Genomic DNA, 55,571 nt, shown 5'->3' with positions numbered 1-55,571 from the left:
ATGGCGGCGTAGACCGGCTTGCGTTTGCCCACCAGCGCCAGTTGCGCTCGCAGCGCCTCACCCAGCTTGACCGGAGCCTGTTCGGCTTCGCCCGTGTACGGCATCAGGCCATCGATCAGGGCCAGGCGCTCGACCCGCTCAGGCATGGCCCCGGCCAACATCACCGAGACGATGGCGCCCATGGAGTGCCCGAGCAGCGAGAAGCGCTCCCACCCCAACTGCTCGGCCACCAGCAACACATCGGCGGCGTAATCCCACAACAGATAGCTCGCCCCTGGCGCGCGATGGGCCGACAGTCCGTGACCGGCGAAATCCAGCGCGACGATGCGCAGCCCCTGCAGCCGCGGCGCCAGCCGGGCGTAGGTGTTGGCATTGTCCAGCCAGCCATGCAGCGCGATCACCGGCTGGCCATCCTCCGGGCCGTAGAGGTGCGCGGACAGTTCGATATGGGGCAGGTTGAGGCGGATTTCTTCGACCTGGGCAGTCATGCACTGGCCTCCTGACGACGACCGTCCCAGCGGCCGAATACGGATTTGAGGAGTTCAGCGGTCTCCTGTGGGCGCTCCAGCGGGAACATGTGCCCGCCGGGCAGCGACAGGTATTCGCCCTGCGGCACACGCTTCACCAGTCGTGCATGGTGCGGCATCACCACCTTGCTGTGCCGCCCACGGACCAACGCCACGGGCACCTGGAGCTGTTGCGGGCGACCGGGAGTGCGGTGGGGCACGCTGCGGTAGATGCTGATCTCGGTGGCGGCGTCGAACTTCAGCCGCAGCGACTCGCCCTGCCGCGCCAGGCCGTGCTGGACGTAGGCATCCAGGCAATCCGGATCGAAGCGGCGGAACAGGGTCTTGCCGGCGAAGTAGTCGCGGGCCTCGCTGAAGTCACCGAACTCCTCGCGGCGACCGAGGGTGCGGCCCGCCGGCGTAATGCGGTCGATGAAGCCGAAGCGCTTGGCCGCGCGGATGACGATACGGTCGGCCAAGGTCAGCACGGGCGAGTCGAGCATCACCACCCCACGATAGAGTTCCGGCCGGCGCAGGGCCGCGTGAAAGTGCAGCACACCGCCCAGGGAATGACCCAGGCCCCAGATTGGCTCGCCACGCGCTTCCAGGTGGTGGATGAGTTCGTCCACCAGGTTTTCCCAGTTGTCGTTCACCGGGAAGCGCGGGTCATGGCCGTGTTGCTCCAGGTGTTCGACCCGGAAATTCGGGGCCAGGGCGGCGAAGAGCTTGCCGTAGGTGGCCGAAGGAAAGCCGTTGGCATGGGCGAAGAAGATGGTCTGCATGGCATCCGGCTCGTCGGAGAATGCCGGGATTTTCCGGCAGCCCCGCGCGCACGGCAATGACTGTAACCGCCAGTGATGATGGCGCTATTGCCAAAGACCGGGTCGACAGCGTGGCCATCACCTGCCCCGAGTCCGAAGGTGGATCGATGAAGCGTGATCCACCTTTTGCGGAGACTGGGCCCTGTACGCGGGAAGTTCGCGAGCAGAGCTCGCTCCTACACTCGCTCGGGTGGCTCGGCGCCGAGGGGCACGATGGCCATGGTGAGGCGGGAAATGCAGCTGGGCTTGCCATCTTCGCCGGCAAGCCGAATATCCCAGACATGGGTGGTGCGGCCGAGGTGAACCGGCCGGGCGACTGCGGTGACGCGGCCGCTGCGCAGCCCACGCAGGTGGTTGGCGTTGACCTCCAGGCCGACGCAGTAGAAGCGGCTGCTGTCGATGCACAAGAAGCTGGCAGTGGAGCCCAGGGTTTCCGCCAGCACCACTGACGCGCCGCCATGCAGCAGGCCGTACGGCTGGTGGGTGCGCTGATCGACCACCATGCTGGCGGTCAGGGATTCGTCGTCGAAAGACTCGAAACGGATGTCCAGGCCTTCGCCGATGGTGTTCGTCAGGGATTCGTTGAGGTGTGCAAGATCGGGGATTTGTCGCCACAGGCCCATTGGGTCGCTCCTTGTGGAAGGCCGGGAGGGGAATCCCGGCCAGGTTTGATCATTCGTGCCAGACCACCGCTTCCTGGCGTTCCAGCCATTCGGGGAAGCGCTTGCCATAGGCATCTTCAACGATGTTGCGCTTGATCTTCAGCGTCGGGGTGAGGAAACCGTTGTCCACTGCCCACACGTCCTTGACCAGCACCAACCCCTGCAGGCGCTCATGCTTGTCGAGGTCGCCGTTGACCTGCTCCAGCAGGCTGCGGAGGCTGAGTTCCAGTTCGGAACGGGCGCTGTTGGCCGCCTCCTGCCGTCCGACCTCGGACAGCACGCAAAGCGCCATGGGCTGGGGCAGGCCGTCGCCGACCACGCAGACCTGCTCAATACGCGGATGCACCGCCAGGCGATTCTCGATGGGGGCCGGCGCCACGTACTTGCCCTTGCTGGTCTTGAAGATTTCCTTGATGCGGCCGGTCAGGCGCAGGTTGCCGTTGGCATCCTGTTGGCCCTTGTCACCGGTGCGCAGGTAGCCGTCCGCAGTGATGGTTTCGGCGGTTTTCGCGGGGTCCTTGTAATAGCCCTGCATGGTGGCGCCACTGCGTACCTGCACTTCGCCCTCTTCACTGATGCGGACTTCCACGCCGGGGCTGTTGCGGCCGATCCAGCCGGGCATCACCTCGCCCTTGCGGCACAGGTGGGAGTAGCCGCAGTTCTCGGTCATGCCGTAGACCTCCAGCACTTCCAGGCCGAGGCGCTGGTACCAGTTCAGCAGCGCCCCGGGCACCGGTGCGGCGCCGCACAGGGCATTGCGCACGGCATCCAGGCCGAGGCCGGCGAGCACCTTGCGTCCGACCATGCGGCCGATGACAGGCAGCCTGAGCAAGCGATCGAGTTTCTGCGCCGGCATCTTCGAATAGACACCCATCTGGAACTTGGTCCAGATTCGCGGCACGCCGAAAATGGCGGTGGGCCGCGCCCGACGCAGGTCCTCGAGGAAGGTTTCCAGGCTTTCGGCGAAGAACACCGTCTGCCCGGCGTAGAGCGAGCCCATCTCGACGAACATGCGCTCCGCTACATGACAGAGCGGCAGGTAGGACAGCAAGCGGTCTTCCTCGCCGGTCTGGAACATGTTCATTCCGTGGTTGGCGGCGAAGGCGAAGTTGCTGAAGTTGTGCATCACCCCCTTGGGCGTACCGGTGGTACCGGAGGTGTAGATGATGGTGGCGAGCTGGTCCGGCGCACCCTTGGGGCTGTCCTGGATCGGGTTGACGGCCTGCAGGTCGGCCCAGCTGAAATCGAAGGTGCCTTCAGGATGGATCGGCAGGGCGATGGTCGGGACACCCTCGGGCACACCCCCAGCCATGGCCGGCCAATCGTCGAGCTTGCCGATGAAGGCCAGTGCCGATTCGGAATGCTCCAGCACCTGGTGGACCGATTCGGCGGTGAGGTTGGGATAGAGGGGGACGGAGACGTGGCCAGCCATCCAGATGGCGTAGTCGGCGACGATCCAGTGGGCGCAATTCTTGGAGATGATCGCGATTCGGCTGCCCTGGGGCAGGTCGCGTCCACGAAGCCAACTGGCGGCCCGACGGGCTTGCTCGCCCACTTCGGCCCAGGTCAGCTCTTCTATCTTGCCGCCACCCAGCGGCTGGACCAGATAGCGTTTGTTCGGGTGACGAGCTTCGCGTTCAAAAAACACTTCAAGCGGCAAACGGACTGCATCAGCCACAGGGCCTCCTCCTTTGTTCTTTTTGTGGGGGACAACCAAGCACTTGCTTGGGCGAATATTCCACGCACCCGGAGGAGGCGCAAGTTAAGAAATGTTGCGAATCGTCAGTGACGGCGAACGTGATGGATGCTGCGCAGGGACATCAGCCCGGGGATGAGGAGGTCACCTTCCAGCTCGACCAGGCTGGCCGTTCCCATGGGCACGGGTTCCTGGCGATGGCCGTGGATCAGGAAGCCCGCCAGGTCGCTGACGAAGGGGTTGTGGGTGACCAGCAGGAGGTCCTGTTCGCTGCGCTCGGCAAGGAAATTCAACGCCTCCCGCGGGTCGCTCTCGGGTGTGCTCCAGGGCGCGGTGCCAACGGCACCGCGGAAGCCCAGCGCGTCACGAACCAGCTCTGCGGTCTGCTGGGCGCGCACATAGGGACTGGCGAGGATCGCGCCCAGCGGCCGCCCGGCAAGCTGGGCGGCGCTGTGCAGCACGTCCTTTCGGCCGTGGCGGGTGAGTTCGCGCTCCGCATCGGTCCGGGCACGGGGCTCGGCCTCGCCGTGACGCAGGAGCCAGAGCCTCATAGCTTGGGCTCTTCGTCACGCACCGGATGGGCTGCAGGCGGCACCGCGTGCGGCGCCTCGCCCTCGGAAGCACGGGCTTCGGGCCAGTCGCCGAAGGGCCAGGGCTTTTCTTCGGTATTGAAGGTGCCGAAGCGGCCGATCTGCGCCAGATACTGGCTCAGGCTGTCGCCGAAGGACAGCAACCCCGCATTGGGCGCACCGTAGAAGGCACGGTAGCCGAGTTGCAGCAGGACCACGGCGCCCAGCACGATCTCGGCCAGTTGCCAGACGATAACGAAGATCAGCATCCACAGGACGCGCAGCAGGATGTGCTCGCGCTGCAGGTCTTCGCGGTCTTCACTCATGGGGGAATCTCCTTGTCCGAAAGGGTGATGGGTCCAGGCTAGAAGCCGGTGGTCGGGATGAAATCTACGTCCGTCTTGGGCTCGCCGCGCATCAGCAACTCGATCACCTGAGCCAGCGTACGCCCCTCGAAAAGAATGGCATGCAGGCCAGCGACCAGCGGCATGTAGACCTGCAGCTCTTCGGCACGGGTCTTGAGCACCTTGATCGTGTTGACGCCCTCGGCGACTTCACCCAGGCGCGCGACGGCGTCTTCCAGGGACAGGCCTTCGCCCAGGGCATAGCCCACCTGGTAGTTGCGGCTCTTGGGCGAGGAGCAGGTGACGATCAGGTCGCCGACGCCGGCAAGGCCGAGGAAGGTCATGGGATTGGCGCCGAGCTTGACGGCGAAGCGGGTCATCTCCGCCAGCGCGCGGGTGATCAGCATGCTCTTGGTGTTCTCGCCCATGTCCAGGGCGGCGGCCATCCCGGCAATGATGGCGTAGACGTTCTTCAGGGCGCCGCCCAGTTCGACGCCGAAACGATCCTGGCTGGCGTAGACGCGGAAGGTGCGACCATGCAGCGCGGATTGCACGCGCTTGCAGAGTTCGGCGTCTTCACTGGCTACCACGGTGGCGGTCAGGGCATGGTCGGCGATTTCCTTGGCCAGGTTCGGGCCGGAAATCACACCGATGCGCGCGTCCGGGGCTACTTCCTCGAGAATCTGGCTCATCAGCTTGAAGCTCTGCGCTTCGATGCCCTTGGTGGTGCTCACCAGAAGTTTGCCCGCGAGCTGCCCCGCCACCGGTTCCAGCACCTTGCGCAAGGCGCTGGAGGGAAGCGCAACGAAGACCAGTTCGCAGTCGGCGAGGACAGCGGGCAGGTCGGTATCCGGCTCGACGCCGGGGAGGATCTTCACGCCCTTGAGATAGCGCGGGTTTTCGCGCAGGGTGCGGATCGCCTCAGCCTGCTCCGGGTCGCGCATCCAGTGGCGCACGCGCTGGCCATTCTCGGCCAGCAGATTGGCGATGGCGGTGCCGAAGCTGCCGCCGCCTAGCACCGCGACGGGTTGCTGTTCAGTCATAACGGGTCCATGTAGGCCATTGGAATGGCGAGTTTGCGCATTATACGGAGGCGCCGCCGCCCAGCCAGCCTCTATCCAGAGCCATCGCGCTGGCAAAGCGACTGTCCTCGGTTAAGATGCCGCAGATTTTTGGCGTCAAGGGTGCCCCATTCGTTCCCTGGCTATCTTCGGATATCGAAATTTCCCCCAGCATTGGGGCATATCGGGACTAAAGTTCCAGCATAGTTCCGCTTCACGGACGACCCCGCACCGAGGCAATAGGAAGATGTGCCGACGCTCCCCCAGACACCCGAATTCTCCTGCCGCCGAACGAGCGTCGCGCCTATGACCTTGCGGCGTCGCTGGGACATCCATACCCGCACCCAGTTGATCAGCCTCGGTCCGGCACTGCTGCTGACCCTGCTGCTCACCGGTTTCTTCACCTTCGCCCGCCTGCAGGACCTGCGCCAGGAGCTGAACCACACCGGCCAGCTGATCGCCAGCCAACTCGCCCCGGCGGCGGAGTACGGCGTGGTCACCGGCAACCTCGAAGTGCTGGAAGGCCTGCTCCAGGCCAGCCTGAGCACGCCCCATGTGCGCTTCCTCGAAGTGCGCGACCGGGCCGACAACATACTCGTGTACCTGGAACAGCAGGACAGCCTGGAGAAGACCGGCACGCAGGTAGAGGTGTTCCACGCGCCCATCCTCCAGCAACAGATGCACCTTCAGGCCCGGCGCACGCTGGCCAGCGCCGACGGCCGCAGCAACGACAACAACTACCTGGGCCGTGTCGTCGTCGGCATGTCCAACGACGCCTTCAGCAGCCGTCAGCAGGAAATCCTCCTCAAGGCGACGGTGCTGGCCCTGATCGCCCTCCTGCTTACCTTCCTCCTCGCCCGCCGCCTGGCCACGCGCCTGTCGCAACCCATCAGCGCCATGGGTGAAGCGGTAAAGGCCATTCAGGAAGGCAACTACGCCGCCAGCCTGCCTGTCGTGGATGACAGCGAGTTGGGCGATCTGAGCCGGCATATCAATAACCTGGCCAGCGGCCTCGAAAAGGCCAGCCAGGAACAGCAACAGGCGATGGGTCAGCTGATCAAGGCGCATGAAGAAGCGGAAATGGCGAACCGTGCCAAATCCGACTTCCTGGCGATGATGAGCCACGAGCTGCGCACGCCCATGAACGGCGTGCTGGGCATGCTGCAATTGCTGGAAACCACCGAGATGACCGAGGAACAGACCGAGTACGCGGCGTTGGCCACGGAGTCCACGGAGCACCTGCTGAAGGTCATCAACGACATCCTCGATTTCTCCCGCATCGAGCGCGGCGCCCTGGAACTGGAGCGCATCCCGTTCAACTTGCTGGATCTGATCCTGGGATCGGTGCAGGTGTTCCAGCACAGCGCACAGCAACGCGGGCTGTCCCTGACGATCGACACCCAGGCTGGCCTGGAACGGGTTGAAGCCCATGGCGACCCGACGCGACTGCGGCAGATTCTCGTCAACCTGGTGGGTAATGCCCTCAAGTTCACCGAAGAAGGCGGCATCAAGGTGGAAACCCGCTGGCAGGCGCTGGACAGCGAAGTGCTCTGGCTCACCTGCGCGGTCCATGACAGCGGTATCGGCATCCCGCCGGATCGCCTGGAACACATGTTCGATGCCTTCCAGCAAGCTGATCACTCGATCTCCCGCCGCTATGGCGGCACCGGCCTCGGCCTGCCCATCGCCCGCACCCTCGCCGAGCGCATGGGCGGAACCCTGCGGGCCGAGAGCCATGAAGGCTCGGGGTCGACCTTCACCCTGGAAATTCCCCTGCCCTTCCGGCCCCAGGGCGCGGAAGCACTGGTAAACCAGACACAGGAACGCGGCGAAGGCACTGGCCAGCACGTTCTGCTGGTGGAGGACAACCCGGTGAACCAGACGGTGATCGAGGCCATGCTGCGCAGCCTCGGCTATCAGGTCAGCCTGGTTGGCGATGGCGCCCAGGCGGTGCACCAGGCTTCGCGTCATCACTATTCGGCGATTCTCATGGACTGCCGCCTGCCGGTGCTCGACGGCTACGAAGCTACACGCCAGATTCGCCAGATGAATGGCGGCGCAACGCTGCCGATTATCGCCCTCACCGCCAACGCCCTGCAGGGCGACCGTGAAGCCTGCCTGGCAGCCGGCATGAACGACTACCTGGCCAAGCCCTTCAAGCGCGCCGATCTGCTGCGCGTGATGCAGCGCTGGCTGAGCAGGCCGTCGGACTGAAACGAATGGTGCCGTTTCCAGACATTCGTCGAGTGTTCCGGGATGTTAAAGTGCTCGACGATTTGCGAGCGGGATGTCCCTGGCACGCCCCCTGAGGCGAGCCTTTGTCACTCAGGTGCACGACTGTGCTCGCCACTCTGTGACTTTCACCGCAACGCAACAGTCTATGACTAGTCTGCCGACTGAGGCCCCGAAAAACGGCCACGGCAGACGGATGAATGCAAAGCCCTGTGCCAGACGGGGACCATTGAGGAGCTCGCATGACCAAACAAAACGCCTATTCCCGGGAAGACCTGCTGCGCTGCAGTCGCGGCGAGCTGTTCGGCCCTGGTAATGCGCAACTGCCCGCCCCCAACATGCTGATGATCGATCGCATCGTGCATATCAGCGAAACCGGCGGGAAGTACGGCAAAGGCGAGATCGTCGCCGAGCTCGATATCAATCCTGACCTGTGGTTCTTCGCCTGCCACTTCGAAGGCGACCCGGTCATGCCCGGCTGCCTCGGCCTCGACGCCATGTGGCAGCTGGTCGGCTTCTACCTCGGCTGGCAAGGCAATCCCGGCCGTGGCCGCGCCCTGGGCTCCGGCGAAGTGAAGTTCTTCGGCCAGGTCCTGCCGACCGCGAAAAAGATCACCTACAACATCCATATCAAGCGCACTATTAATCGTTCGCTGATCCTCGGCATCGCCGATGGCACCGTGGCCGTCGACGGTCGCGAGATCTACAGCGCCGAAGGCCTGCGCGTAGGCCTGTTCACCTCTACCGACAGCTTCTGAAGGACATCCGCATGCGTCGCGTCGTGATCACTGGCCTGGGCATCGTCTCCTGCCTGGGCAATGACAAAGCCACCGTTTCCGCCAACCTGCGCGCCGGCAACGCCGGTATCCGCCACAACCCCTCCTATGCGGAGATGGGTCTGCGCAGCCAGGTGTCCGGTTCGGTCAACCTGAACCTGGAAGAGCTGATCGATCGCAAGCTCTTCCGCTTCATGGGCGATGCCGCTGCCTACGCCTACCTGGCGATGCAGCAGGCCATCGAAGACGCCGGCCTGACCGCCGAACAGATCTCCAACCCGCGCGTGGGCCTGATCGCCGGTTCCGGCGGTGCTTCCACCGTCAACCAGATGGAAGCCATCGACACCCTGCGCGAGAAGGGCGTCAAGCGCATCGGCCCATACCGCGTGACCCGCACCATGGGCAGCACCGTTTCCGCCTGCCTGGCCACCCCCTTCCAGATCAAGGGTGTGAACTTCTCCATCTCCTCGGCCTGCGCCACCAGCGCGCACTGCATCGGCCAGGCCATGGAGCAGATCCAACTGGGCAAGCAGGACATGGTCTTCGCCGGCGGCGGTGAAGAAGAGCATTGGAGCCAGAGCTGCCTGTTCGACGCCATGGGCGCCCTGTCCACCCAGTACAACGAAACCCCTGAGCGCGCCTCCCGCGCGTACGACGCCAAGCGTGACGGTTTCGTCATCGCCGGCGGCGGCGGCATGGTGGTTGTCGAGGAGCTGGAACACGCCCTCAAGCGCGGCGCCAAGATCTACGCGGAAATCGTCGGCTACGGCGCGACTTCCGACGGCTACGACATGGTTGCGCCGAGTGGTGAAGGCGCCATCCGCTGCATGCAGCAGGCGCTGGCCACCGTCGACACCCCGATCGACTACCTGAACACCCACGGCACTTCCACTCCGGTGGGCGACGTGGCGGAAATCCGTGGCGTTCGCGCTGTGTTCGGCGACAAGGCACCGGCCATCAGCTCCACCAAGAGCCTCTCCGGCCACTCGCTGGGCGCGGCCGGTGTGCAGGAAGCCATCTACTGCCTGCTGATGATGGAAGGCAAGTTCATGGCCGGCTCCGCCAACATCGACGAGCTCGACCCTGAAGTGGCCGACCTGCCGATCCTGCGCGAGACCCGCGAGGACGCCCAGATCGACACCGTCATGTCGAACAGCTTCGGCTTCGGCGGCACCAACGCCACCCTGGTACTGCGCCGCTTCAACGGCTGACGGTACCTGCGGTACCGACAAGGCCCGTATCCCCGGATACGGGCCTTGTCATTTCTGCCTGTCGAAAAGCTTTCCTGCGCGACTCTGCAGGCGAGTGACGGGTAGGAGCGAGCTTGCTCGCGAACAGATTTTCCATCCAAACGAAAAAGGGCGCCGATTGGCGCCCTTCCGTTTTCCTGGCAATCAAGCCGCTTCGCGACCCTCCGAGGCTTTCTCGCGGCCGCCCACTCGAGGCAGCAACATGGGCACCTTCTGCCGGTAGTCTGCGTACTCCGGATGCTCGCGCAGCAGGTCGCGTTCTTCCAGCTGGATCGCGGCCAGGATGTAGATGCTGGTCAGCACCGCGAACAGCAGGTGGGTAGCGGTCATGGTCGGTGTCGCCCAGAAGCACAGGAACCAGCCCAGGTACAGGGGATGCCGCACCAGCTTGTAGGCACCCGGCATCTTGAATTCCAGCGCCGTGTAGGGTTTTCCCAGCAGGTTCAGCCACACCTGGCGCAGCCCGAACAGGTCGAAGTGGTTGATCAGCAGCGTGGCGTAAAACACCAGTGCCCAGCCGAAACCGAACGTCGCACCCAGTACCAGGCGGCCGGAGCGGTTCTCGATGTTCCAGATTTCACCACCCAGGGGCTGCCAGTAGCTGTACAGCAGGATCAGCGCCAGGCTGGAAAACAGCACGTAGGTGCTGCGCTCGGCTGCAGGCGGAATCCACTGGGTCCACCACGCCTTGAAGGCTGGACGGGCCATCAGGCTGTGCTGGACGGAGAAGATGGCCAGCAGCAGCACGTCGACTCCGAGGGCGGCCCAGAACGGCAGGCGCGGTTCACCATCCAGGGTACGCGGCGCAAATGGCAGGTTGGCGATGAAGCCGATGGAGTAGACGAAGGTGGCAAAGAAGATCAGGTAACTGATCAGACCGTAGAAGAAGATCGAAACGCGTTTGAAGTAGGTGAACATGATGCGCTCCTGCCTGGGGTTCTGGTCGGCGGCATCTCTCCGCCTTGGACACCAGATTGGCCCCGGCCTGTATCAGCCCTATGGCTGGCAGCGCTCAGTTTGTTTCCGCTTTGTATCCGCTCCGCGGGCTCTCCAGCCAAGCCTGCAACAGTTGATGCAGGCGTTGCTGGTTCAGAGGTTTGGTCAGCAGCGCCTTGACGCCCTGCTGCTGCACCTCGCTCTCCAGCAACGAGTCGCTGAAACCCGTGTAGAGCACGATGGGCAGATCCGCCCGGGAAGCCAGCAGGCGTCTGGCGACCTGAAGGCCGGAAAGGCGCGGCATGCTCTGGTCGAGGATGACGAAATCCCAGGCGTAGGGATCGGCGCAGAGCAGCTGGCTGGCCTGCTCGGCGTCACAGAAGATGCCGGTTTCCAACCCCCATCCCTCCAGCAGCTCGCCCATGAACTCGGCCACGGTGGCGTCATCGTCCACCACCGCCACGCGCCCACACAGGGCCGAGCGCAACAGCGGACGCTCGGCCGTCGGCGCACTGGTCGCTTCCGCAGCTGCCGCCGGGCCGTGGGCCGGCATCAGTACGCGGAAGGTGGCGCCCTGCCCCGGCGCACTGTCCAGGTGGATATGGCCGCCGTACTCATGGACGATGCCATGCACCATGGACAAGCCCATGCCGCTGCCCTGCCCACTCGCCTTGGTCGAGAAGAACGGCTCGAAAATCTGCGCGCGCAAGGTCGGGTCGATGCCCGGGCCGCTGTCACTCACGGTCAACGCAACATAGGAGCCCTTGATGCGCTGCTGGCAGGACGCGCATATGCCCTCCATCTCCTGCTGACAGAGGCTCACCCGCAACTGGCCGACGCTGCCCATGGCATCGCGGGCGTTGATGCAGAGGTTCATCAGCACCTGCTCCAGCTGCACCGGGTCCGCCAGAACCTGCGGCAGGTCGTGGTCCAGCTTCACCTCCAGTTCGACGGTCGCCGGCAAGGTCGACTCCACCAGGCGGATGAAATCCCCCAGCAGCAGGTCCAGCGCCACTACCTGCGGCTTGCCGCGGCTGCCGCGACTGAAGGTAAGCATCTGCTGGATCAGGTCGCGGGCCTTCTCCGCCGAGCGCTGCACCCGTGACAGGTACTTGCCGAGTCGCTCGTCACCACCCTGCTCCGCCAGCTCCTGGGCCATCACGGTGTAGCCGAGCATGCTGGTCAGCAGATTGTTGAAGTCGTGGGCAATGCCGCCCGTGAGGTGCCCGATGGCTTCCATGCGCTGGGCCTGGCGCAGCTGCTGCTCCAGGCGGGCGCGCTCTTCTTCGGCCTGAGTGCGTTCGGTGATATCGCGCAGGTAGCAGATGAAGCGCGGACCCTCGTCTCCCGGCACCTGGGTCAGGGCCAGTTCAGCGGCGAATTCACGGCCATCGGCACGCTGGGCCACCACTTCCATGCGCTTGCCGAGGAACGCCCCGTGCCCGGTCTGTGCGTAATGCTCCAACGCGTGTTCGTAGGCGTCACGGAAGCGTGGCGGGATGATCAGTTTCAGCAGCGAGTGGCCCAGCGCCTGTTCGCGACTGATACCGAAGCACTGCTCGGCCGCCGGGTTGAACGCTAGTACTCGGCCGGACTCGTCCATGCTGATGAAGCAGTCCAGGGCCGTGTTGGTGATGGCGCGGTACTGCATTTCGCTGGCACGCAGCGCCTGTTCGGCCTCCTTGCGCTGGGTGATCTCGCGGGTGATGCCGAGAATACGGTCGATGCCGCCGATGGCGACGCGCTTGAGCAGCACCTCATCCCAGTGCAGGCTGCCGTCGCGATTGCGCCGGTGCCATTCGAAACGCTGCACCTGGCCGGCAGCGGCGCGCGACAGGAAGCCAGCCGCCTCCTTGCCGGTATAGGGCGAGTAGCCGGCACTGAACGCGTCGATCTCCAGCTTGAGCATTTCCTCGTAGCTATAGCCATAGGCAAGGCAGGCCTTGGGATTGACGTCGACCAAGGCGCCACTTTCGATGTCGTGGACGAAGATGGCATCTTCCGAGGTATTGAAGATCGCCCGGTAACTGGCCTCGGCTTCCAGCCGCTCTATCTCCGCCGCAGCCCGGACCGAGAAGATGCGCAGCACGGACTCCACCTTGTCGCGGTCGCTCATCGGCCCCAACCGGCCGGCGGCGATCAACCCCAAGGGCCGACCATCGCTGGCAAAAAGCGGGAAGCCGGCGTAACTGTCGACACCAAAGGACGCCAGGACCTCATCACCGGGGTAGGAACTGCGCAGGTCGCGGGGCACGAAATGGAAACTGCGGCCGAACACCTCGGCGCAAGGTGTGCCTTTCAGGTCGTAGGTGGCGTTCTGGTGCAGCTTGCCCTCGTAGTAGAGCGCAAGGGTGGTGAGGCGTTGCGGGCCCTCGTCGCTGATGCGGCTGACGAAGGCGAAATCGGCATTCAGCGAGCGCACCATGTAGCGCGCGATGGCTTCGAACACCTCGTTGCCGGTCGCGGCGGACACGCCCAGGGCAACAAAGCGCAGGACTTCTTCCAGGCTCTTGCGCGAACTGATGTCGGTGGAGATGCCGCAGACGGCGCTGACTCGCCCTTCGCCATCGAACAGCGGGAACTTGTTCGACAGATAGGTGCGGATGCCACTGCCCATGGGCACCTGCTCCTCGAACTCCAGTTCATGTCCGAGTTGGATCACCCGCAGGTCATTGGCGCGCAGCACGTCGGCGATTTCGCGGGGGAAGAACTCGTGATCGGTATGCCCCAGCACCCGCTCGGCACGTACCTTGAACAGGCGCTCGAAAGCGCGGTTGACCAGCGCCAGGCGGCCATCCAGGTCCTTCACGTAGATCACCGCACTGCTGTTATCGACGATCTGCCGCAGGCGATGCTCTTCGGCACTGATGGTGAAGTGGCGGGTCAATGGCTGGCTCACCGGCGGGCCCTCCGGGGGTAGCGGACTGCCTGAGTATAGAGATAGCCCGCCCCAGTCCGGGGAGTGCCCGAGACCATTGAAACAATTGAAACAAAGGGCAGTGTGGGAACGAACTCGTTCGCTGTGTCCGCATTACGTGTTGCACGCAACTGCATTGCCCGTAGGAGCTGGTTTGCCAGCGAAGGGCCCTTTTTTCGCTAGCAAACTAGCTCCTACAAGAATCGCTTCCGCAGCCTTAGGACTCAGCCCGGGACGAACATGTAACCGACGCCGCGTACGGTGCGAATGATCTGCGGCTTGTCCGGGTCCGTTTCCAGCTTGCGCCGCAGGCGCGCTATGCGGATATCGATGGAGCGGTCGAAGGGGTTCCAGTCACGGTGCTGCGTCAGGTTCAGCAACTGGTCGCGGGACAGCGGCCGGTTGGGGCGCTGGGCGAAGGCCTGCAGCAGGTCGAACTCCATGGCGGTCAGGGGGATTTCCTCGCCCGCCGCATCGAACAGTTGGCGACTCTGCAGATCGAGGCGGCAAAGGCCGAGTTGCAAGCAGGGATTGTCGCTTTCGGTGGCGGCCACGGCCGCTGGTGACGGGGCACGGCGATAGCGCCGCAGCACGGTCTTCAGCCGCGCCAGCAGCTCCCTGGGATCGAAGGGCTTGGCAATGTAATCGTCAGCCCCCACTTCCAGGCCGACGATGCGATCCAGCGGCGTTCCGGCGCCAGACACCATGATCACCGGCAGATCGTGATGCTCGCGCAGGTAGCGCGCCAGGCTGAGGCCATCCTCGCCCGGTAGCCCGACATCCAGCAGCACCAGGTCGGGCAACGCTTCGGCCAGCCGTGCCCGCATCTGGCGGCTGTCGGCCACCGCGTGGACCTGGTAGCCCTGGCCGCCAAGGTAATCCAGCAATAACTCGCGGATCGCCTCGTCGTCGTCCACCACCAGGATGCTGATCTGTTCGGCCATGGGCCCGCGCCTCGCGCCTGCTTCAGACCCAGCGACTATAGCGCGCCACGGCGACGCGCGCGGAATCAGCGGACGGTGAAGTTCTGTTCGGCCAACAGGCGGTCGCCCTGGAAGACCATGAAACGCCATTCACCTGGTACCACTTCGTAGCGCTCGGTGAACTCGAAGGCCATCACGTCGGTGGGCGCGCCAGGCGCCATCTTCTGCTCCACCACGAACTTGTCGTGGCGCTTGCCATCCGGGGTGACCACGCCCGGGGTGAGGTAAAGCAAGGTCAGCGGCGCGTCCTTTTCCTGCTTGCCGAGCAAGGTGTAGCGCATGCCGAACTTGGTACCGAGCTTGGCCGGGATTTCGTCGGTCTGTTCGATGGTCTGGTTGCTGCGGGTCAGCACACGCTCGCCCGGCTGGTAGTCCTGGTACTGGGATTCGAAGATGCCGTATTCCACCGGGCCATCCACTCGCACATCAGCCAGGGCAACGCTGGAAGCCAGGCCGAGGGCCACGAGTGCTGTCATTCGAAAGGGGATCATGTCGCGCTCCTTGTTTGCGGTGGCGCGAGGTTATGACGTGCCCATGACATCCTTGTGACAGAGTTACTGCGCGCCCTCACGCCGGTGCTTGCGGGGTAGCACGGCAAGGAAGTTGTCCCGCGCCACCTTGCGCGCCACCGACGCTGGCAACGCGTCGAGGAAGGGATCGTAGGCCGTCAGGTAGTCCCCCAGCCCGTCAAAGCGCCCCACTACATCCGAGCCCAGCATGAAGCGGTCCGGATACCGTTTCACCAGCTTCAGCCAACCGCGGTCCGGCTTGCCGTCGGCGTCCAGCAGATAGGGCTCGAGCACGCTCCATGACAGGTCGATATAGAGGTTGGGATAGGCCTTGAGCATCCGCTTCAGCGTCGGCAGGAGGAAGTCCAGCTTCGTCTGGTGACGGTGGATTTCCAGGCTCGCGCCGGCATGGGCCCAGATGAAGCGCACGTGGGGATGGTTGCGCAGGGGCTCCTCCACTTCCTGCAAGTAGAGGGGATTGCGCTCGCGCTGGGAGGTGATGTTCGAGTGCAGCAAAACCGGCAGGTCGTACTCGGCCGCCAGGTGATAGACGCGGGTCATCGCCTCGTTGTTGGCCCGTGGCGTGTCGCCATCAATCAGGGCAGTGAGGTTGTCGTGACGGGTGAACACTTCACCGATGCCCTGCCAAAGGCCGGGGTCCAGCTCGAGCATGCGACGAATGTGCGCATCGGAATTCTTGTCGTTGGGGTTGAAGCCGCTCAGGAACGGATGGAAGCGCTTGCGTTGCCCGGCCGGCAGTTGCTTCACCGCCGCGGCCACTTGCACGTCGGTGGCGCTGTACCAGTAGGCGGCGGCATCATCCCCGGCGTAATAGCGCGGCCGCTTGGGCTCGTCCTCGTGCCATTTCTTGGCCACCGGAATGCCGGAAATCATCACATGGTCGATGTTTCCCTGGTCCATCGCTTTCAGCAGGGCCTTCATTCCATCGCTTTCCTGGAAGAAGTCCACGTAATGCAGATGGGCGTCGCTGTAGCGGTACTCATGCGCTTCACCCGTCAGGGTGGCCGCCAGTAGCAGCGCAGCAAGACTGGTCCTCAGTCGGTACAAGACACTTCCTCCGGCAAGGCGAGCGACTGTAGACCGGCATCCACCGGCGTGCGTTCAACGCACGCGTCCTGCTGCTGGCCGTCGCCCTTTGCGTTAGCCTAGCCGGGACTCGATCCGCTCATTGGCCAGGAGGCCCTCCATGACAATCCGTCTCACCCGTGATTCCGCTAACGGTACCCGCCAGCGCATCGAACTGGACGACAAGGCACCGCTGTTCACCGACCTGCCGACAGAGCTGGGTGGCGCAGGTGCAGACCCCGAGCCCCATGATTACTTCGATGCGGCCCTCGGCAGCTGCAAGGCGCTGACCGTCACCTATTACGCGCAGAAGAATGGCATCCCGCTGACGGGGGTGGACGTCGACGTAACCCGCGACGACAGCGAGGAGCGCAAGGGACACTACCGCCTGGACGTGAAGCTGACCCTGCGCGGCGCCCTCACCGACGAGCAGCGCGCCACCCTGCTGCGCATCGCCGACAAGTGCCCGGTACACAAGTTGATGACCCAGGTGGAAGTGAGCATCGAAACCCGCCTTGCCGAAGGCGACTTCAGTCAGTGACCCATGCAGGAATCCAGAGCATGAGCATCCTCACCATCCGGCCCCGCGCCGAAGAAGTCGCCGGCCAGCCGATTCTCCGCCCGCTGCCCTCGGCCCAATGCCGTAGCGTCGGCCCCTTCGTGTTCTTCGATCACATGCTGGAGGCGGACTACGCGCCAGGAAACGGCATGGACGTGCGTCAGCATCCGCATATCGGCCTGTCCACCCTCACCTACCTGTTCGAAGGCGAGCTGCAACACAAGGACAGCCTGGGCTCGGACCAGTTGGTGAAGCCGGGTGATGTCAGCTGGATGACGGCCGGCCGAGGCGTCGCCCATGTCGAGCGCACGCCGGCGAACCTGCTGGCCAGCGGCTCCCGCGCCCACGGCCTGCAAGTCTGGCTGGCTTTGCCCAAGGCCTTCGAGGATTGCGAACCCAGCTACAGCCATCACCCGGCATCCAGTCTGCCCGAGCAGGAGGCACTCGGCGCACGCATCCGCCTGATCGCCGGAACCGGCTTCTGCCTGGAATCCCCCGTACCGGTGCTCTCCCCTACTCTCTACGCCGACCTGCAACTGGAAGCCGGCGCCACGCTGACCATTCCCTGCGAGCATCCCCAACGGGCCTTGTACCTGCTGGATGGCGATGCCTCGCTCGACGACGAGCCGCTGGAACCGCGCAGTCTGGTGGTTTTGCCCGAAGGCGTGGAGTTCGTGCTTTCCGCCTGCAGCAGCTGCCAACTGGTGATGATCGGCGGTGCTCCGCTGGACGGCCCGCGACGGATGAACTGGAACTTCGTGTCCAGCAGCCCCGAGCTGATCGAAAACGCGCGCAACCGTTGGGCGGCAGGTGACTGGCCGACCGTACCGGGCGAGACCAGCCGGATCGAGTTGCCGCGCTGATGTTGTGGGGGCGAGTTCATTCGCCAGGCGGGACGTAGTCCCGCTGTAGGTTGGCGCTGAGCGCAGCGAAGCCCAACAACGGAGTTCCGGCAATCGTTGGGCTTCGCTGCGCTCTGCCGCAACCTACGGAATGTGGGTAGGGGGATTGAGCGCTTGGGAGACCAAATTCGCGAATGAATTCGCTCCCACACTCAGACGAAGACTTCATCCAGCAGGGCGTACATCGAGGCAAAAGCGCGCTTGGACACCTTGGCGTTGTATTGCGAGGTGCCCGGATTGTTCGCGGCCGGGTCGGTGAACGAATGCACGGCCCCGCCATAGCTCAGCAACTGCCAATCCACGCTTGCCTCGCCCATCTCTTTGGCAAACGCCGGCAATTGTTCACGGGGCACCAGCGGGTCCAGGGCGCCATCCAGCACCAGCACGGCTCCCTGGATATTGCGGGCGTCAGCAGGGTTGGGTGTATCCAGTGCGCCGTGGAATGAAACGGCAGCCTTGAGCGGGGCTCCGGCCCTGGCCAGCTCCAGCGCACAGGTGCCACCGAAACAGAAACCGAAAGCCGCCAGGCGCGCTCCCTCCATCGGCGCAATGTCCTGATCGCGCAAGGCGTCGAGGGCCGCCAGCAGGCGTCGGCGCAGCAACGCTCGATCCTGCTTGAGCGGCAGCATGGCGGCGCTCGCCTCGGCCGCGTTTGCCGGTCGCACTGCCGTGCCATAGAGGTCGACCAGCAGTACGCGATAACCCCGGCCGGCCACCTGACCCGCCAGTTCGAGCGCGCCATCGCTGACCCCGAACCAGTTGGGCGCCATCAACAACCCGGGACGCGGGGCCGTGTCGGCAGCATCGAACAGCAGGCGACCTTCGAATGCCAGACCATCGACGGTATAGCCAACGGCCTGGGACTGGAGTTGCGTCATGGGTTACCTCGCTCCGGTGAAGACTTCATCGAACAGGTCGTTCATGGCCTGGTAGGCCCGGGCGGCGACCTTGGGATTGTATTCATTGCGCCCCGGCACATTGGCCCCGCGCTCGGTGAACGAATGCACTGCGCCGCCGTAACTGACCAGTTGCCAATCGGCCTTGGACGCAGCCATTTCAGCGGTGAAGGCATCCACCTGGGCCTTGGGCACAGCCGGGTCGTCCGCACCATGCAGCACCAGCACCGGCGCGCGAATGTTGCGGGCATCAGCGGGATTGGGCGTATCGAGGTTGCCATGGAAGGACACGAACCCCTTCAGTGGCGCCCCTGAGCGCGCCAGTTCCAGCACGCTGCCGCCCCCGAAGCAGAAGCCGATGGCTCCAAGGCTGGCCAGGTCCAGCGGCACTTTCTCACCTTGCTTGCGGAGCACCTCCACGCCGGCCTGGGCGCGCTTGCGCATCAGCGGACGATCGCCCCGCACGGCGGTAGCCGCAGCCTTCGCCTCTTCCGGGTTACTCGGGCGGAGGTCCTTGCCGTACATGTCGGCGATGAAGATCACGTAGCGCTCCCCCGCGATCTCCTTGGCCTGTTCAGCTGCAGCCGGGGTCACGCCGAGCCAGTTGGGCACCATCATCAGTCCGGGCCGCGGCGTCTTCACCGCATCGTCGTAAACCAACGTGCCCTCGAAGGGCTTGCCGTCGATCTCGTAGGGAACTGCCTGGGTGACCATGGCCGCCCAGGCGGGGCCGGTAAATGCAAACAGCAGCGAAGGCAGCAGCAGACGGTTCATGGAGCGCTCTCCTGTCCCGGGGAATGACCAAGGTTAGACCGTCCGGCCGTGAAACAGTCCTACTCCTTTATTGCTTCGATTTTCAGCTGCCCATGAACCGCATCGCCAGTAGGAGCTGGCTTGCCAGCGAATGGCCCCTTTCGCTAGCAAGCTAGCTCCTACAAGGCACCGACGGTCGAATTCGCCCCCACAAAGAGCCAGCCAAGATTCGCGAGAAAGAAAAAGGCCCGCATCAGCGGGCCTTTCTTCGTACCTTTCGGCTATCAGGCGGAGAGTTCCACCAGCAGCTTGTTCAGGCGACGCACGTAGGCGGCCGGGTCCTTCAGGCTGTCGCCTGCGGCCAGGGCAGCCTGGTCGAAGAGGATGTGCGACAGCTCGCCGAAGCGGTCCTCGTCCTGCTCGCCGTCGAGTTTCTCGATCAGCGGATGGGCCGGATTGATCTCGAAGATCGGCTTGGAGTCCGGCACTTTCTGGCCGCTGGCTTCGAGGATCTGGCGCATTTGCAGGCCCAGGTCCTGTTCGCCGATGGCGAGGATCGCCGGAGAGTCGGTCAGGCGGTGCGACACGCGCACTTCCGAAACTTCCTCACCCAGGGCGGACTTGAGGCGCTCGATCAGCCCTTCCTTGGTCTTGGCGACTTCTTCCTGGGCCTTCTTGTCCTCTTCCGAGTCCAGCTTGCCAAGGTCGAGATCGCCGCGGGCGACATCGACGAAGCCCTTGCCGTCGAAATCGGAGAGGTAGCTCATCAGCCACTCGTCAATGCGGTCGGTGAGCAGCAGCACTTCGATGCCTTTCTTGCGGAAGACTTCCAGGTGCGGGCTGTTCTTCACCTGCGAATAGCTCTCGCCGGTGAGGTAGTAGATCTTGTCCTGGCCTTCCTTCATGCGGCCGATGTAATCGGCCAGGGAAACGCTCTGCTCGCCCGAATTGTCGCTGGTGCCAGCGAAGCGCAGCAGGCCGGCGATCTTCTCCTTGTTGGCGAAGTCCTCGGCTGGACCTTCCTTCAGCACCTGGCCGAAGTTCTTCCAGAAGCCCTTGTATTGCTCGGGCTCGTTCTTCGCCAGCTTCTCCAGCATGTCCAGAACGCGCTTGGTCAGCGCCGACTTCATGGACTCGATCACCGGGCCGGATTGCAGGATTTCGCGGGAGACGTTCAGCGACAGGTCATTGGAGTCCACCACGCCCTTGATGAAGCGCAGGTAGAGCGGCAGGAACTGGTCAGCCTGGTCCATGATGAACACGCGCTGGACGTAAAGCTTCAGGCCGCGCGGCGCCTCGCGGTGATAAAGGTCGAAGGGTGCGCGGGCCGGGACGTAGAGCAGCGAGGTGTATTCCAGCTTGCCCTCGACCTTGTTGTGGCTCCAGGACAGCGGGTTCTCGAAGTCGTGGGCGACGTGCTTGTAGAACTCCTGGTACTCCTCGTCCTTCACCTCGGTGCGCGGACGGGTCCAGAGCGCACTGGCGCGGTTGACGGTTTCCCACTCCTGCTCGGCCGGCGCATCTTCGCCGTGATGCTCTTTCGGCAGCTCGATGGGCAGGGCGATGTGGTCCGAGTACTTCTTGATGACGTTGCGCAGGCGCCAGCCGTCGGCGAACTCTTCTTCGCCGCTCTTCAGGTGCAGGACGATGCGGGTACCGCGTTCGGCCTTGTCGATAGTGGCGATGTCGAACTCGCCCTCGCCTTGCGACGACCAGTGAACGCCCTCGGCGGCAGCCAGGCCGGCGCGGCGGGTGAACACATCGACCTTGTCGGCGACGATGAACGCGGAATAGAAGCCCACACCGAACTGGCCGATCAGGTGGGAATCCTTCTTCTGGTCGCCAGAGAGATTCTTCAGGAAGTCGGCGGTACCGGACTTGGCGATGGTGCCCAGGTGAGCGATCACCTCGTCACGGCTCATGCCGATGCCGTTGTCCTCGAGGGTGACGGTGCGAGCATCCTTGTCGAAGCTGACGCGGATCTTCAGCTCGGCGCCGCCTTCCAGCAGCGCAGGCGCTGCCAGCGCTTCGAAGCGCAGCTTGTCGGCGGCGTCGGAGGCGTTGGAAATCAGCTCGCGGAGGAAGATTTCCTTGTTGGAATACAGGGAATGGATCATCAGGTGAAGCAGTTGCTTCACCTCGGTCTGGAAGCCCAGGGTTTCTTTTTGAGTTTCCACACTCATGGTCGTCTTACTCCACGTGGATGGCTTGGGCCGCTTACAGCGGCGGATCACATCCAGATGGGGCCTTCGACAAGGATTTCAAGTGCTTAGCGAAAGCGGGAAGAACCTGGCTTTCGCTGCATGCACGTCGGGCCCCGCTCTTCACATACGCAGCGAAGCCGATCCAGGACTCCCCGGCTTTACGGTTCGAGCAGTTCGACGTCAGAAACCTCGTCCAGGTCGAAGCTGAAGCTCGCGGCCCCTGCCCCACCGAGGTTGCGACGAATCAGAACACGGCCCTCACGATCCAGCCCGGCGAAGCGGCCTTCGGCTGTGCTGCCGCGTACCGTGTACACGCGCATGCTGAGTTCCTGGTACTGCGCGGGATTGCTAAGCAGGCGTTGCAAGGAGAAGCGCAGGCGGCGATCTACCGCATGGGCGCTGTCCGCTGGTGATACGGGCTCCTCTGCCTCGCTCGGCGCCGGGGCCACGCTGGAGACTGCCAACGGCGGGAAGCTGTCGCGACTCACGCGCCAACCCCGGCTCTCACTCTTTATCAGTTGCAGCGGCAAACGCTGGGGCTGGCCGCCGATGCGGGCTTCCACCTCCACCTCCAGTTCGCGTGCCGGCAGACTGACGGCCGGCAGCGGGGCCAGCTCGACATCACGGGTAGCGAAGCGGCGTTGCAGGTAATCGCGGATGACATAGGCCAGCGTGTCACGGGAGTCGTAACGCGTGTCTACGTGGCCGTCACGGTAGCGCAGACGATCAGTGAAGACCTCCAGATGGCCGGATAGCGTGGTCGCGAATTTCGGCGGCAGCACCAGATGGAAGTCGCCGGCCAGGCGATTCGGGGCGACCGGCTGAAGGTCCAGGTGCAGCGTGTAGCCCCGGGGGATGCGCCGGGCTTCGGGCAGCTCCTGCTCCGGGAGCAGCCAGCTGATTTCGATTTCCGGTTGCGGGCCGGCATCCTCGGGCAATACATCCAGGCGCAGGGCTCCCTGCGGCTGACTGCCGACCCGGATGGTGAGCTCGCGACGGGCATAGAAGTCCTGGCCCTCGCGCAGGCTGAGAATGCCATCCACCAGTTCGGCTTGAAGCGGAGCGAAGCGCTGCCCGTTGAGTTCGCCATTGAGGCGGATGTCCAGCTCGGAAGCTGTCTGCTGCTCGTCGCCCAGCCAGCGCAGGCTCAGGATCGCCTGCAGGCGCTCCGGGTCCTGCGCGGCGAGCATGGTCAGGCCCACCACCAGCGGTATGAACCCCATGGCTCCAAACGCCACGGCCTTGCGCGCGGTTCGCCAATGGTAGAGCACGTAGGCCAGCGTCACCGGCGGCAGCAGGCTGCCGAAGCCCCAGAGCAGGCTGGTGCCGAACGCGCGCATCACCAGCCAGACGAGGCCGGTGACGATCAGCAGCAGGCCACCGAGTATGAGTAACGCAACCATCGGGCTTTCCTTGTGAGCGACCGGACGCGCCTGACGCGCCTCAGGATTCGTCGACCTTGAAGTGGGCGCGCGCGGTGGCGATGGGCTCGGTCTGGGTGGTCTGCCAGGCGGTAATGGCGACGTTGGCGACACGGCGGCCTTGTCGCCAGACCTGGCATTGGACGTAGGTGTCACGATAGTGCCCGGCGCGCAGGTAATCTATCGAGAAGTCGATGATTTTGGGCATATGTGGCGTGCCCATGAACATCAGCAAGTGGAGCATCGCCGCGTGCTCCATGAAGCCGGCGATCACGCCGCCATGGATGGCTGGCAGGGTCGGATTGCCAATGTTGTCCTTGTTCGCCGGCAGGCGGAACACCATGTCATCCCCGAGGCGCAGGCATTCCATGCCGATCAGCTTGGCGTAGGGGATCAGGCAGACCAGCGAGTCGTAATCGTTCTTCTCGTGGGCTTCGCGCACCACGGCGCTGAGGTCGAGGCTCATGCCGCACCTCCCTGCTTCAGCTGCCCGGGCTTGCCCATGCGCATGAACGCGCCCACCACATGGGCGATGGGCTGTGCCGGGTCGTCCTGGTAGGCATAGCCACGGGTGAAGATGATGTTGGGGGTAACCCGGTAGCACTCGGCAAAACCGAAGACATCCTTGTGCGGCTCGGCCGGGTGCATGTAGTCGATGCGCAGGTCCAGAGTCGGGCAGATCTCGAACTCCGGCAGCACGCAGACCGTGGAAATGCCGCAGGTGGTATCCATCAGCGTGGTAATGGCACCACCGTGGATCACGCCGGTTTCCGGATTGCCGATGATCTGCGTGCTGTACGGCAGGCGCAGGGTCAGGCCCTGGGGAGTGGCGTCGTGCACGCTGAGGCCGAGCACCTGGCAATGACGCAGCACGGAAAGAAAGCGCTGCGCCCGTTCGATTAGGGTGTTGTCCGTCATGACTGCAACCTTGGCGGAGGGTGGGCAAAGAGGCGAATCATACCCTGCCCCACCCGCTTGCGCCGTGGGAGACCGCGCAGTCATGCTTTTTGCAATTGGCGCGGAACTTAGAAACGAATCACAAACTCCAACGGCTATCGATGAGGAAAAGCCACACATGGAGGCTCAATGATGAAGAAAACCCTGTCTCTCGCCCTGCTCCTGGCCGCAAGCCTTGGTCTCGCCGCCTGCGACAAGAAGGAAGAGGCTCAGGCACCGGCTGCACCGGCTACCGAAACCCAGCCGAGCACCCCGGCCACCCCACCGACTCCGGCGCCGGAAACCGCCCCGGCCCCGACCGAGCCCGCCCCGGCAGCGCCTGATACCACGCCGTCCGAGGAGCAAAGCCAGTAAGCCTCCAGCTCGCTGGAACGACAAGGCCCGCATAATGCGGGCCTTGTCGTTTCCGGGCTAGTCAGAGCGCTGGGCTGAGCATCAGCAGCAGGCAGCAGATCAGGCCGACGCCCCAGACCAGGCTGCGCAGGCTCGCTTTGTCATTCCAGTAGAGGAACAGGTACAAGACCCGCGAAACGATGAAGATGATCGCCAGCAGGTCGACGAACCAGCCGTGGGTCTGGGTGGTATGCGCCATGAGCACGCCCGCGGCGAACAGCGGGAACATCTCGATGCTGTTCTGATGCGCCGCCACCGCTCGTGCGCCAGAACCGGTCAGCCGCGCCTGTTGCGCGCGCGGGTGATGATTGTCGTAGCCCCTGCCCTCCTCCCGCATGGCCTTGACCACCGGAATCTTCGCCAGGTAGATGAGCAAAGCCGCGAAGAACAGGCACCAGAACGGAATACTCATTCGACTTTCTCCTTGGGCGCTTCCAGCGCCTGGGTCGGGGTGTAGACCATCACATCCAGCACATCGGAATGGAATTCGCGCCGATAGAGCACCAGCACCACGCCGCTGGTGACGATCATGAAGAACCAGGGGTTGATGAACCAGGCCAGCATCGCCATGCCGAAGTAGTAGCTGCGCAGGCCGAAGTTGAACTGGTTGGCCGCCAGGGAGATCACCCGCGCCGTACGTTCGGCGAAGGCCTTGCGCTCCAGCTCACTGACGTGCCGCTCGCCGATCATCGGTGCCGAGCCCACCAGGATGGCGGCGAAGTTGTACTGGCGCATGCACCAGCTGAAGGTGAAGAAGGCATAGACGAAGACCACCGCCAGGGCCAGCAGCTTCAGCTCGGAGACGCCCGTACTGGCGGGCTGCACGAATGGCAGGTCCTCCAGCACCGATACCGCGCGGTCGGTGGAGCCGAGCACGGTGAGGATGCCGGCCAGGATGATCAGGGTGCTGGAGGCGAAGAACGAGGCGTTGCGCTCCAGGTTGCCGATCACGCTGGCGTCGGCGATGCGGTTGTCGCGCAGCAGCAGGCGGCGCATCCAGTCTTCGCGGTAGAGGTGCAGGACCGAGGCCAGGCAGGCGGTGTCCCTGCCCTTCCAGATGGCGTAGCGGGTGTAGCCCAACCAGCAGGTGACGAACCAGAGGATGGCCACCAGGTGGGGCCAGTTGCGCAGGATGGTGGACATGCGAATTCCTTTTAAGAACACGACCGATTATAGCGACCTGCAACCACGGCCCTGCAGGTTCCGCTATCTGCTTTTGGCAACAAAAAAGGCCGCCCGGGGGCGGCCTTCCTTGCGGAACGGACTGTCAGGCGGCCACTTCCACCGGCTTGCCCAGGAAGCGGTCGTAGAGGCTGGCCAACGCCAGGGCAGCGACAGCAGGCAGCAGCCAGGCAAGGCCCTGCTCCGACAGCGGCAGATGGGACAGCCACTGCGGCATCCAGCCGGCCAGTTCGGCGCCCTTGAGCGCGTCAATCAGGCCGAACAGCAGCGATACCAGCATCACCGGTGCCACCACGCGACCCGGCGAGTGCCAAAGGCCCCAGCAGAAGCTGAGCGCTACGAGCACGATGCACGGCGGATAGATCGCGGTGAGCACCGGCACTGAAACCTGGATCAATTTGGTCAGGCCGAGGTTCGACACCAGCAGGCTGAAGACGGCCAGGATGATCACCAGGCTGCGGTAGGAAAGCGGCAGGAGGCGGCTGAAGTATTCCGCGCAAGCGCAGGTCAGACCGACTGCCGTTACCAGGCACGCCAGGGAAATCAGCAGCGCAAGGAAGGTGCTGCCGAGGTTGCCGAAGGTGTGCTGCACATACGCATGCAACACCGCTGCGCCATTGGCGGCCTCACCGGCGATGCCGTGGCTGTTGGCGCCCAGGCGGAACAGGCTGATGTAGACCAGCGCCAGGCCGACACCGGCGATCAGGCCGGCGATGACGGCATAACGGGTGATCAGGCGCGGTGATTCGACGCCACGGGAGCGAATAGCATTGACGATGACGATGCCGAATACCAGGGCGCCGAGGGTATCCATGGTCAGGTAGCCATTGATGAAGCCCTGGGAGAACGGTGCGGCCTGGTAGGCCGGAGTGGCATCGCCGATTTCACCCATCGGCAGCATGAAGGCGGCAATACCGAGGATCGCCAGGGCGACGATCTTCATCGGCGCAAGCACGCGACCCACGGTGTCCAGCAGGCGACCCGGATAGAGGGAAACCGCAAGGACCACCAGGAAATACACCAGGCTGTAGGCGAACAGGGCCACCGGCGTATCGCCAGTGAGGGGCGCCAGGCCCACTTCGAAGGAAACGGTCGCGGTACGGGGCGTCGCGAACAACGGACCCACCGAGAGGTAGCAGACAGCCGCCAGCAGAACGCCGGCCGTCCTGCCGATGGGACTGCTGAGGGAATCCATGGCACCGCCGACCTTGGCCAGTGCGATCACGGTCACGACCGGAAGCCCGACCGCGGTGATCAGGAAGCCCAGAGCCGCCATCCAGACATGGGGTCCGGACTGCAAGCCGACGATGGGCGGGAAGATGATATTGCCGGCCCCGACGAACAGGGCAAATGTCATAAAGCCAAGCGCCAGGATGTCCTGGCCTTTCAAGGATTTCATTGGGGAATTACCACATCGCTGAAACAGGGTTTACCGAAGGGGTTTCCCGATTGGGTCGGGGGAAACGTCATCCATCCGTTTGGGATTGATCGCTAGTGCCCGACCTTCGCCCTTGTGGGGCATGGTGAGCGGCATGGTTGCAACCCTACCGATTTTACCGGGGGAAGCGCCTGACGTGGATCAGGCTGTCGGAGTAGCAACCGTTTCTGTCGCTTGTCCGACAGGCGGTTGCACATTTAGCAGAAAAGGTTGCACCTATAACGACAAAGGCCACCCGAAGGTGGCCTTTGTTGGGTAATCAAGTCGCCTTAGGCTTTCTTGACTTCCCAGCCGGTCAGCTCGGCCAGGGCCTTGCCGATGTCGGCCAGGGAACGCACGGTTTTCACACCAGCGTCCTGCAGGGCGGCGAACTTCTCGTCCGCGGTGCCCTTGCCACCAGAGATGATGGCGCCTGCGTGGCCCATGCGCTTGCCGGGCGGTGCAGTTACACCAGCGATGTAGGACACCACCGGCTTGGTCACGTTGGCCTTGATGAAGGCAGCAGCTTCTTCTTCAGCGGAACCGCCGATTTCGCCGATCATGACGATGGCTTCGGTCTGCGGGTCTTCCTGGAACAGCTTCAGGATGTCGATGAAGTTGGAGCCCGGGATCGGGTCACCGCCGATGCCCACGCAGGTGGACTGGCCGAAGCCGGCGTCGGTGGTCTGCTTCACGGCTTCATAGGTCAGGGTGCCGGAACGCGACACGATGCCTACTTTGCCCGGCAGATGGATGTGACCCGGCATGATGCCGATCTTGCACTCGCCGGGAGTGATCACGCCCGGGCAGTTCGGGCCGATCAGGCGTACGCCCAGCTCGTCACACTTGACCTTGGCGTCCAGCATGTCGAGGGTCGGGATGCCTTCGGTGATGCAAACGATCAGCTTGATGCCGCCGTTGGCCGCTTCCAGGATGGAGTCCTTGCAGAAGGGGGCCGGAACGTAGATGACCGAAGCTTCGGCGCCGGTGGCTTCAACGGCTTCCTTGACGGTATTGAACACCGGCAGGCCCAGGTGAGTGGTGCCGCCCTTGCCGGGGGTCACGCCGCCAACCATCTTGGTGCCGTAGGCGATGGCTTGTTCGGAGTGGAAGGTACCCTGGCTACCGGTGAAACCCTGGCAGATGACTTTGGTGTCTTTGTTGATCAGGACGCTCATTACTTGCCCTCCGCCGCGGCCTTGACGACTTGCTGTGCAGCGTCGGTCAGGCTGGTCGCCGCGATGATGTTCAGACCGCTCTCGGCCAGTACCTTGGCACCGAGGTCAGCGTTGTTGCCTTCCAGACGAACCACGACCGGAACCTTCACGCCTACTTCCTTCACGGCGCCGATGATGCCTTCGGCGATCATGTCGCAGCGGACGATACCGCCGAAGATGTTCACCAGAACGGCTTGCACGTTGCTGTCGGAGAGGATGATCTTGAACGCTTCGGTCACGCGCTCCTTGGTTGCACCGCCGCCAACGTCGAGGAAGTTGGCCGGCTTGCCGCCGTGGAGGTTGACGATGTCCATGGTACCCATGGCCAGGCCGGCACCGTTGACCATGCAGCCAATGTTGCCTTCCAGGGCCACGTAGTTCAGTTCCCACTTCTGCGCATGGGCTTCACGAGCGTCGTCCTGCGACGGGTCGTGCATGGCGCGCAGCTTGGGCTGACGGTACATGGCGTTGCTGTCGATGTTGATCTTGGCGTCCAGGCAGTGCAGGTTGCCGTCTGCCTTGATGACCAGCGGGTTCACTTCCAGCAGGGCCAGGTCGTAGTCCTGGAACAGCTTGGCCAGGCCAACGAAGATGTGGGTGAACTGCTTGATCTGGTCACCTTCCAGGCCCAGCTGGAAAGCCAGCTCGCGGCCCTGGTACGGCTGAGCGCCGACCAGCGGGTCGACGGTGGCCTTGAGGATCTTCTCGGGGGTCTCGTGAGCTACTTTCTCGATGTCCACGCCACCTTCGGTGGAAGCCATGAACACGATACGGCGGCTGGAACGATCTACCACGGCGCCCAGGTACAGTTCCTTGGCGATGTCGGTGCAGGATTCAACCAGGATTTTGCTGACCGGCTGACCATTGGCGTCAGTCTGATAGGTCACCAGGCGCTTGCCCAGCCAGTTGGCGGCGAAGGCCTTGGCATCTTCCTTGCTCTTGACCAGCTTCACGCCGCCCGCTTTACCGCGGCCGCCAGCGTGGACCTGAGCTTTGACAACCCATTCGCTGCCACCGATTTTTTCGCAGGCTTCTGCGGCTTCTTCCGGGGTGTCTACGGCAAAGCCCTTGGATACGGGCAGGCCGTATTCAGCGAACAGCTGCTTACCCTGATACTCGTGGAGATTCATGCTTGTCTACCGTCTTCGTTTAGGTATTGCGCATTCGGCGCTGCATTCGTGGTGCCGCGCCACCTGTGACTGCAGTTGAAGGCAGTCCGGCGGGCTTTCCGCGGTGAGCCCCAGGGGGCTCACGGCACGGGCAGTCCGCCGTGGTTCTTCTTTGCTCTTAGCGCTTCTTGCGGTTGGCGATGTGGATGGCGTGGCCATTCACAGCAAGGGCCGCTTCATGCAGCGCTTCGGACAGGGTCGGGTGCGAGAAGACCATCATGCCCAGGTCTTCGGCACTGGTGCCGAATTCCATGCCGATGGCACCCTGCTGGACCAGTTCGGCAGCGCTTGGGCCAATTACATGAACGCCCAGTACGCGGTCGGTCTTGGCATCGGCAATGACCTTGACGAAACCGGCAGTGTCGTTGGCAGCCATGGCACGGCCGCTGGCGGCGAACGGGAAGGTGCCGACGTTGACTTCAACGCCTTCGGCCTTCAGGGTCTGCTCGGTTTTGCCGACCCACGCGATTTCCGGGTGGGTATAGATGACCGACGGAATCAGGTCGTAGTTCATCTGGGCTTTGTGGCCGGCGATGCGCTCGGCGACCATGATGCCCTCTTCCGAAGCCTTGTGGGCCAGCATCGCGCCACGTACCACGTCGCCAATGGCGAACACGCCGGGAACGCTGGTCGCGCAATGGTCATCAACGAAGATGAAGCCGCGCTCGTCCAGGGTCACGCCGCTGTCAGCGGCCAGCAGGTCAGTGGTTACCGGGCGACGGCCCACGGCCACGATCAGCTTGTCGAAGGTTTCCTTCTGCTCGCCGTTGGCGTCGGTGAAGCTGACGGTAACCTGCTTCTTCTTCACTTCGGAGCCGGTCACGCGGGCGCCCAGACGAATCTTCAGACCCTGCTTGGTCAGGACCTTCATGGCTTCCTTGGAAACCTGCTCGTCGGCGGCCGGGAGGAACTTGTCCAGGGCTTCCAGCACGGTGACTTCCGCGCCCAGGCGGGCCCAGACGGAACCCAGCTCGAGGCCGATCACGCCAGCGCCGATAACGCCCAGCTTCTTCGGCACGGCCTGGAAGTCCAGGGCGCCGGTGGAGTCGACGATCACGTCCTGGTCAACCGGGGCCGGCGGGATGTCCACGGGCTTGGAGCCGGAAGCGAGGATCACGTTCACAGCTTCGACGACCTGAACCTTGCCGTCGGAACCGGTGACTTCAACCTGCTTGTTGGCCAGCAGCTTGCCGTGGCCTTCCAGCAGGGTCACACCGTTGGCCTTGAACAGGGTGGCAACGCCGCCGGTCAGGTTCTTCACGATCGTGTTCTTGCGACCAACCATGGCAGGCACGTCGATGGTGACGCCCTTGGTTTCGATGCCATGGATTTTGAAGCCCTCGTGGGCCTCATGGTACTTGTAGGAGCTGTCCAGCAGCGCCTTCGACGGAATGCAGCCGACGTTCAGGCAGGTGCCGCCCAGAGCGGTCTTGCCTTCCTTGTCCTGGTACTTCTCGATGCAGGCGGTTTTCAGGCCGAGCTGAGCTGCCTTGATAGCGGCAACGTAGCCGCCGGGGCCCGCACCAATCACTACCACGTCGAATTTCTGGGTCATAACTCATTCCTTCTCGTATGAAACCGGACGGCCCCTGTAAGGGGGGCCGCCGTAAAGAGAGACTGCCGATCAGATGTCCAGCAGCAGACGAGCCGGGTCTTCCAGCAGGTTCTTGATGGTCACCAGGAAGCTCACAGCTTCCTTGCCATCGATCAGGCGGTGGTCGTAGGACAGAGCCAGGTACATCATCGGGCGGATAACGACCTGACCGTTGATGGCCATCGGGCGCTGGATGATGTTGTGCATGCCGAGAATGGCGGCCTGCGGCGGGTTGACGATCGGGGTCGACATCATCGAGCCGAAGGTGCCGCCGTTGGTGATGGTGAAGGTGCCACCAGTCATCTCGTCGATGGACAGCTTGCCTTCACGGGCCTTCTTGCCGAAGGTCGCAATGCCGCTCTCGACTTCAGCCAGGCTCATCAGCTCAGCGTTGCGCAGAACCGGAACCACCAGACCACGGTCGCTGGAAACGGCTACGCCGATGTCCTGGTAGCCGTGGTACACGATGTCGTTGCCGTCGATGGAAGCGTTGACAGCCGGGAAGCGCTTCAGCGCCTCGACGGAAGCCTTGACGAAGAAGGACATGAAGCCCAGGCGTACGCCGTTGTGGGTCTTCTCGAACAGGTCCTTGTACTTCGAACGCAGCGCCATGACTTCAGTCATGTCGACTTCGTTGAAGGTAGTCAGCATGGCCATGGTGGACTGGGCTTCGACCAGGCGCTCGGCAACCTTGGCACGCAGGCGGGTCATCGGTACGCGCTTCTCGACGCGATCGCCAGCGGCGAAGACCGGAGCCTCGGCAGCCGGGGCAGCGGGCTTGGCTGCCGGAGCAGCCGGAGCGGATTTCTTCGCTTCGACGGCGGCAACCACGTCTTCCTTGGTCACGCGACCGCCTTTGCCAGTGCCGGCGATGCTGTTCGGATCGATGCCGTTCTCTTCGGCCAGCTTGCGGGCAGCCGGGGAGAGGATGGCGTCGTCAGCAGCGGCCGGAGCGGCAGCCTGGGCAGCGGGAGCGGCGGCCGGAGCAGCAGCAGCAGCCGGAGCGGCAGCAGCTGCGCCAGCATTCAGTTTGCCGAGCAGTTCGCCGCTGAGGACGGTGTCGCCCTCGTTCTTGACGATTTCAGCCAGGACGCCGTCGGCTTCCGCCAGGACTTCCATGACCACTTTGTCAGTTTCGATGTCGACGATCAGCTCATCGCGCTTGACCGCATCGCCCGGCTTCTTGTGCCAGGTAGCCACGGTGCCGTCGGCAACCGATTCCGGGAAAGTGGGGGCTTTGATCTCGATAGCCATTATTCAGGGTTCCTATCTAATTCGGTTTCTTCTGCGCGAAGGCGTTAAACAGTAAAGGCGTCTTGCAGCAGTTTTTCCTGCTGCTCAGCGTGCATGGAGGCGTAGCCGCAAGCCGGAGCTGCAGAGCCTTCACGACCGGCGTACTCGAGGAACAGCCCTTTCTTGTGGGCGGCCGCGACGCGACGCATGTGGTGCTGGCTGCAGTACCAGGCGCCCTGGTTCATCGGCTCTTCCTGGCACCAGACGATGTGCTTGAGGTTCTTGTACGAAGCCAGAACCTCGGCCAGGTCGTCCTCGGGGAACGGGTACAGCTGCTCGATACGCACGATGGCGATATCTTCGCGGCCTTCGGCACGACGCTTCTCCAGCAGGTCGTAGTAGACCTTGCCGCTGCACAGGATCATGCGGTCGACCTTCTTCGGCTCGATCGCATCGATCTCGCCAATGACGGTCTGGAAGGAGCCTTCGGCCAGATCTTCCAGGGTCGAGATGGCCAGCTTGTGACGCAGCAGCGACTTCGGAGTCAGGGCTACCAGCGGCTTGCGCAGCGGGCGGATCACCTGACGACGCAGCATGTGGTAGACCTGCGCCGGGGTGGTCGGTACGCAAACCTGGATGTTGTGCTCGGCGCACAGCTGCAGGTAGCGCTCCAGACGTGCGGAGGAGTGCTCCGGACCCTGGCCTTCGTAGCCATGCGGCAGCAGCATGGTCAGGCCGCACAGGCGACCCCACTTGTGCTCGCCACTGGTGATGAACTGGTCAACCACGACCTGGGCACCGTTGGCGAAGTCACCGAACTGGGCTTCCCAAATCACCAGCGCGTTCGGCGTGGTGGTGGAGTAGCCGTATTCGAATGCCAGCACGGCCTCTTCCGACAGGTAGGAGTCGTACAGATCGAACTTCGGCTGGTCAGCGAACAGGTGCTGCAGCGGCAGGTGGGTGCTGGCGTCCTTCTGGCTGTGCAGCGCCGCGTGGCGGTGCGAGAAGGTGCCACGGCCCACGTCCTGGCCGGTGATACGTACCGGGTGGCCTTCGAACAGCAAGGTGGCGTAGGCCATGGTCTCGGCGTAGCCCCAGTTGATCGGCATCGCACCGGCGCCCATCTTCTGGCGGTCTTCGAGGATCTTGGCGACCTGACGCTGAACCACGAAGCCTTCCGGGAATTCCAGCAGCTTGCTGGAGAGTTCCTGCAGGGTCTTCAGATCGAAGCGGGTGTCGTGACGCGCGGTCCAGGCATGGCCCAGGTACGGACGCCAATCAACGAAGAGCTCCTTGTTGGGCTCCTTGACCAGGCTTTTCACCACGTGCTGGCCGTTGTCCAGAGCGGTACGGTACTCGTCGACCTTGGCCTGGATGGCGGCGGTGTCGAGCACACGGGATGAGCTCAGGGCGTCGGCATACAGCTCACGGGTGGTGCGCTGCTTGCTGATCTGCTGGTACATCAGCGGCTGGGTACCGTTCGGCTCGTCGGCCTCGTTGTGACCGCGACGGCGGTAGCAGACCAGGTCGATGACCACGTCACGCTTGAACTGCATGCGGTAATCGACGGCCAGCTGGGTGACGAACAGCACAGCTTCCGGATCATCGCCGTTCACGTGCAGGATCGGCGCCTGGATCATCTTGGCGACGTCGGTGCAGTACTCGGTGGAGCGCGAGTCTTCCGGACGGCTGGTGGTGAAACCAACCTGGTTGTTGATCACGATGTGGATGGTGCCGCCCGTCTTGTAGCCACGGGTCTGCGACATCTGGAAGGTTTCCATCACCACGCCCTGGCCGGCGAATGCTGCGTCGCCGTGGAGGGAGATAGGCAGAACCTTGTCACCGGTCTTGTCCTGGCGACGATCCTGACGGGCACGTACGGAACCCTCGACCACCGGGGAAACGATTTCCAGGTGGGACGGGTTGAACGCCAGGGCCAGGTGGACTTCGCCGCCCGGGGTCATGACGTTGGAGGAGAAACCCTGGTGGTACTTCACGTCACCGGAGGACAGGCCTTCGGTCTTCTTGCCTTCGAACTCGTCGAACAGGTCGCGCGGGTTCTTGCCGAAGGTGTTGACCAGCACGTTCAGACGGCCACGGTGGGCCATGCCGATGACGATTTCCTTCAGGCCGTAGGAGCCGGAACGCTGGATGATCTCGTCCAGCAGCGGGATCAGGCTCTCGCCGCCCTCCAGGCCGAAACGCTTGGTGCCCGGGTACTTGGTGCCCAGGTACTTCTCCAGACCCTCGGCAGCGGTCAGTCGCTCGAGCAGGTGGCTCTGGACTTCAGGCGAGAACGCGGGACGGCCGCGCACGCTTTCCAGACGCTGCTGGAACCACTTGCGCTGCTCGGAATCGACGATGTGGGTGAACTCGGCACCGATGGTGCGGCAATACGTCTCGTTGAGGGTCTGCTGAATCTCACGCAGAGTAGCCTCTTCCTTGCCGATGTAGAGCTCACCAGTACGGAAGGTGGTATCGAGGTCGGCATCCGTCAGTCCGTAATGACGGATCGACAGGTCAGCCGGAGCCGGACGCTGCCACAGACCAAGCGGATCGAGCTTGGATGCCTGATGGCCGCGCATGCGGAAAGCCTGGATCAAGCGCAGGACTTCTACCTGCTTCTTCTCGTGCTCACTGCTTACAGCGCCAGCGGAAACCGGCTGAGCGCGGCGCTGGTTCTTGGCGAGCAGGACGAAATGATCGCGGACGGTGGAGTGCGAAACGTCGGTGGCAAGATTGCCGTCGGTCGGCAGCTTCTGGAAGTAAGTGCGCCACTCTTCGGGCACAGCGTTGGGATCGTGCAGGTAGAGCTCATAGAGCTCCTCCACATATGCAGCGTTACCACCGGATAGGTGGGCACTGTTCCACATGCGCTGCATTTCGCTTTCTTGCATGCTTTGTCACCCTCGATAAGGGGACACCATCGGCATGGACACCACTAGGGCTTAAAAGTCCTGGCACAGCGACTTCGGTAAAGCCACCAAGGATCCCGCAGATAGTCCGGGCACCAGCCCGGTTGCCCCTGCTGGTCATCTATATATTTTTCAAATAAGGAGCACGGCTTTGTGGGCTGCGCTCCTGGTTTTACTGCGGCACCAGCCAGGCCGGCGCCGCAGGTGTTACGCGTACAGCAAACGAATCAGGTACCGCTTTGCAGCAGCATGTTGCGTACGTGACCGATTGCCTTGGTGGGGTTCAGACCCTTCGGGCAGACGTTCACGCAGTTCATGATGCCGCGGCAACGGAATACGCTGAACGGGTCGTCCAGCGCAGCCAGTCGCTCTTCGGTCTTGTTGTCACGGCTGTCAGCCAGGAAGCGATAGGCTTGCAGCAGTGCAGCGGGACCGAGGAACTTGTCGGGGTTCCACCAGAAGGACGGGCAGGAGGTCGAGCAGCAAGCGCACAGGATGCACTCGTACAGACCGTCGAGCTTCTCGCGCTCTTCCGGGGATTGCAGACGCTCGATGGCCGGAGCCGGAGTATCGTTCTGCAGGAACGGTTTCACCTTCTCGTACTGCTTGTAGAAGATGCTCATATCGACGACCAGGTCACGGATGACCGGCAGGCCCGGCAGCGGGCGGATCACCAGCTTGCCGCCCTTCAGACCAGCGGCGGACAGCGGAGTGATGCACGCCAGGCCGTTCTTGCCGTTGATGTTCATGCCGTCGGAACCGCAGACGCCTTCACGGCAGGAGCGACGGTAGGAGAAACCCTCGTCCTGCTCCTTGATCAGTGCCAGCACGTCGAGGACCATCACGTCCTTGCCGTCGGTGTCGATCTGGAAGTCCTGCATGGTCGGAGCGCTGTCGCTCTCCGGGTTGTAGCGATAGACGCTGACAGTAAGAGTCTTGGACATATCGGCCACCCTTAATAAGTACGTATTTTGGGTTCGAACGCCGGAACGGTCTTCGGCGCGAAGTTGACGGCGCGCTTGGTAACGCGCTTCTCACCCGGGAAGTACAGGGTGTGGCACAGCCAGTTCTCGTCGTCGCGGTCCTCGAAGTCTTCGCGGGCGTGGGCGCCACGGGACTCTTTACGGACTTCCGCGGCGATGGCGGTGGCTTCAGCGACTTCCAGCAGGTTCTGCAGCTCCAGCGCTTCGATACGCGCGGTGTTGAAGGCCTGGGACTTGTCGTTGATCTTGACGTTGGCGATGCGCTCACGCAGTTCCGCCAGCTGGGCAATACCCTTCTGCATGTATTCGCCGGTACGGAATACACCGAAGTAGTTCTGCATGCACTGTTGCAGCTCGCGACGCAGGGGGGCGACTTCTTCGCCGCTGCTGCGCTCGTTGACGCCGGACAGACGCTTGAGGGACAGCTCCAGGTCGGTCTCGCTGGCGCCGCGCGCCTCGATACCTTCCTTGAGCGCCTTCTCCAGGTGCAGGCCAGCGGCACGACCGAACACAACCAGGTCGAGCAGGGAGTTACCGCCCAGACGGTTGGCACCGTGTACCGATACGCAAGCCACTTCGCCCACAGCGAACAGGCCTTCGACGATGGTGTCGTTGCCGTTGGCGTCCTGGGTGATGGCCTGGCCATGAATGTTGGTGGCAACGCCGCCCATCATGTAGTGGCAGGTCGGGATAACCGGGATCGGCGCGACGACCGGGTCGACGTGCGCGAAGGTCTTGGACAGTTCGCAGATGCCAGGCAGGCGGCTGTGCAGAACTTCCTCGCCCAGATGGTCGAGCTTCAGCAGTACGTGGTCCTTGTTCGGGCCCACGCCGTTGCCGGCGATCACTTCCTTCACCATGGAACGGGCGACCACGTCGCGGCCGGCCAGATCCTTGGCGTTCGGAGCGTAACGCTCCATGAAGCGCTCGCCATGGGCGTTGATCAGGTAACCACCCTCGCCGCGGCAACCTTCGGTCACCAGCACGCCGGCACCGGCGATACCGGTCGGGTGGAACTGCCACATTTCGATGTCCTGGACCGGCACACCAGCACGCAGGGCCATGCCCACGCCATCACCGGTGTTGATCAGGGCGTTGGTGGTGGAGGCGTAGATACGACCAGCACCGCCAGTGGCCAGAACCACGGCCTTGGAACGGATGTAAACGGTTTCGCCGGTTTCGATGCAGATGGCGATGATGCCAACCACGGCGCCGTCCTGGTTCTTCACCAGGTCAACCGCGTACCACTCGTTGAGGAACGAGGTGCCGCTCTTCAGGTTCGCCTGGTACAGGGTGTGCAGCAGGGCGTGACCGGTACGGTCGGCCGCGGCGCAGGTACGGGCAGCCTGGCCACCCTTGCCGAAGTCCTTGGACTGGCCACCGAACGGACGCTGATAGATGCGACCTTGCTCGGTACGGGAGAAGGGCAGGCCCATGTGTTCCAGCTCGAACACGGCTTCCGGACCTACAGAGCACATGTACTCGATAGCGTCCTGGTCACCGATGTAGTCGGAACCCTTGACGGTGTCGTACATGTGCCAGCGCCAATCGTCGTTCGGGTCGGCCGAAGCGATGGCGCAGGTGATGCCGCCCTGGGCGGAAACGGTATGGGAACGGGTCGGGAAGACCTTGGTCACCACGGCAGTCTTGTGACCACCCTGGGCCAGTTGCAGCGCAGCACGCATGCCGGCGCCGCCGCCACCTACGATGATGGCGTCGAAAGAAAGAGTACGAATGCTAGACATGGATCACACACCCCAGAGAATCTGCACGCCCCAGACGAAGAACGCGAACATCGCAATGCCGCATACCGCCTGGAACAGGAAACGCACGACAGTCGCCGCCTTGCCCAGCGCCATCGGCGTCAGGTAGTCGGTGGAGATGGTCCACATGCCGACCCAGGCGTGGACGCTCAGGGCGACCAGGGCGAGCAAGCTGAAGATGCGCATCGCGGTGTGGGAGAACAGACCATGCCACTCGGCGTAGGTCAGACCCGGATTGAACAGCAGGTAGCCCAGCAGGAACAGGAAATAAGCCGCGAGAACGACCGCAGAAACGCGCTGGGCCATCCAGTCATAAAGGCCCGAACGCGAGAAGTTCGTAACGTTGGTTACCATATCCACACCCCCAGCAGCACGATCAGCACCGCAGAAATCACGATGACGATTTTCGAGCCCAGCTTGCCGCCCTCGAGCGTCTCGCCGACGCCCGCATCCATTACCAGATGGCGCACACCGGCGACCAAGTGGTAAAGCAGTGCGGACAGGAGGCCCCAAACCACCAGCTTGGCCAGCGGACTGGTCAGGCACGCCTTGACCTGCTCGAAGCCTTCCTCGGAGCTCAGCGACTTGTCGAGTGCGAACAGCAGCACGGCAATGCCGAAGAAGAGGATGACGCCAGAGATACGATGCAGGATGGACGTGTAAGCAGTGATGGGGAGTTTGATGGTCCTGAGATCTAGGTTTACAGGTCGTTGGCTATTCACGGCTTTTTTTTCACACTGAGGCCCCTAACAAACAGGGCAAGTTGTCGGGAAGTGCACTGATCAGGTACCCCTCACCAAAGGGAGTGCCGACCACCAGAAATATGGGCGCAGGGCCCCTGGCGATCGGGCGCTGAGTATAGACAGTTAGCTGACTAATGACAATGCAAACGCCTGCCCCTAACGGCGGATTGCACTGCCTATATAAAAGGCGTAAATAGCCCCACCTTTTGCACCGAAAAACCCACGCAAACCCCAGTGGCACATGGGTTTCTTCAAATTGACATTCGAATTTATACCTCTATAGTGTCCCGGGCCCTGCGTGGGGGGCTGTCTGATGATTTCAAGCATAACTAGGAGGCCGCTATGGCTGACAAAAAAGCGCAGTTGATCATCGAGGGCGCAGCCCCCGTAGAGCTGCCCGTTCTGTCCGGAACCATGGGACCCGATGTAGTCGATGTGCGGGGCCTGACCTCCACGGGCTGCTTCACCTTTGATCCTGGCTTTATGTCGACCGCCTCTTGCGAGTCGAAGATCACCTACATCGACGGCGACAAGGGCGTATTGCTGCACCGCGGCTACCCGATCGAGCAGCTGGCAGAGAAATCCGACTATCTGGAGACCTGCTACCTGCTGCTGAACGGCGAGCTGCCGAACGCGGAAGAGAAAGCCAAATTCGTTGGCACCATCAAGAACCACACCATGGTTCATGAGCAGCTGAAGAGCTTCTTCAACGGTTTCCGCCGCGACGCTCACCCGATGGCGATCATGTGTGGCGTGGTCGGTGCCCTCTCCGCCTTCTACCACGACTCCCTGGACATCAATAACCCGCAGCACCGCGAAGTTTCGGCGATGCGCCTGGTCGCCAAGATGCCGACCATTGCGGCGATGGCCTACAAGTACTCCATGGGCCAGCCCATGATGTACCCGCGTAACGACCTGAATTACGCGGAAAACTTCCTGCACATGATGTTCAACACCCCGGCCGAGATCAAACCGATCAGCCCGGTGCTGGCCCGCGCCATGGACCGCATCTTCATACTGCATGCGGACCACGAACAGAACGCCTCCACTTCGACCGTTCGCCTGGCTGGCTCCTCTGGCGCCAACCCCTTCGCCTGTATCGCAGCCGGCATCGCAGCTCTCTGGGGCCCGGCCCACGGCGGCGCGAACGAAGCCGTGCTGAGCATGCTGGACGAGATCGGCGATGTTTCGAACATCGACAAGTTCATCGCCAAGGCGAAGGACAAGAACGATCCGTTCAAGCTGATGGGCTTCGGCCACCGCGTCTACAAGAACTTCGACCCGCGCGCCAAGGTCATGAAGCAGACCTGCGACGAGGTACTGGCCGAGCTGGGTATCAACGACCCGCAGCTGGAGCTGGCGATGAAGCTCGACGAGATCGCGCGTAACGATCCTTACTTCAAGGAGCGCAACCTCTACCCGAACGTAGACTTCTACTCGGGCATCATCCTGAAGGCCATTGGCATTCCGACCAGCATGTTCACCGTGATCTTCGCCCTGGCTCGTACCGTCGGCTGGATCTCGCACTGGAAGGAAATGCTCTCCAGCCCGTACAAGATTGGCCGTCCGCGCCAGCTGTACACCGGCTACGAGCAGCGTGACTTCGTCTCGCTGGACGGCCGCAAGTAAGGTTGACCGCAACATGAAAAAGGCTGCCGATCGGCAGCCTTTTTTATTTCGACTTCGTCTAGCCTTTCAGCGTTTTTCCGCCCGCTGGCGCATCGCCTTGAGGGTATTGAACGGCGCATCGACCACAAAGCTGTTGGCCAACCAGGAAGGTACGCTGCCACCCGGCTCGGTATGCACCTGATAGGTCACCTCCACCTCCCCCGCCGTTTTCGGCACCAGCTTCCAGAAGCCTTCAACCTGGCTCACCCGGACATAGCCCTCTGTCTCAGGCAGGTACTTGGGCACCCCCTCCAGCAACCGCGTGACACTACCATCCGCCCCCAGCTCCGAAGTGACGTGGATGACCGAATCCCGCGGCGTGACTGGCCAGGGCGTATTGAAGCGGGTGTAGGTCCAGCTCTGCGCACCGTCGCTCTTGAGCAGCTTCTGCTCCTTGCACTCGTGGATCCAGGCGCAGGACCCGGAGACGTCCTCCTGCAATGCACGCAAGGTGGCGATATCCGTCTTCATGATGGCGACACCGCGATAGGCCTTGTACCTGGAGCCAGGCACTTCGCTCAGGAAAACCTTGATGCCATCCTCGTCCTTGGCCAGTTTCCAGTCGTCGGCATGCGCGCCGGACACCGCGAGAAGTCCCAGGGCGCAGAACGCCACAGCCTTGAATCTCATGATCTCTCCTTGCTCAGGCCGGCGATGGTCCGGCCGAATGATTAAGCGGCCGAGGTTGCCTGTTCCAGCCAAGCGAGCAGGCGAATCGCCTCATCGCGACTATCACCGCAGACTTCCGGGTCCGCATCGAAGGCACTACAGACAGCAGGGCGGCGCGGATCGCCGAACAACTGGCAGAGATTCTCTACGGACAGATGCAGGCAACGCTCACCCGCTGGCTTTCCAGAAGGCATGCCGGGTATCGGAGAGCTGATGGATGGTGCAATGCAGCAGGCACCGCAACCTGGGCGACAGAGCATGGCGAACGACCTCGGATGACAGGAGTGCTCGGGCGAAAGCGCATTCTACTTGGGCACTGTCGGCGTGGACATTACCCCAACCGCTGACGCCTGGTGCGCGCGCAGCTCTTGTGGACTTTCACCCTTGTAGATCCGCGCCGCCAGACGACCCTCATGTACTTCAAGCCCTATGCGATGGGGATCTCGCAGGTCGAACACCTGATAGACCGTCGATTGGCTATGAAAAGCCCGCATGCCGGATGTCAGATAAAAGGCCTGGGTCGCAGCGATGCTTCGCCCCCCCTGCCCCGCAGCCGAAGCGTCGCCCAGCGCAACCATCACGCGTCGACCCGACATGTCGTAGGCACCGGAAAGCTCGCCAAACCCGTAGACGCGTTCTCCTGCGTCCCGTCGCCAGCGGAGATAAAGCCGGTCCAGCTCCGAATCACCCAGCGCCACAGTCAGCAGCACCCCTCGCTCGCCGTCGTCTTCGAAGGACAGGACATAACCACTCAGGCGGCCGTCGGCACAGCGCAGATGCCCCTTCAACAGCAGCCTGGCCCCGAGGCGCTCGATCGACTCCAGGCTCTGGTCGCGACACAGCAACTTGCGCTCCGACAGCAGCGGCAACGGATTCGGGCGCCCTACGCCCGCAGCAAGAAAGCCGCCCTCGGCGGACCAGAGGATTTTTTCCGGCCGGTTTTGCGCGTAGACGCCGAATGCCGTGCCCCGCCAGGAAAGCCGGTAGCGCCCGAAATCGAAGTCACGCGCCACGGTGAAGGCCGGCGGCAGATGCAGCTCCGCGACAACCGGCTGCGTGCGGCTGGCGTCGGCGCCACGCAGAAGTGCAATTGCCGCCGCAAGCAGCAACAGTGCGACAAATCCCAATCCACGCCAGTGCCCCATGGCCGGCCCCTTTCCTTGAAAATCAGCACCCATTAGGCTTGCAGGCCTCCAACGACACAGAGCCCAAGATCATGCCGGTATGGATGCAGACCGCAGCCCTGCTCACCCTGTCCAACGTCTTCATGACCTTCGCCTGGTACGGCCATTTGAAGACGCTCAATACCAAGCCCTGGATAATTGCAGCCCTGATCAGCTGGGGAATTGCGTTGTTCGAGTACCTCATCATGGTGCCGGCCAACCGCATCGGCTACACCGAGCTCTCGGTCGGCCAGCTGAAGATCATGCAGGAAGTGATCACCCTGGCGATCTTCGTGCCATTCAGCGTGCTCTACATGCAGCAGCCGCTGAAGCTGGACTATCTGTGGGCGGGAGTATGCCTACTAGGCGCCGTCTACTTCATTTTCCGCAGCTAGGCGCCCTGATCGTCGACCAGACGTTGTTGGAAATCGGCTCGAAATGCTCATTGACAGTCGTCAACTCCGCTTTCTCCCCGATTTCCGCCTAGCCTGGACTTAGCTCAGGACGCCTGCCTCACTCGCTACGCCGGCTTTTTCAGCCGCGCGATCAGGCTGGACGTATCCCAACGCCCGCCGCCCATGGCCTGGACCTCAGCGTAGAACTGGTCGACCAATGCAGTAACCGGCAGCTGCGCGCCGTTATGCGCGGCTTCATCGAGGATGATGGACAGGTCCTTGCGCATCCAGTCCACGGCAAACCCGAAATCGAAATTGCCGTCCAGCATGGTCTGATGGCGGTGCTCCTGTTGCCAGGACTGCGCCGCTCCCTTGCTGATCACCTCCATGGCGCCCTGCGCGTCCAGCCCGGCGCACTGGGCGAAGTGCAGCGCCTCGGCGAGCCCTTGCAGCAGGCCGCCGACACAGATCTGGTTGACCATCTTGGTCAGTTGCCCGCTGCCAACGGGGCCCATGCGTCGAATCATCTTGGCGTAGCTGTCGATCACCGGTTCGGCTCGGTCATAGAACGCCTGCTCGCCACCCACCATCACCGACAACATGCCAGCCTCGGCACCGGCCTGACCGCCGGAAACCGGGGCATCGAGGAAGCCCAGCTCGCGCTCGGCGGCCAGGGTCGCCATTTCGCGTGCCACATCTGCCGACGCGGTGGTGTGGTCCACCAGGATCGAACCGGGCGCCATGCCTGCGAAAGCGCCATCCGCACCGAGCAGGACAGCGCGCAGATCTTCGTCATTACCGACGCAGACCATCACGAACTCCGCACCTTCTGCCGCCTCGCGCGGCGTGGCGAAGGCATCGCCGCCGAATTCATCGCACCACAGCTCGGTTTTGCCCGGCGAGCGATTGTAGACCCGCACCGAATGCCCTTCGCAGGCCAGGTGCCCGGCCATGTTGAAACCCATGACCCCCAAACCGATGAACGCTACTTCAGCCATTGTTCTTCTCCTTCGTCGACCTGCGGAAAAGCCTAACACGCAGTTTGCCGGCCCGCGAAAGCGCCACCATACTCGCTGCAGGCTGGCCCCGGCCGCCCCTTGCCAAGGAGAACCCCATGCCGCATTGGCTGGTAATCGATCTGGAAGCCACCACCGAAGAAGGTGGATGGCCCCTGGAAGAAATGGAAATCATCGAGATCGGTGCGACCGTCGTCCGCGCCGACGGACATGAGGTCGACCATTTTCAGCGTTTCGTTCGACCGGCACGCCGCCCCTGCCTGACCGGATTCTGTCGCCAGCTCACTCACATCAGCCAGGCCGACGTGGACGGCGCCGCAAGCCTTCCGCAGGTCTGGGAGACTTTCGAGCGCTGGCTTGGCCATCACCGCCCGCGCCTGGTGGGCTGGGTCAGCTGGGGCGACTATGACCGTCGCCAACTGGAGAAGGAATGGCAACTGCATGGACTGGACAGCCTGCTCGCCGCAGTACCCCACCTGAATCTGAAGCAGCGCTTTGCCGAAGCGCGCCAACTCAAGCGCGTGGTGGGTCTGCACACGGCCCTGCAACTGGCTGGGCTGCACTTCCAGGGCCAGCAGCATCGCGCCCTCGAAGACGCTCGCAACACCGCGCGCCTGCTCCCGCTCGTGCTGCCTGCCTGAATGCACCCGACCTAGTGACGCTGAAACCCTCGTTGGGCATACTGTCGGGCCCTTTCAGACCCCATCCAGGAGCCCAGCATGTTCAAGGTCAACGAATACTTCGACGGCACCGTCAAATCCATCGCCTTCGGCATGACCGAAGGCCCGGCCACCATCGGCGTGATGGCCGCCGGTGAGTACGAGTTCGGCACCAGCCAGCTGGAAGTGATGCATGTCATCGCCGGCGCACTGACCGTGAAACTGCCGGGTAGCGACACCTGGGAAACCTTCGCTGCCGGCAGCCAGTTCACCGTACCGGCCAACAGCAAATTCCAGCTGAAAGTGGCCCAGGACACCGCCTATCTCTGCGAGTACCGCTAAGGCGAAGCCTCGCTCCCGAGGCTCGAAAAAAAAACCGGCCAACTGGCCGGTTTTTTTCATTCAAGGCTGGAGAACCTCATATCAGGTTCGGCTCCATCTCCAGTGCGACACCAAACTTGGTCGCCACATCCGCCTGGATGCGCTGAGCCAGCCCATGAAGCTGATGACCGGTGGCGGCGCCGTAGTTCACCAGCACCAGCGCCTGAAGTCGATGCACGCCGGCATCGCCTTCGCGGAACCCCTTCCAGCCAGCCCGTTCAATCAGCCAGCCAGCGGCCAGCTTCACCTGCCCATCGCCCTGCGGATAGGTCACAAGGTCCGGATATTCGCCCCGCAGGCGCTGGGCCAAGTCGGCACTGACCAGCGGATTCTTGAAGAAGCTGCCGGCATTCCCCAGCACGGCGGGATCAGGCAGTTTCTCGCTGCGAATGGCGCAGATGGCGCGACTGACATCACTGGGGGACGGCGCGTTGATGCCTTCGTCTTGCAGGCGCTGACGCACCGGGCCGTATTCCAGATGCAGCGAGGGCGCGCGACTGAGCTTGAAACGGACACGCAGGATCAACCAACGTCCCGCCTCGCGCTTGAACAGGCTGTCGCGATAGGCGAACTGACATTCATCCAGGCGGAACTCTCGCAACGCGCCGGTTTGCCGATCCAGGGCGGTCAGACCCGCGAACACGTCTTTCAGCTCGACGCCATAGGCACCGATGTTCTGCATGGGAGCAGCGCCCACCGTACCGGGAATCAGACTGAGATTTTCCAGCCCTCCCAGACCTTGCTCCAGGGTCCAGAGGACCAGCGGGTGCCAAGGTTCGCCCGCCTCGGCCTCCAGCAGCACCGTCGAGCCGTCATCCATCAGCAGGCGAATGCCTCGACTGGCCATGCGCAGCACCAGCGCTTCCACATCACGAGTCAGCAACAGATTGCTGCCACCACCGATCACCAGCAGTGGCAGGCCGCGACGAGCGGCCAGATCGATAGCCTCACGCACTTCGGCATCGTCGTGCGCCTCGACGAAGAGCCGGGCTTTCACATCGACGCCAAAGGTGTTGTAGGGCTTAAGGGACAGATTTTCGTGCAGGACCAGGCTCACAGGCGCCCCTTGATTTCAACGATCAGCGCCTCACAGGCCCGCTCTACCAGGTCAAGCACCTGCTCGAAGCCCTCTGCCCCTCCGTAGTAAGGGTCCGGTACCTCATCCAGTTCCAGCTGGTAGCGGCGCAGGAACAGGTCCAACTCGCTGGCGGAATCGCCGGGACGCAGGCGGCGCAGATTGGCGAGGTTGTTCTCGTCCATGGCCAGGATCAGATCGAAGTCAGCGAAATCTTCCCGGGCAACCTGGCGTGCACGCTGCTGCGAAAGATCGTAGCCACGGCGCTGTGCGGCAATGCGGGTACGAGCGTCCGGCGCCTTGCCCACATGCCAGTCGCCGGTGCCAGCGGAGTCCACCTGCACGCGCTCGGCGAGCCCGGCCTCACGCAGCTTGTGGCGCAGCACGCCTTCAGCGGTGGGCGATCGGCAGATATTACCGAGGCAGACGAAGAGGACGCGCATCAGGCCCCCAGCAAGCGCCGAACGCGCTCGAGGTCTTCCGGCGTGTCGACGCCGGCGGGAGGCGCTTCCAGGGCATCAGCGACGTGGATGCGCACGCCGTGCCAGAGCGCCCGGAGCTGCTCCAGGCACTCTGTGTTCTCGAGCCAGCACGGGCCCCAGGCGACGAAGTCGTGGAGAAAGCCCGCACGGTAGGCATAGATGCCGATATGGCGGCGATACGGCACCCCGGCCGGCAGTTGGTCGCGGCTGGTCGCGAAGGAATCTCGGGCCCAGGGCAAAGGCGCGCGGCTGAAAGTCAGCGCCAGACCGTTGAGGTCGGCGGACACCTTCACGACGTTGGGATTGAACAGCGCCTGCACATCCTGGATCGGCTCGGCCAGGGTTGCGATGCCGGCTTCCGCATGGGCGGCCAGGTTGGCAGCCACCTGGTCGATGATGGCCGGCGGAATCAGCGGCTCGTCACCTTGTACGTTCACCACGATGGCATCGTTGGCCAGGCCCAACTTGCTCGCCACTTCGGCCAGGCGATCGGTGCCGGAATTGTGGTCCGCACGGGTCAGCAGTACGTCAGCACCGAAGGCCTGGCAGGCTTCGACGATGCGCGCGTCGTCAGTGGCTACCACCACACGCTGCGCCGCGCTGCGTCGGGCTTGCTCCCAGACGTGCTGGATCATCGGCTTGCCGGCGATGTCCTGCAGCGGTTTCCCTGGCAGGCGTGTCGAGGCGAAGCGCGCGGGAATGACGACGGTGAAGGCCTGGGTCATTTGTCCAGACGCTCATCGACATTGAGGGTGCGGGCCTCGCCTTCCAGCATCACCGGGATGCCGTCGCGAACCGGGAAGGCCAGGGCGTCGGCCTTGCAGATGAGCTCGCTCTTGTCATCGGCCAGCTTCAGCGGGCCCTTGCACAGGGGGCAGGCGAGGATATCGAGGAGTTTCGGGTCCATGAGTGAATCCTTGAGATGGCAGCCCGAGGGCTACCTGGGTTAGAAGCGTTTCGGCAGCAAGCGGGCCAGTTGTTCGTCGAACCAGGCAATGAAGGCTGGAGACGGATCGGCATCGACCGCCAGATACCACCAGTCGGCGGCGGCGAAGGCCCGGCACTTCACCGCATCCTTCTCGGTCATCAGCAGCGGCAGCGATGGCGTGAAGGCCAGGGCTTGCGTGCTATAGACAGCATGATCGGCGAAGGGGTGCGGGATCGGGCGCCAGTTTAGCGCCTCCAGGGTCCTGAAGAAACGCTGCGGGTTGCCGATGCCGGCCACCGCATGCACTGCCTGCCCAGACGGGAAATGGTCCAGGCCGACGCGCTGGCCAGTCTTCAGATTGACCAGTTCGCCCGGCTGCAGTTTGAAGGAGAAGCCTTCGGCGGAATCGGCCTCGGCGCCATTGCGCAGTACCGCATCCACCGATTCCAGACGCTCGGGCGGCTCGCGCAGGGGCCCCGCGGGAAGGCAACGTCGATTGCCGAGCCCACGGGCTGCGTCAATCAGCACCAGCTCCAGATCGCGCGCCAGGCGGTAGTGCTGAAGGCCATCGTCGCTGAGGATCAGGTCCAGGTCTTCCTGCTCCAGCAGGGCCTGCACGGCGCGGGAACGGTCTGGGTCGATCATCAGCGGCACGCCACTGCGCTGGACGATCAGCAGCGGTTCGTCGCCGGCCAGCTCGGCGCCCTGCTCTGCCCGCACCCGCCAAGGCAGTTGTGGGGGCTTAGCCCCGTAGCCACGACTGACCACACCGACGCGCAATCCGCGCGCCCGGCAGTGCTCGATCAGCCAGAGGATCATCGGGGTCTTGCCGGTGCCGCCAACGGTGATGTTGCCGACGACGATCAACGGCACAGGCGGTCGGTAACTGCTGTCCTGCCCCGCCAGGTAGGCGGCACGCTTGCCGTTCGCCACCCGGCGATAGAGCCACTCCAGCGGGCTCAGCAGGCCAAGAGCGGGATGGCCCCGGTACCAGGCATCCAGCAGACGGTCGGAGAAGGCCATCAGGGCTTCTTGGCCGCGTCGGCCTCGATGGTGGTCATGCGCAACTGGCTGAAGCCCAGCTTGCCGGCGGCATCCATGGCAGTGACCACCGACTGGTGAGTGGTGCGTGCGTCAGCGGTAATGACCAGCGGCAGGCTGTTGTCGCCTTCCGATTCACGCCCCAGTGCTGCGATCAGCGTCGCCAGGTCGCTCTTTACGAGGTTCTGGCCATTGAGCGAATACTGGCCGTCCGCAGCGATGCTCAGCTCCAGTGTCTTCAGCTCGGTTTCCTGGGGCGGCGTTCCGCTCACGGCTTCGGGCAACTCGATCTTCAACTGATTGGGTTTACTGAAGGTGGTGGTCACCACGAAGAACAGCAACAGCACGAAGATCACATCGATCAACGAAGTGAGGTTGAGGAACACCTCTTCGCGGGCGACATTGCCCGCCCGGCGGCGGAACTTCACGCTTTGGCTTCCTCTGCGAAGTCGACTTCGCGATCGCCCTGGACCACTTCCACCAGCTTGATCGCTTCCTGCTCCATGGCCACAACCAGCTCGTCAACGCGACGCAGCAGGTAACGGTGGAAGAACACCGCCGGAATGGCGACGATCAGGCCCGCGGCAGTGGTCACCAGCGCCTTGGCGATACCGCCGGCCAGCACGGGCGCATTGGCCATGCCGTTCTCCATGAAGCCGCCGAAAATGTCGATCATGCCGAACACGGTACCCAGCAGGCCGAGCAACGGCGCCATGGCGGCGATGGTGCCAAGGGCGTTGAGGTAGCGCTCCAGTTCATGGATGACCCGGCTTGCGGCTTCCTCGATGCACTCCTTCATGATCTCGCGGCCATGCTTGGAGTTGGCCAGACCCGCAGCCAGCACTTCACCCAGTGGCGAAGAAGCCCGCAGCTCCTTGAGCTTCTGGCTGTTCAGCTGCTTGTCCTTGATCTGGCGCCATACCTGCCCCAGCAGATGCGGCGGCGACACGCGGCTGATACGCAAGGTCCACAGGCGCTCAGCAACGATCGCGGTGGCGGCGATGGAACACAGAATGATCGGCAGCATCATCCAGCCGCCGGCTTTGACCAACTCCCACACGGTAGGAAATCCCCTTCGGAAAAGTGGCGCCACTCTAGCATAGGGTCGGGCGTCCGCCGACCGTCGCTGTTCTCATTTTTCCCTCCAGAACACGGACTTTTCGCGCTCGCTTTCCGGCTCGACTCCGGCCCCCAGGCGCAGCATCAGATGCCCCTGCTCGGACGTGTCATGGATCTCGGCTGGCAGCGCCCGAACTCGCGAAACAACCAACGGATGGGGATGGCCGTAAGGATTCAGGTGGCCTCGGGAAATCAGCACTTTCTCTGGCGCCACAGCACGCAAAAAGGGGCCGCTGGAGGACGTCCGGCTGCCATGGTGGCCCGCCACCAGCCAGCGCGCTTCGAGTGGCTGGCCGCTGGCGACCCAGGCGGCCTCACCCCGCGTACCCAGATCGCCACTCAGCAGGAGGCGCTCACCCGCGGCCTCGACCGCCAACACGCACGAGCCGTCATTGCTGTCGCCAGTCAGCGGTGACTGCCAGATGCGGAAGCCCACGCCATCCCAGGACCACGCCTGGTCAGGCGGACAGGCTTCGGCGCCCAGCTCAGGCGGCAGCCGTTCCAGCTCGCCGGTCAGCACGCGCTCCACCGCCAAGCCCCGGCTTACGGCCAGGGCGCCACCGGCGTGATCGGAGTCCGCGTGACTGATCAGCATGAGGTCCAGCCGCGACAGCCCCAGACCACGCAACGTCGGGACTACTACGCGCTCACCGATATCGAAGTCACCCCGGCGCGGCCCCGCGTCGTAGAGCAGCGCATGTCCACGGGTGCGCACCAGCACGGAGAGCCCCTGCCCGACGTCCAGCACCCGGACCTCCGCCTGCCCCGGCGCCAGGGACTCCTGCGGCGGGTACAACATGGGCACCAGCAGCGCCAGCCCTAGCGCACGCAATGGCACGCCAGCAGGCGCAATCAGCAGCAGAATCCCCACTGTCCCCAGGAGCCAACCCCAGAGCGGGACCTGCGTGGGAATCCAGGCGGGTACCTGGGTCGCGGTCCACCCCAGTATCAGGAACAGCAGCTCCAGCGCGCCGCCCGCCAACCAAAGCAGCGCTTCCCCCAGCGGGGGAATACCCAGTAGCAAGGTGCCCAGCAATGCCAGCGGCAACACCACCAGGCTGATCCAGGGCACTGCCAGCAGGTTCGCCAACGGGCCGCTGAGGCTGATGGGCAAGGCCAAGGCCAGCAGCAACGGCGCCAACCCCAACCCCATGACCCACTGGGCGCGCCACCAGGTCGCCCACCAGCGCCATGGCCCCAGGCGCCCGGCAAATGCCAGCACCAGGAGGACCACAGCCCCGAAGGACAGCCAGAAGCCCGGCTGCAACACCACCAGCGGTTCTGCCAGCAAGACGACGCACAGCGCCGCCAGCAAAGGTGTGAGGAACCCCAGATGACGAAAACGCAGACGCCAGAGCAGGACGACCGCAAGCATCACGCAGGCGCGCTGCACGGGCACATCGAACCCCGCCAGCACGCCATATCCGAGTCCGCCGGCAAGGGCCAAGGCGCACGCCGAGGGTAGCCAGAGCAACCAACGAGGCCAGAATCCGTTTCGGGCGAGCAGCACCACCAGGCCATAGAGCACGCCCGCGAACAGCGTGATGTGCTGACCGGAAATCACCATCAGGTGTGTGGTCCCCGTGTCCTGCAGCAGGCGCCAGTCCCGGTCCTGCAAGCCGGAGCCATCGCCCAGCACCAGTGCTGCGAGCCCACCAGCCCGTCCCCAGGCATCCACCTGCAACACCCTTTGGCGCAGGGAGTCGCGCCAGGCGACAGTCCCGCTGGCCACCTCCAGGCGCTCCCCCGTCTTCACCGAACCGGTTGCGCCTATGCGCCGCGCCAGCAGCCACGCTTCGTAATCGAAGGTCGCTGGATTCACCAGTCCCCGAGGACGCTTGAGACGAACAGCGAGCCGCCAGCGTTCGCCCGCGAGCACACGCGGACCATCGTGCCAGGAAAGACGCAGCCGGCGGGGCAATTGCGCCCGCGACGACCAAGGGTCCTCCAGCTCGAAACGCACCACGCCATCTGCCGTACTGGGCAGGCCAACCACCTTCCCTTCCAGCCAGCGCACCTGGCCGTCCAACTGCGACGCCAGACGATCGTCCAGCGCCCATTGGGCACTCAGGCAGGCCCAGCCGAGACCAAGCAGGACCAGCCCGCAGCGCCAGGCACGCGACGTCAGCAGCGCGAAGCCGAGAACCAGCTGGACCTGGAGCCACCAGGCAGGTGGCAAGGCAGGCATCCAGCGCAATAGAAGGAGGCCGACGGCAAGCGTGGCCAACCCCGAAACCATGGGCATCCGATTCCCTTTCCCTGGGATGGAGATCGCGGCAACATCCCGTACCGCCCTGCGTCCTTCGATCCAACCGGCGCAGTTCCGTTTAAACTTGCCGACACAAACTGACCCGGCGATGTCATTTCCGGGTGTGCATAATACCCGGCGCTTCCGTCGGCCAGAGACCGCCCATGCCGCGTCGTATCTTCAAACGCTACATGCCGAATCCGGACACCATCAGGGAACACAAGTCCCTGCGTTTTCTCGGCACCCTGATTCATGATCCGAACCTCTGGCACCTCAATCGCCATTCGGTCGCCCGCGCCATGGCCATGGGCCTGTTCGCTGCGTTCATCCCCATTCCCATGCAGATGCTGCTGGCCGCCGGGCTGGCCATCATGGTCCGCGCGAACCTGCCGATTTCGGTCGGCCTCGTGTGGCTGACCAACCCCATTACCATGCCGCCGGTTTTCTACTGCACCTACAAGATGGGGGCGTGGATCATGCAGATTTCTCCGCGCGCCCTACCCGATGAACTGACCTGGGAATGGATCACGCAGGAGCTTTCCACGCTCTGGCAGCCGTTTCTCCTAGGATCGGTGGTGTGCGGCATCCTCCTCGGCGCTGCGGCGTACATGCTGACGATGCTCTATTGGCGCTGGTGGGTCGGGCACAGTTGGCGCAAGCGCCAGAAGGCCCGGCGGGAAAACAGCCGCTGAAATGAAAACGCCGCATTGAATGCGGCGTTTTTTATTGCAGGTACATCCCTTACTCGTAGCGCAAGGCCTCGGCGGGCTGGGTCTGGGCTGCGCGCCAGGCCGGATAGAGAGTCGCCAGGAAACTCAGGACCAGGGCCGCCGTGCAGATCAGTGCGACATCTCCCAGTTGCAGCTCGGAGGGCAGATAACTGACGAAGTAGACGTCCGAGCTGAAGATCTGCCGGCCACTGGCGCGCTCCAGCGCAGCGATCCACTGGCTGACGTTGAGCGCCGTGATGATACCCAGCACGGTGCCGATCAGCGTGCCGATGACACCGATCACACTGCCCTGAACCATGAACACCGCCATGATCTGCCGCGGCGTCGCGCCCAGTGTGCGAAGGATGGCGATGTCCGCACGCTTGTCGGCGACCACCATGATCAGCGTGGCAATAATATTGAATGCCGCCACGGCCACGATCAGCAGCAGGAGCAGACCGATCATGGTCTTTTCCATCTTCATGGCGCTGAACAGGCTGCCCTGCGTATGGGTCCAGTCGTCAGCGCGATAGCCCTGCCCCAGTTCGGCGGCGATCTGCTTCGACACCTCGGGTGCGAGGAACAGATCCTTCAGGGCGAGGCGCACGCTTTGCACCTGGCCTTCCGGCAGCCGCTGGATGGTGGAGGCATCGGCGATATTGATCAGCGCCAAGGAGCTGTCCAGCTCGGCACCCACCTTGAACACGCCCACCACATTGAGGCGCTGCATGCGCGGCGTGATGCCGCCTGGCGCGCTGCTGACCTCGGGGACGATCAGTGTCAGCTTGTCGCCGACATTGAGGCGGAAACGCCGCGCGGTGATTTCGCCGATGACGATGCCGGATTCGCCCGGTTTCAGGGCATCGAGATCACCCTGCACCATGTGCTTGCCGATGATGGAAACCTTGGTCTCTTCCTGCGGGTCGACACCGTTGATCTGCACCGGCTGCATCATGCCTTTAAAGGAAAGCATGCCCTCCAGTTCGGCGAAGGGAACTGCACCCACGACTTCCGGATGCTTCATCGCGGCATCGGACACGCGGCGCCAGTCCGCCAGGGGCTGATCGGCACTCAGCGTGGCGTGGGAAACCATGCCGAGGATGCGCGAGCGCATTTCCTTCTGGAAGCCGTTCATCACCGAGAGCACCACGATCATGGCCAGCACGCCCAGCGCCAGGCCGATCATCGACGTCAGCGAGATGAAGGAAATGAAGTGGTTACGGCGCTTGGCACGCGTATAGCGCGTGCCGATGAAGATCGGGAGAGGTCTGAACATCTCAGGCAGCCACCAGTCGGCCTTCTTCGAGGCGCAGCACCCGGTCCATCTGGCGGGCCAGCTGCAGGTCATGGGTCACCACCAGGAAGGCGGTCTGCGAGGAGCGGCTCAGCTCCAGCATCAGCTCCTGGATGCCATGCGCGGTATGTTGGTCGAGGTTGCCGGTAGGCTCGTCGAGCAACACCAGGCCCGGATTGTTGACCAGGGCACGAGCGATGGCCACGCGTTGACGCTCACCACCCGAAAGCTCAGCCGGCTTGTGCGACAGGCGATGCCCCAGCCCGACGCGCTCCAGCAACGCCGTGGCACGCTTGCGCGCCTCGACGATTGCTGTGCGGCCAATCAGCAGCGGCATGCAGACGTTCTCCAGTGCGGTGAATTCCGGCAGCAGGTGGTGGAACTGGTAGACGAAGCCGAGCGCGCGATTTCGCAACAGGCCGCGCGCGGTTTCACTGAGAGCGGACAGTTCCTCGCCCGCCAACCAGACACTCCCCTTGCTCGGCGTATCCAGCCCGCCCAGCATGTTCAGCAGCGTGCTCTTGCCGGAGCCGGAGCTGCCCACGATGGCCACGCGCTCACCCGGATGCAGCTCCAACTCGACGCCCGACAGTACCTCGACGGACTGCGGGCCCTCGTCGTAGCTCTTGCCCAGGTTGCGGCAACTCAGGACTGCCTTGTTACTCATAGCGCAAAGCCTCTGCTGGCTGGGTGCGCGAGGCACGCCAGGCGGGATAAAGGGTGGCGAGGAAGCTCAGGACCAGCGCGGCCGAGCAGACCAGCACCACGTCCTCGGCCATCAGCTGGGATGGCAGGTAATCGATGAAGTACACCTCGGCGCTGAGGAACTTGTGCCCCAGGAGGCGTTCCAGCAGGGAGATGGCGCCACTCACGTTGAGCGCGGCGAGGATGCCCAGCACTCCGCCGATCAGGGTGCCGACGACCCCGATCACAGTGCCCTGGACCATGAAGATGCCCATGATCTGCCTGGGCGTGGCGCCCAATGTGCGGAGAATCGCGATGTCGCCACGCTTGTCCGTCACCACCATCACCAGGGTGGAAATGATATTGAAGGCGGCCACAGCGACGATCAGCAACAACAGCAAGCCAATCATGGCCTTCTCCATCTTGATCGCCTGGTAGAGGTTGCCGTGCGTGCGGGTCCAGTCGCGGGCGTAGAAATCCTCGCCCTTCAGTTCGCCGGCGATCTGCCAGGCCACTTGCGGTGCCTGGAACAGGTCGTTGAGCTTCAGGCGCAGGCCCTGGACCTGGTCCGGCTGCCAACGTTTGAGACGAGCGACGTCGGACAGGTTGGCGATGGCCAGGAAACCATCCAGCTCGCCGGCACCCACATGGAAGATGCCGACCACGGTGAAGCGTTTCATCCGCGGGAAGACGCCCGCCGGCGTCACTGCGACCTCCGGGAGCACGAAGGTGACCTTGTCACCCATGCCGACGCCGAGCTTGCTGGCAGCACGATCACCAATGACGATGCCGAATTCGCCTGGCTTCAGGGCGCCGAGGCTACCTTCCCGGAAGAAGTCACCGATGATGGAAACCTTGGGCTCTTCCTGTGGGTCGACGGCGTTGACCAGCACCTTCTGCACCTTGCCATCGGCAGTGAGCAGGCCCTGGACCTGGGTGTAAGGCGCAACGGCCTTCACTTCCGAATGCCGGGCCACGCCTTCGGCCAGCTTGCGCCAATCTTTGATCGGCACCGCGGATTCCACCGTGGCGTGGGGTACCATGCCGAGCACGCGGGTGCGCATCTCGTGGTCGAAGCCATTCATCACCGACAACACCAGGATCATCACCAGCACGCCGAGTGCCAAGCCGATCATGGAAGTCAGGGAAATGAAGGAGACGAAGTAGTTGCGGCGCTTGGCGCGCGTGTAGCGTGCGCCTATGTACAGGGACAGCGGTCTGAACATGGAAGTGAAGTTCGCTGGCGAAAGAAGGGACGTCCTTGTGGCGGGGCTTGGCGAGCAGCGTTTACACTCAAATTCTGTTCGTGGTCTGTCGCGGCGCTCCGAGCGACGCAAACGGACTTGCATTACGGAACAGCTCTTCGACCACCACCGCTGCCATGGGTTCG

At 63.4% G+C, this 55,571-nt stretch carries 56 protein-coding genes (1 of these 56 only partly in view); 11 read left to right on the top strand and 45 right to left on the bottom strand.

Going from position 1 to position 55,571, the window contains the following annotated elements; genetic code table 11:
- The 7 genes from E8E95_RS23460 to E8E95_RS23430 form a co-directional block, all read right to left on the bottom strand.
- On the bottom strand, window positions 1-488 hold the 5' portion of the coding sequence (locus E8E95_RS23460) for an alpha/beta hydrolase (protein WP_179059955.1). Its footprint begins 376 nt before the window's first position; the window shows 488 of its 864 coding nt (coding positions 1-488); the start codon lies at window positions 486-488; its stop codon lies beyond the left edge, outside the window.
- The gene (locus E8E95_RS23455) at window positions 485-1,288 is read right to left on the bottom strand and encodes an alpha/beta hydrolase (RefSeq protein WP_179059956.1); all 804 of its coding nucleotides are present in this window, start codon (window positions 1,286-1,288) and stop codon (window positions 485-487) included. Before E8E95_RS23455 ends, E8E95_RS23460 begins: the two co-directional genes overlap by 4 nt.
- A gap of 215 nt (window positions 1,289-1,503) precedes the next feature.
- Window positions 1,504-1,950: a hotdog fold thioesterase gene (locus E8E95_RS23450; RefSeq protein ID WP_179059957.1), complete on the bottom strand. Its 447-nt coding sequence runs from the start codon at window positions 1,948-1,950 to the stop codon at window positions 1,504-1,506.
- A gap of 49 nt (window positions 1,951-1,999) precedes the next feature.
- Window positions 2,000-3,667 carry an AMP-binding protein gene (locus E8E95_RS23445; RefSeq protein WP_280354262.1) on the bottom strand — a complete coding sequence of 556 codons (1,668 nt, stop codon included), beginning with the start codon at window positions 3,665-3,667 and terminating at the stop codon, window positions 2,000-2,002.
- Window positions 3,668-3,771: 104 nt separating this feature from the next.
- A complete protein-coding gene (gene sixA / locus E8E95_RS23440; protein WP_280354260.1) occupies window positions 3,772-4,236 on the bottom strand; it encodes a phosphohistidine phosphatase SixA in 465 nt (154 codons plus the stop codon).
- Window positions 4,233-4,580: a DUF4389 domain-containing protein gene (locus tag E8E95_RS23435; RefSeq protein WP_077526343.1), complete on the bottom strand. Its 348-nt coding sequence runs from the start codon at window positions 4,578-4,580 to the stop codon at window positions 4,233-4,235. The genes sixA and E8E95_RS23435 overlap by 4 nt, the downstream gene beginning before the upstream one ends.
- A 38-nt stretch (window positions 4,581-4,618) precedes the next feature.
- Entirely contained in the window at window positions 4,619-5,641 is a 1,023-nt protein-coding gene (locus E8E95_RS23430) for an NAD(P)H-dependent glycerol-3-phosphate dehydrogenase (RefSeq protein ID WP_280354257.1), read from the bottom strand.
- 324 nt (window positions 5,642-5,965) lie between these two features.
- On the opposite strand from E8E95_RS23430, the gene E8E95_RS23425 reads away from it, so the two are divergent.
- The 3 genes from E8E95_RS23425 (at window position 5,966) to fabB (ending at window position 9,878) form a co-directional block, all read left to right on the top strand.
- Window positions 5,966-7,873 carry an ATP-binding protein gene (locus E8E95_RS23425; RefSeq protein ID WP_280354256.1) on the top strand — a complete coding sequence of 636 codons (1,908 nt, stop codon included), beginning with the start codon at window positions 5,966-5,968 and terminating at the stop codon, window positions 7,871-7,873.
- A gap of 260 nt (window positions 7,874-8,133) precedes the next feature.
- Window positions 8,134-8,649 (top strand): 3-hydroxyacyl-[acyl-carrier-protein] dehydratase FabA, encoded by a 516-nt coding sequence (fabA, locus tag E8E95_RS23420; protein WP_280354255.1) that lies wholly within the window; start codon window positions 8,134-8,136, stop codon window positions 8,647-8,649.
- Window positions 8,650-8,660: 11 nt separating this feature from the next.
- Complete coding sequence (gene fabB / locus E8E95_RS23415) at window positions 8,661-9,878, top strand: beta-ketoacyl-ACP synthase I (RefSeq protein WP_280354253.1); 1,218 nt, start codon at window positions 8,661-8,663, stop codon at window positions 9,876-9,878.
- 183 nt (window positions 9,879-10,061) lie between these two features.
- Here the strand turns inward: fabB and mddA are convergent, their stop codons facing one another.
- The 5 genes from mddA to E8E95_RS23390 form a co-directional block, all read right to left on the bottom strand.
- Window positions 10,062-10,835, bottom strand: coding sequence for a methanethiol S-methyltransferase (gene mddA, locus E8E95_RS23410; protein WP_280354252.1), 774 nt, complete (start codon window positions 10,833-10,835; stop codon window positions 10,062-10,064).
- A 94-nt stretch (window positions 10,836-10,929) separates the two neighbouring features.
- The gene (locus E8E95_RS23405; protein WP_280354251.1) at window positions 10,930-13,752 is read right to left on the bottom strand and encodes a PAS domain S-box protein; all 2,823 of its coding nucleotides are present in this window, start codon (window positions 13,750-13,752) and stop codon (window positions 10,930-10,932) included.
- 242 nt (window positions 13,753-13,994) lie between these two features.
- Window positions 13,995-14,714, bottom strand: coding sequence for a response regulator (locus E8E95_RS23400; RefSeq protein ID WP_280354249.1), 720 nt, complete (start codon window positions 14,712-14,714; stop codon window positions 13,995-13,997).
- Window positions 14,715-14,779: 65 nt separating this feature from the next.
- On the bottom strand, window positions 14,780-15,244 hold the full coding sequence (locus E8E95_RS23395; protein ID WP_280354247.1) for a DUF3859 domain-containing protein: 465 nt from the start codon (window positions 15,242-15,244) through the stop codon (window positions 14,780-14,782).
- Window positions 15,245-15,307: 63 nt separating this feature from the next.
- Window positions 15,308-16,330 carry an amidohydrolase family protein gene (locus tag E8E95_RS23390; protein WP_280354245.1) on the bottom strand — a complete coding sequence of 341 codons (1,023 nt, stop codon included), beginning with the start codon at window positions 16,328-16,330 and terminating at the stop codon, window positions 15,308-15,310.
- Between the two features lie 139 nt (window positions 16,331-16,469).
- On the opposite strand from E8E95_RS23390, the gene E8E95_RS23385 reads away from it, so the two are divergent.
- A complete protein-coding gene (locus E8E95_RS23385; protein WP_280354243.1) occupies window positions 16,470-16,889 on the top strand; it encodes an OsmC family protein in 420 nt (139 codons plus the stop codon).
- Window positions 16,890-16,909: 20 nt separating this feature from the next.
- Window positions 16,910-17,770 carry a pirin family protein gene (locus E8E95_RS23380; protein WP_280354241.1) on the top strand — a complete coding sequence of 287 codons (861 nt, stop codon included), beginning with the start codon at window positions 16,910-16,912 and terminating at the stop codon, window positions 17,768-17,770.
- A 191-nt stretch (window positions 17,771-17,961) separates the two neighbouring features.
- Here the strand turns inward: E8E95_RS23380 and E8E95_RS23375 are convergent, their stop codons facing one another.
- The 6 genes from E8E95_RS23375 to E8E95_RS23350 form a co-directional block, all read right to left on the bottom strand.
- Entirely contained in the window at window positions 17,962-18,687 is a 726-nt protein-coding gene (locus E8E95_RS23375; RefSeq protein ID WP_280354239.1) for a dienelactone hydrolase family protein, read from the bottom strand.
- Window positions 18,688-18,690: 3 nt separating this feature from the next.
- Window positions 18,691-19,479, bottom strand: coding sequence for a dienelactone hydrolase family protein (locus tag E8E95_RS23370; protein ID WP_280354238.1), 789 nt, complete (start codon window positions 19,477-19,479; stop codon window positions 18,691-18,693).
- Between the two features lie 263 nt (window positions 19,480-19,742).
- Window positions 19,743-21,641 (bottom strand): molecular chaperone HtpG, encoded by a 1,899-nt coding sequence (htpG, locus tag E8E95_RS23365; RefSeq protein ID WP_280354237.1) that lies wholly within the window; start codon window positions 21,639-21,641, stop codon window positions 19,743-19,745.
- Window positions 21,642-21,820: 179 nt separating this feature from the next.
- Window positions 21,821-23,065, bottom strand: a complete 1,245-nt coding sequence (locus E8E95_RS23360; protein WP_280354236.1) for an MFS transporter — start codon at window positions 23,063-23,065, stop codon at window positions 21,821-21,823.
- Between the two features lie 40 nt (window positions 23,066-23,105).
- The gene (locus E8E95_RS23355; RefSeq protein ID WP_077525496.1) at window positions 23,106-23,549 is read right to left on the bottom strand and encodes a PaaI family thioesterase; all 444 of its coding nucleotides are present in this window, start codon (window positions 23,547-23,549) and stop codon (window positions 23,106-23,108) included.
- Window positions 23,546-24,001, bottom strand: a complete 456-nt coding sequence (locus E8E95_RS23350; protein WP_280354234.1) for a PaaI family thioesterase — start codon at window positions 23,999-24,001, stop codon at window positions 23,546-23,548. Before E8E95_RS23350 ends, E8E95_RS23355 begins: the two co-directional genes overlap by 4 nt.
- A gap of 171 nt (window positions 24,002-24,172) precedes the next feature.
- Here E8E95_RS23350 and E8E95_RS23345 point away from each other — a divergent pair, with 171 nt between their 5' ends.
- The gene (locus E8E95_RS23345) at window positions 24,173-24,394 is read left to right on the top strand and encodes a hypothetical protein (RefSeq protein ID WP_280354397.1); all 222 of its coding nucleotides are present in this window, start codon (window positions 24,173-24,175) and stop codon (window positions 24,392-24,394) included.
- A gap of 61 nt (window positions 24,395-24,455) precedes the next feature.
- On the opposite strand, the gene E8E95_RS23340 is transcribed toward E8E95_RS23345, so the two are convergent.
- From E8E95_RS23340 to sdhC, 12 genes are all read right to left on the bottom strand, one after another.
- Window positions 24,456-24,845 carry an MAPEG family protein gene (locus tag E8E95_RS23340; protein WP_280354232.1) on the bottom strand — a complete coding sequence of 130 codons (390 nt, stop codon included), beginning with the start codon at window positions 24,843-24,845 and terminating at the stop codon, window positions 24,456-24,458.
- Complete coding sequence (locus E8E95_RS23335; protein WP_280354231.1) at window positions 24,842-25,576, bottom strand: DUF599 domain-containing protein; 735 nt, start codon at window positions 25,574-25,576, stop codon at window positions 24,842-24,844. Before E8E95_RS23335 ends, E8E95_RS23340 begins: the two co-directional genes overlap by 4 nt.
- A 124-nt stretch (window positions 25,577-25,700) precedes the next feature.
- Window positions 25,701-27,014, bottom strand: a complete 1,314-nt coding sequence (gene brnQ, locus E8E95_RS23330) for a branched-chain amino acid transport system II carrier protein (RefSeq protein WP_280354229.1) — start codon at window positions 27,012-27,014, stop codon at window positions 25,701-25,703.
- 308 nt (window positions 27,015-27,322) lie between these two features.
- Window positions 27,323-28,210, bottom strand: a complete 888-nt coding sequence (sucD, locus tag E8E95_RS23325; RefSeq protein WP_003456166.1) for a succinate--CoA ligase subunit alpha — start codon at window positions 28,208-28,210, stop codon at window positions 27,323-27,325.
- On the bottom strand, window positions 28,210-29,379 hold the full coding sequence (sucC, locus tag E8E95_RS23320) for an ADP-forming succinate--CoA ligase subunit beta (RefSeq protein WP_280354227.1): 1,170 nt from the start codon (window positions 29,377-29,379) through the stop codon (window positions 28,210-28,212). Before sucC ends, sucD begins: the two co-directional genes overlap by 1 nt.
- Window positions 29,380-29,536: 157 nt before the next feature.
- Window positions 29,537-30,973, bottom strand: a complete 1,437-nt coding sequence (lpdA, locus tag E8E95_RS23315; RefSeq protein WP_280354226.1) for a dihydrolipoyl dehydrogenase — start codon at window positions 30,971-30,973, stop codon at window positions 29,537-29,539.
- A gap of 69 nt (window positions 30,974-31,042) precedes the next feature.
- Entirely contained in the window at window positions 31,043-32,266 is a 1,224-nt protein-coding gene (gene odhB, locus E8E95_RS23310) for a 2-oxoglutarate dehydrogenase complex dihydrolipoyllysine-residue succinyltransferase (RefSeq protein ID WP_280354225.1), read from the bottom strand.
- Between the two features lie 44 nt (window positions 32,267-32,310).
- Window positions 32,311-35,142, bottom strand: coding sequence for a 2-oxoglutarate dehydrogenase E1 component (locus E8E95_RS23305; protein ID WP_280354223.1), 2,832 nt, complete (start codon window positions 35,140-35,142; stop codon window positions 32,311-32,313).
- Between the two features lie 245 nt (window positions 35,143-35,387).
- Entirely contained in the window at window positions 35,388-36,104 is a 717-nt protein-coding gene (locus E8E95_RS23300) for a succinate dehydrogenase iron-sulfur subunit (RefSeq protein ID WP_280354221.1), read from the bottom strand.
- Between the two features lie 11 nt (window positions 36,105-36,115).
- Window positions 36,116-37,888, bottom strand: coding sequence for a succinate dehydrogenase flavoprotein subunit (gene sdhA / locus E8E95_RS23295; protein WP_280354219.1), 1,773 nt, complete (start codon window positions 37,886-37,888; stop codon window positions 36,116-36,118).
- A 3-nt stretch (window positions 37,889-37,891) separates the two neighbouring features.
- Window positions 37,892-38,260: a succinate dehydrogenase, hydrophobic membrane anchor protein gene (sdhD, locus tag E8E95_RS23290; protein WP_069083276.1), complete on the bottom strand. Its 369-nt coding sequence runs from the start codon at window positions 38,258-38,260 to the stop codon at window positions 37,892-37,894.
- Window positions 38,254-38,628, bottom strand: a complete 375-nt coding sequence (sdhC, locus tag E8E95_RS23285; RefSeq protein ID WP_280354218.1) for a succinate dehydrogenase, cytochrome b556 subunit — start codon at window positions 38,626-38,628, stop codon at window positions 38,254-38,256. Before sdhC ends, sdhD begins: the two co-directional genes overlap by 7 nt.
- A gap of 363 nt (window positions 38,629-38,991) precedes the next feature.
- Between sdhC and gltA the strand changes: the two genes are divergently transcribed.
- The gene (gene gltA, locus E8E95_RS23280) at window positions 38,992-40,278 is read left to right on the top strand and encodes a citrate synthase (RefSeq protein ID WP_077525316.1); all 1,287 of its coding nucleotides are present in this window, start codon (window positions 38,992-38,994) and stop codon (window positions 40,276-40,278) included.
- A 66-nt stretch (window positions 40,279-40,344) separates the two neighbouring features.
- On the opposite strand, the gene E8E95_RS23275 is transcribed toward gltA, so the two are convergent.
- Genes E8E95_RS23275 through E8E95_RS23265 form a run of 3 tightly spaced genes read right to left on the bottom strand, consistent with a single transcriptional unit; the run spans window position 40,345 to window position 42,131 of the window.
- Window positions 40,345-40,947: an START domain-containing protein gene (locus tag E8E95_RS23275; RefSeq protein ID WP_280354216.1), complete on the bottom strand. Its 603-nt coding sequence runs from the start codon at window positions 40,945-40,947 to the stop codon at window positions 40,345-40,347.
- Between the two features lie 41 nt (window positions 40,948-40,988).
- A complete protein-coding gene (locus E8E95_RS23270) occupies window positions 40,989-41,246 on the bottom strand; it encodes a YkgJ family cysteine cluster protein (RefSeq protein ID WP_280354214.1) in 258 nt (85 codons plus the stop codon).
- A gap of 45 nt (window positions 41,247-41,291) precedes the next feature.
- Window positions 41,292-42,131, bottom strand: a complete 840-nt coding sequence (locus tag E8E95_RS23265; RefSeq protein ID WP_280354212.1) for a hypothetical protein — start codon at window positions 42,129-42,131, stop codon at window positions 41,292-41,294.
- 71 nt (window positions 42,132-42,202) lie between these two features.
- On the opposite strand from E8E95_RS23265, the gene E8E95_RS23260 reads away from it, so the two are divergent.
- Complete coding sequence (locus E8E95_RS23260) at window positions 42,203-42,544, top strand: DMT family protein (protein ID WP_179059986.1); 342 nt, start codon at window positions 42,203-42,205, stop codon at window positions 42,542-42,544.
- A 125-nt stretch (window positions 42,545-42,669) separates the two neighbouring features.
- Here E8E95_RS23260 and E8E95_RS23255 read toward each other — a convergent pair whose 3' ends face one another.
- Entirely contained in the window at window positions 42,670-43,542 is an 873-nt protein-coding gene (locus tag E8E95_RS23255; protein ID WP_280354211.1) for an NAD(P)-dependent oxidoreductase, read from the bottom strand.
- A 116-nt stretch (window positions 43,543-43,658) separates the two neighbouring features.
- On the opposite strand from E8E95_RS23255, the gene E8E95_RS23250 reads away from it, so the two are divergent.
- Both E8E95_RS23250 and E8E95_RS23245 read left to right on the top strand, forming a co-directional pair.
- On the top strand, window positions 43,659-44,201 hold the full coding sequence (locus E8E95_RS23250; protein ID WP_280354209.1) for an exonuclease domain-containing protein: 543 nt from the start codon (window positions 43,659-43,661) through the stop codon (window positions 44,199-44,201).
- A 78-nt stretch (window positions 44,202-44,279) separates the two neighbouring features.
- Entirely contained in the window at window positions 44,280-44,561 is a 282-nt protein-coding gene (locus E8E95_RS23245; protein ID WP_077525323.1) for a pyrimidine/purine nucleoside phosphorylase, read from the top strand.
- A gap of 76 nt (window positions 44,562-44,637) precedes the next feature.
- Here E8E95_RS23245 and murB read toward each other — a convergent pair whose 3' ends face one another.
- The 8 genes from murB to E8E95_RS23205 all read right to left on the bottom strand — a co-directional run bounded on the left by murB (window position 44,638) and on the right by E8E95_RS23205 (window position 51,484).
- A complete protein-coding gene (gene murB / locus E8E95_RS23240; protein ID WP_280354207.1) occupies window positions 44,638-45,657 on the bottom strand; it encodes a UDP-N-acetylmuramate dehydrogenase in 1,020 nt (339 codons plus the stop codon).
- Entirely contained in the window at window positions 45,654-46,118 is a 465-nt protein-coding gene (locus E8E95_RS23235) for a low molecular weight protein-tyrosine-phosphatase (protein WP_280354205.1), read from the bottom strand. The genes murB and E8E95_RS23235 overlap by 4 nt, the downstream gene beginning before the upstream one ends.
- The gene (gene kdsB / locus E8E95_RS23230; protein WP_280354204.1) at window positions 46,118-46,882 is read right to left on the bottom strand and encodes a 3-deoxy-manno-octulosonate cytidylyltransferase; all 765 of its coding nucleotides are present in this window, start codon (window positions 46,880-46,882) and stop codon (window positions 46,118-46,120) included. Before kdsB ends, E8E95_RS23235 begins: the two co-directional genes overlap by 1 nt.
- Complete coding sequence (locus E8E95_RS23225) at window positions 46,879-47,064, bottom strand: Trm112 family protein (RefSeq protein WP_077525327.1); 186 nt, start codon at window positions 47,062-47,064, stop codon at window positions 46,879-46,881. The genes kdsB and E8E95_RS23225 overlap by 4 nt, the downstream gene beginning before the upstream one ends.
- Window positions 47,065-47,103: 39 nt before the next feature.
- Window positions 47,104-48,108, bottom strand: a complete 1,005-nt coding sequence (lpxK, locus tag E8E95_RS23220; RefSeq protein ID WP_280354203.1) for a tetraacyldisaccharide 4'-kinase — start codon at window positions 48,106-48,108, stop codon at window positions 47,104-47,106.
- Window positions 48,108-48,554, bottom strand: coding sequence for a biopolymer transporter ExbD (locus E8E95_RS23215; RefSeq protein ID WP_077525329.1), 447 nt, complete (start codon window positions 48,552-48,554; stop codon window positions 48,108-48,110). The genes lpxK and E8E95_RS23215 overlap by 1 nt, the downstream gene beginning before the upstream one ends.
- On the bottom strand, window positions 48,551-49,186 hold the full coding sequence (locus E8E95_RS23210; protein ID WP_120651631.1) for a MotA/TolQ/ExbB proton channel family protein: 636 nt from the start codon (window positions 49,184-49,186) through the stop codon (window positions 48,551-48,553). The genes E8E95_RS23215 and E8E95_RS23210 overlap by 4 nt, the downstream gene beginning before the upstream one ends.
- 72 nt (window positions 49,187-49,258) lie before the next feature.
- Window positions 49,259-51,484, bottom strand: coding sequence for a DNA internalization-related competence protein ComEC/Rec2 (locus tag E8E95_RS23205; RefSeq protein WP_280354395.1), 2,226 nt, complete (start codon window positions 51,482-51,484; stop codon window positions 49,259-49,261).
- Between the two features lie 173 nt (window positions 51,485-51,657).
- Here E8E95_RS23205 and E8E95_RS23200 point away from each other — a divergent pair, with 173 nt between their 5' ends.
- Window positions 51,658-52,185 (top strand): DUF2062 domain-containing protein, encoded by a 528-nt coding sequence (locus E8E95_RS23200; RefSeq protein WP_179059995.1) that lies wholly within the window; start codon window positions 51,658-51,660, stop codon window positions 52,183-52,185.
- Between the two features lie 49 nt (window positions 52,186-52,234).
- On the opposite strand, the gene E8E95_RS23195 is transcribed toward E8E95_RS23200, so the two are convergent.
- Genes E8E95_RS23195 through E8E95_RS23185 form a run of 3 tightly spaced genes read right to left on the bottom strand, consistent with a single transcriptional unit; the run spans window position 52,235 to window position 55,407 of the window.
- A complete protein-coding gene (locus E8E95_RS23195) occupies window positions 52,235-53,479 on the bottom strand; it encodes a lipoprotein-releasing ABC transporter permease subunit (RefSeq protein ID WP_179059996.1) in 1,245 nt (414 codons plus the stop codon).
- Window position 53,480: 1 nt separating this feature from the next.
- Window positions 53,481-54,164 carry a lipoprotein-releasing ABC transporter ATP-binding protein LolD gene (gene lolD, locus E8E95_RS23190; RefSeq protein WP_280354202.1) on the bottom strand — a complete coding sequence of 228 codons (684 nt, stop codon included), beginning with the start codon at window positions 54,162-54,164 and terminating at the stop codon, window positions 53,481-53,483.
- Complete coding sequence (locus tag E8E95_RS23185; protein ID WP_179059998.1) at window positions 54,157-55,407, bottom strand: lipoprotein-releasing ABC transporter permease subunit; 1,251 nt, start codon at window positions 55,405-55,407, stop codon at window positions 54,157-54,159. Before E8E95_RS23185 ends, lolD begins: the two co-directional genes overlap by 8 nt.
- Between the last annotated feature and the right edge of the window lie 164 nt (window positions 55,408-55,571).

Origin of the sequence: Pseudomonas sp. BN414 (assembly GCF_029871275.1) — a bacterium.
GTDB lineage: Bacteria > Pseudomonadota > Gammaproteobacteria > Pseudomonadales > Pseudomonadaceae > Metapseudomonas > Metapseudomonas resinovorans_C.
The sequence above is the reverse complement of the archived record's forward strand: the minus strand, read 5'-3'. Positions and strand labels throughout refer to the sequence as shown.

Bases quoted from the DNA above. Each gene is read 5' to 3' on its own strand.
- E8E95_RS23250 (WP_280354209.1), top strand. From the start codon at position 43,659: ATGCCGCATTGGCTGGTAATCGATCTGGAAGCCACCACCGAAGAAGGT.
- E8E95_RS23305 (WP_280354223.1), bottom strand. From the start codon at position 35,142: ATGCAAGAAAGCGAAATGCAGCGCATGTGGAACAGTGCCCACCTATCC.
- odhB (WP_280354225.1), bottom strand. From the start codon at position 32,266: ATGGCTATCGAGATCAAAGCCCCCACTTTCCCGGAATCGGTTGCCGAC.
- E8E95_RS23340 (WP_280354232.1), bottom strand. From the start codon at position 24,845: ATGAGTATTCCGTTCTGGTGCCTGTTCTTCGCGGCTTTGCTCATCTAC.
- brnQ (WP_280354229.1), bottom strand. From the start codon at position 27,014: ATGAAATCCTTGAAAGGCCAGGACATCCTGGCGCTTGGCTTTATGACA.
- E8E95_RS23265 (WP_280354212.1), bottom strand. From the start codon at position 42,131: ATGGGGCACTGGCGTGGATTGGGATTTGTCGCACTGTTGCTGCTTGCG.
- fabA (WP_280354255.1), top strand. From the start codon at position 8,134: ATGACCAAACAAAACGCCTATTCCCGGGAAGACCTGCTGCGCTGCAGT.
- E8E95_RS23185 (WP_179059998.1), bottom strand. From the start codon at position 55,407: ATGTTCAGACCGCTGTCCCTGTACATAGGCGCACGCTACACGCGCGCC.
- E8E95_RS23375 (WP_280354239.1), bottom strand. From the start codon at position 18,687: ATGACGCAACTCCAGTCCCAGGCCGTTGGCTATACCGTCGATGGTCTG.
- E8E95_RS23225 (WP_077525327.1), bottom strand. From the start codon at position 47,064: ATGGACCCGAAACTCCTCGATATCCTCGCCTGCCCCCTGTGCAAGGGC.
- E8E95_RS23430 (WP_280354257.1), bottom strand. From the start codon at position 5,641: ATGACTGAACAGCAACCCGTCGCGGTGCTAGGCGGCGGCAGCTTCGGC.
- lpdA (WP_280354226.1), bottom strand. From the start codon at position 30,973: ATGACCCAGAAATTCGACGTGGTAGTGATTGGTGCGGGCCCCGGCGGC.
- sucD (WP_003456166.1), bottom strand. From the start codon at position 28,210: ATGAGCGTCCTGATCAACAAAGACACCAAAGTCATCTGCCAGGGTTTC.
- sixA (WP_280354260.1), bottom strand. From the start codon at position 4,236: ATGAGGCTCTGGCTCCTGCGTCACGGCGAGGCCGAGCCCCGTGCCCGG.
- sucC (WP_280354227.1), bottom strand. From the start codon at position 29,379: ATGAATCTCCACGAGTATCAGGGTAAGCAGCTGTTCGCTGAATACGGC.
- fabB (WP_280354253.1), top strand. From the start codon at position 8,661: ATGCGTCGCGTCGTGATCACTGGCCTGGGCATCGTCTCCTGCCTGGGC.
- E8E95_RS23205 (WP_280354395.1), bottom strand. From the start codon at position 51,484: ATGGTTTCGGGGTTGGCCACGCTTGCCGTCGGCCTCCTTCTATTGCGC.
- E8E95_RS23195 (WP_179059996.1), bottom strand. From the start codon at position 53,479: ATGTTCAGACCTCTCCCGATCTTCATCGGCACGCGCTATACGCGTGCC.
- E8E95_RS23395 (WP_280354247.1), bottom strand. From the start codon at position 15,244: ATGATCCCCTTTCGAATGACAGCACTCGTGGCCCTCGGCCTGGCTTCC.
- lpxK (WP_280354203.1), bottom strand. From the start codon at position 48,108: ATGGCCTTCTCCGACCGTCTGCTGGATGCCTGGTACCGGGGCCATCCC.
- E8E95_RS23370 (WP_280354238.1), bottom strand. From the start codon at position 19,479: ATGAACCGTCTGCTGCTGCCTTCGCTGCTGTTTGCATTTACCGGCCCC.
- kdsB (WP_280354204.1), bottom strand. From the start codon at position 46,882: ATGACCCAGGCCTTCACCGTCGTCATTCCCGCGCGCTTCGCCTCGACA.
- E8E95_RS23385 (WP_280354243.1), top strand. From the start codon at position 16,470: ATGACAATCCGTCTCACCCGTGATTCCGCTAACGGTACCCGCCAGCGC.
- E8E95_RS23245 (WP_077525323.1), top strand. From the start codon at position 44,280: ATGTTCAAGGTCAACGAATACTTCGACGGCACCGTCAAATCCATCGCC.
- E8E95_RS23350 (WP_280354234.1), bottom strand. From the start codon at position 24,001: ATGACGGACAACACCCTAATCGAACGGGCGCAGCGCTTTCTTTCCGTG.
- E8E95_RS23300 (WP_280354221.1), bottom strand. From the start codon at position 36,104: ATGTCCAAGACTCTTACTGTCAGCGTCTATCGCTACAACCCGGAGAGC.
- htpG (WP_280354237.1), bottom strand. From the start codon at position 21,641: ATGAGTGTGGAAACTCAAAAAGAAACCCTGGGCTTCCAGACCGAGGTG.
- E8E95_RS23200 (WP_179059995.1), top strand. From the start codon at position 51,658: ATGCCGCGTCGTATCTTCAAACGCTACATGCCGAATCCGGACACCATC.
- E8E95_RS23255 (WP_280354211.1), bottom strand. From the start codon at position 43,542: ATGGCTGAAGTAGCGTTCATCGGTTTGGGGGTCATGGGTTTCAACATG.
- E8E95_RS23425 (WP_280354256.1), top strand. From the start codon at position 5,966: ATGACCTTGCGGCGTCGCTGGGACATCCATACCCGCACCCAGTTGATC.
- E8E95_RS23270 (WP_280354214.1), bottom strand. From the start codon at position 41,246: ATGCTCTGTCGCCCAGGTTGCGGTGCCTGCTGCATTGCACCATCCATC.
- E8E95_RS23335 (WP_280354231.1), bottom strand. From the start codon at position 25,576: ATGTCCACCATCCTGCGCAACTGGCCCCACCTGGTGGCCATCCTCTGG.
- E8E95_RS23380 (WP_280354241.1), top strand. From the start codon at position 16,910: ATGAGCATCCTCACCATCCGGCCCCGCGCCGAAGAAGTCGCCGGCCAG.
- E8E95_RS23355 (WP_077525496.1), bottom strand. From the start codon at position 23,549: ATGAGCCTCGACCTCAGCGCCGTGGTGCGCGAAGCCCACGAGAAGAAC.
- E8E95_RS23275 (WP_280354216.1), bottom strand. From the start codon at position 40,947: ATGAGATTCAAGGCTGTGGCGTTCTGCGCCCTGGGACTTCTCGCGGTG.
- E8E95_RS23260 (WP_179059986.1), top strand. From the start codon at position 42,203: ATGCCGGTATGGATGCAGACCGCAGCCCTGCTCACCCTGTCCAACGTC.
- gltA (WP_077525316.1), top strand. From the start codon at position 38,992: ATGGCTGACAAAAAAGCGCAGTTGATCATCGAGGGCGCAGCCCCCGTA.
- E8E95_RS23455 (WP_179059956.1), bottom strand. From the start codon at position 1,288: ATGCAGACCATCTTCTTCGCCCATGCCAACGGCTTTCCTTCGGCCACC.
- E8E95_RS23235 (WP_280354205.1), bottom strand. From the start codon at position 46,118: ATGCGCGTCCTCTTCGTCTGCCTCGGTAATATCTGCCGATCGCCCACC.
- E8E95_RS23360 (WP_280354236.1), bottom strand. From the start codon at position 23,065: ATGGTTGCGTTACTCATACTCGGTGGCCTGCTGCTGATCGTCACCGGC.
- E8E95_RS23435 (WP_077526343.1), bottom strand. From the start codon at position 4,580: ATGAGTGAAGACCGCGAAGACCTGCAGCGCGAGCACATCCTGCTGCGC.
- E8E95_RS23400 (WP_280354249.1), bottom strand. From the start codon at position 14,714: ATGGCCGAACAGATCAGCATCCTGGTGGTGGACGACGACGAGGCGATC.
- E8E95_RS23345 (WP_280354397.1), top strand. From the start codon at position 24,173: ATGAAGAAAACCCTGTCTCTCGCCCTGCTCCTGGCCGCAAGCCTTGGT.
- sdhA (WP_280354219.1), bottom strand. From the start codon at position 37,888: ATGTCTAGCATTCGTACTCTTTCTTTCGACGCCATCATCGTAGGTGGC.
- lolD (WP_280354202.1), bottom strand. From the start codon at position 54,164: ATGAGTAACAAGGCAGTCCTGAGTTGCCGCAACCTGGGCAAGAGCTAC.
- E8E95_RS23450 (WP_179059957.1), bottom strand. From the start codon at position 1,950: ATGGGCCTGTGGCGACAAATCCCCGATCTTGCACACCTCAACGAATCC.
- sdhD (WP_069083276.1), bottom strand. From the start codon at position 38,260: ATGGTAACCAACGTTACGAACTTCTCGCGTTCGGGCCTTTATGACTGG.
- mddA (WP_280354252.1), bottom strand. From the start codon at position 10,835: ATGTTCACCTACTTCAAACGCGTTTCGATCTTCTTCTACGGTCTGATC.